We start from the raw sequence: 56,990 nt of genomic DNA, 5'->3' as shown, positions 1-56,990 counted from the left end.
CGGCCAGATCCGGCTCGACTCGTGGTCGCGGGGCCGGGTCGCACTGGTCGGCGACGCCGGATACGCCCCGGGGCCCGCGGTCGGCGGTGGTACCACCCTGGCCGTTGTCGGGGCCTACGTCCTGGCACGGGCCCTCGCCGAAGCCGGCGGCGCTCCCGGCGCGGCGTTCACGGCCTACCAGGAACAACTGAGCGATTACGCCCGGCGCTGCGCCGAGGTGGCTCCGGCCGTGCTGCGCCGCGGCGTCCCGAGTTCCCGCGCGCAGCTGCGGTTCAGCGAAGCGGCGCTACGGCTGCTACCGCGCCTGCCCGCCCCGCTCCGCCACCGCCTGATGGCCGGAGGCCCCAGTACGAAACTCGCCGATTTCACCCTGCCGGCCGAGAACACCGATCCGGGAAGCGAGCGTTACACGACCGGATGAGCAACCGGATGCGAGCGGCGCCCGCCGGCGAATCGGTCAGGGGCCCGAGGTCGTTCCCGCCCAGCCGCTCCCACCACTCAGCCGGAGTTGCGCAGTGCCGTCGCCAGACCGTTCATGGTGAGCAGGATTCCGCGTTTGACCAGCTCGGAATCCTCACCACCGCGCAACCGCCGCAACAGTTCGACCTGCATCCGGTTCAGCGGTTCGAGATACGGGAACCGGTTGCGGATCGATTCGGCCAGTGACGGGTTGTCGGCGAGCAGATGATCGTTACCGGTGATCGCGGCGTGCATGGCCACCGTGCGGGCGTGCTCGGACTCGATCATCGTGAAGATCCGCTTGCGCAGATCGATATCGTCGACCAGTTCGGCGTAGCGGGCCGCGATGGCCAGATCGCTCTTCGCCATCACCTGGGCCAGATTCGACAGCACGGTCCGGAAGAAAGGCCAGCGCCGGTACAGGTCCGACAGTCGGGCGAGCCGGTCCGGGTCGCCGCCGACCCACTCTTCGAGCGCGGTGCCGGTGCCGTACCAGCCGGGCAGCATCACCCGGGCCTGGCTCCAGGCCATCACCCACGGGATGGCCCGCAGGTCGGAGACCGAACTCGTGGGCTTACGGGAGGCCGGGCGGCTACCGATATTGAGGTCGCCGACCTCCGCGACCGGTGTGGACTGCCGGAAATAGTCGACGAATCCCGGGGTTTCGTGCACCAGCCGGGCGTACGCCGCGCGGGCGCGGGCAGCGAGATCGTCCATGAGCTCGTACGACGGCTCGGCATCGGCGCCGAGCCCCTCCACATCGAGGAGGGTGGATTCGAGGGTGCCCGCGATCAGCGATTCCAGATTGCGATGCGCCGAACCGCGTTCGGCGTATTTCGCGGCGATCACCTCACCCTGTTCGGTGAGCCGCAACGAACCCCGGACCGCGCCGGCGGGCTGGGCCAGGATCGCGTCGTAGCTACGGCCACCGCCACGGCCCACCGTGCCGCCGCGACCGTGGAAGAGCCGCAACCGGATTCCGTGCTCCCGGGCCAATTCCACCAGGTCCAGTTCCGCCCGGTACAGCGCCCAGTTGGCGGCGAGATATCCGCCGTCCTTGTTGGAATCGGAGTACCCCAGCATCACTTCCTGCCGCATCCCGCGCGCGGCCACCAGCTCCCGGTACACCGGCACCTCGAGCGCAGCGCCCAGGGTGGCCGCGCCCGCCGCGAGGTCCTCGATCGTTTCGAACAGCGGGACGATCCCGGCCGGGCAGAAGGGCGCGCCGCCGGCGGCGCCGGGGTCCAGCAGGCCCCCTTCCTTCAGCAGCAGCGCCGCCTCGAGCAGATCGCTGACCGAGGTGCACATGGAGATGATGTAGTTCGGCACCGCTTCCGGGCCGAGCGCGCCCACCACGTCGGCGGCCGCCCGGATGATGCCCAGTTCCTTGGCGGCCAGTTCGCTCAACCGCGCGTGCGGGCCCAGCAGCGGGCGGCGGGTACGCAGTTCGCGGGTCAGCAGCGCGACCCGCTCGGGCTCGTCCAGGCCCGCGTAATCGGAATGGACCCCCGCCCAGGCCAGCAGTTCGGCGACCACCTGTTCATGGGTTTCGGAGTTCTGCCGCATATCCAGGCCCTGTAGATGGAAACCGAAGGTCTCCACCGAATGGCGTAGCGCGGCGAGGCGGTCGTCGGCGAGTAGCGCGTCACCACTGTCACGCAGCGAAGCGTCCACGGCGTCGAGATCATCGAGCAATTCCTGCGGCGTGGCGTAGACCTCCGCGCCGGAGGCGGTGCCCTCCACGGCACCCGGCGCCGCGAACTCCCGCAACGGCGCACCCGCGGCGCCACCCGAGAGATCGGCGGTGGATCCGGGCACCGGCACTCCCGCCGCGCCCGCCGCCTCCGGTCCCAACGCGGTCAGCGCGTGCAATGCCGTCGCGGTGAGCCGGGACCGGATCCCGTACAGCGCCCGCCGGTACGGTTCATCGGCGTAGGCACCCGGATCCGGATAGCCGCGGTCGGACAGGGCGCGCAGCGCCGGCGAGACCGGCACCAGCCGGGCCGAGAGCGCGAGAGTCTTTTCGAGATCCACCAGATCGCGCAGGTAGCGCCCGAACGCCACACCGGCGGCCTGCCCGGCCGCCGTGCGCACCACTTCGGCAGTGACGAAGGGGTTTCCGTCCCGGTCGCCGCCGATCCACGAACCCGGCCGCAGAATGGGTTTCGGCAGCAGCGCGTGCCCGGGCCAGCGCGACCCCAGCGCCTCCCGCACCCCCGCGTTGATCGCGGGGATCACATCGAGCAGCGTCAGTTCGTAATAGCGCAGCCCGACCGCGATCTCGTCCTGGATCCGCAGCCGTGACAGCCGGATCAGCGCGGTCCGCCACAGGGTGAGCATCTGGCGCCGGATCTCGTGCTCGAGTTCGGCCGTCTCGGCACCGTCGGCGCGCCGGCGTCGCCGCATCAGTTCGGTGATCCGGCTCTGGGTGTCGAAAACGGTGCGCCGGCGGGTCTCGGTGGGATGCGCCGTGATCACCGGCGAGACCAGTGCGTCGGAGAGCAGTTCGGCGACCCGCTCCCCCGTGACCCCGGCCGCGTCCAATTTCCGGTAGGTGGCGGCCAGTGACGAATCCTGCGGCGCCTCGCCGGCCGCCTCGTGCGCCGCGCGCCGCCGGTCGCGCTGGATATCCTCGGCGAGATTGGCCAGCAGTACGAAATAGCTGAAGGCCCGGATCAGCGGCAGCGCCACCGCGATATCCACCCCCGCCAGCATTTCGCCGACCGCGCTGCGCTCCACCTCCTCCCGCCGCACCCGGAACGCCTCCACCCGCACCCGCTCGACGAGATCGAACACCTCCGCGCCCTCGTGATCGCGGATCGTATCGCCGAGTACGCCACCGAGGAACCGGATGTCCTCGCGCAGCGGCCGGGTCGCGTCGTTTCCTGTACCGGTCTGCGCATCGCCCATGATCGGACAGTATGGTCGGCCGCGGCCGGAACGGCAGTGATGACGCACACGAGGGGCGTGGTGCGTCGGCCGCTTCGGGCCGCTGCCGCGACCGACGCACCGAGGCCGGCGTCAGCCCAGCGGCTGCGAGAAGCGCAGGTGATTGCCCGGGTCGTTCCGGTCGGCGCGAGCACACTACAGACGGCCCCGGGGTCGCGTATTCATCGCCTGTCCCGGCCCCGGACTCCCGCCGTCGCGACCGGCCCCGGACGCCCGGTCTGCGCCCGACAACCAGATCGCCGTCGCGACGATACCGGCCATGAACAGCAGTTCCGCGCAGTTGGTCAGCAGCATCGGCGGCATGGCGCCCGCTACCACGAGCATTGTCACCGTGGTCACCGTCCAGAGGCGGAATCCCCGCGCACGCCACACCGCCAGCGCCGCCACCAGCACCACGAGCACGGTGACGATCACCGGCAGCACCCCGGCGAGCGAGGATTCGCGGGCCGTGTACCGCACGGTGCGCGCCCATTCCGCGGGCATCAGCTCCAGATGGAGCAGTTCACCGAATACGCCGAGTGCGATCACCGCGCCGGTCACCGCGTACGCCGCCGCCCGCACGCCCGGGCGCCGCGCCCACCCGACTCCGGCACGACCGGCGGCCGCGCAGGACCACGGAATGAGCAGCGGTGTCAGCACGATATGCGCCACGAACCGGGGAACCGTCCACAGCTCGAGCGCCTCGCCCACACCGATCCAGCGACCCGCGGCGAGTACTCCGTTGTCGTAGACGAGCGCCGCGGCCACCAGGGCCGGCACGAGCAGTATCCGATCGCCGGTGCGCGCGAAACGCAGACCGCATCGGCAGACCAGCCCGAGATGGCCCGCGGTGAGCAGGGCGAACAGTGTCGAGGCGAGCACGACGTTCCTTTCCGCCCCGACGACCAGGGATCGCGGGCCACATTACTGTCGGACCGCGTCCGCCCCGGGCGGCCGGCGGAATTCACCGGACCGTATCGACTTCCGGCCGGCCCCCGCCGGTTATCGCGAGCGGCGCAAACCCGGTCGCAACACCGTGGCGGCCCGGACGAGCCCCGCATGCTCCGGAATGTGCAGCGCCTTCTCGAACCGGAACCGCGGCCCACGGCGTCCCGCCGTCGCGGCACCGGCCTCGGTGTATCCGGCGGCGGTGTACAGACCGCGGGCCTCGGGCTGCTGATCACCGGTCGCCGCGAGCACCTGCCGGTAACCGAGCCGGATCATCTCCGATTCGAGTTCCGCGAGCACCCGGGTCGCGAGCCCGCGACGGCGCTGCGCGCGCTCGGTCCAGACCCGCTTCATTTCGGCCGTGGTCCCGTCCACGCGACGGAATCCCCCACCCGCCACTGGTTCCCCGTGTTCCACCAGCACCAGCAGATCACCGTGCGGGGCGGTGAATTCGGCGGGCGGGCGTTCCCGCATCCGCCGGTGGATCGAACCGGCCGTATCGCCGTATCGCGCGCTGTATTCGATCGCCAGTTCGGCCAGAACGGCCGCGGCCAGTGGATGGTCTGCGCGAACGTGGTAAACCCGTGGACCGCGGGCCCGCCCGCCGATTCTCGCCCGTGTGCTCACACTCGTACCTCCATCACCCTGGCCGCCGTGCCATACCACTCGGCCATTCCGGATGGTGAGGTCGAGATTATCCGAAGCAGACCGCCGAAACACCGATTCGAGTCACGTGTCACTGAAGACTGGACACCGTTACGTCCCGTTCACACCATCTTCCGTTCACCCGGCGGCCACCCGGGTCCGGTGGTTCTCCACCACCGGACCCGTACCCGGGCCGGCACGACCCCGGCATCCCGGGACCGGCTTCCTATCGGCGCGCCGCCGTCGGCCCGGCCACGAACACCCGCCGGCACCCGACCGCGAGCAGCAGTGTCACCGCGACCAGCGCCCCGGCGACCCACAGCGGACCGGTGACGCCGAGCCGGGAGCCGTACGCCGCCGCTGCCGTCACCGGACCCACCGCCGCGCCGATGTTCAGCGCAGCGGTCGCGTAGGAACCACTCATCGACGGTGCCCCCGCGGCCTCGTGCAGAACCCGGGCGATGAATGTACTGCCCAGGGCGAACGACAGCGCGCCCTGGACGCACAGCAGCGCCGACAGCGCCATGGGCCATCCGGTCGACAGCGCGGCGACCACCCATCCGGCGCACAGCAGCGGTCCGGCGACCGCGACCACGAGACCCGGACGGCTGTCGGAGAAACGCCCGGCGACCGTGACCCCGGCGAAGGATCCGGCGCCGAACAGCATCAGCACCACCGGAACCCACAGCGCGCCGAGCCCGGCCGCATCGGTCACCAACGGCGCGAGGAAGGTGAACGCGCCGAAGGTGGCCGCGTTCACCGTCGCGGCCGCCGCCAGCACCGCCACCAGGCGGGGACGGGCGAGCACAGCCAGTTCGTCCGTCAGCCGGGGGCCCGCGCCGACGGCCCGCGGGTGGGCCGGGATACCGCGCAGTACACCGAGCGCCGCGGGCACGCAGATCACCGCGACCGCCCAGAAAGCGGCCCGCCAGCCGAACAGTGCACCCACCAGCGCGCCGGCCGGCACACCCGCCACGGTCGCGAGGGTCGTCCCGGACAGCAGTACGGCCAAGGCCCGGCCCTGCCTTCCGGGCGGGACCATCGACCCCGCGGCCGTGAGCGCCAGCGCCAGGAAACCGGCGTTCGCGACAGCCGCCGCCACCCGGGTCGCCAGCAGCACGGGGAAGCTGTCGGTGAGGGCGCCGGCGATATGGGCCGCCAGGAACAGGCCCACGAATCCCACGAGCCCGGCCCGCATCGGCCAACGCCGGGCGAGAGCCGCCGTCAGCGGCGCGCCGACGACCATTCCGAGGGCGAACGACGAGGTCAGCCACCCTGTGGTGGGGACGCTCACGCCGAGATCGGTGGCGATATCCGGCAGCAGGCCGGCGAGCATGAATTCCGAGGTTCCCATGGCGAACACCGCCACGGCGAGCAGGTACAAGGACAGAGGCATCGAATGGCTCCGAGGTGAGAAGAGACAGGGGAATTCGTCTCGTCACCCCGGTCGGCGCCCGGCGCACCGTCACGCGGCGCTACCGCACGAGGTCACACCGCATGGCGGCGTGCAAGGTCACTCCGCGCTACCGGGGTAGCGCGGGGGAAAGGGCTCAGGGACCGACGGGGGTAACCGGCAGTCCCGCTCTGGATGCTTCCGGGCTCGACACGACGGCCAACGTACCGGCTCGCCGCCGCGACCGCACCGGGTTTTCCAGCGGACCGGGCGCACCGCGCCGGGCACCTGCGTCCGTCAGGCCGGATCGTCGAGCCGCACCCGCACCGTGACCCTGCCCTTCTCGTCCTGGCGCGAAATGGCGTTGCCGCGGCGCGCACCGTCGCGGAAATGCAGCAGGATCGGTGCGCCGTCGCCGCCGAAATTACGCCACCAGGTCTTCTTGTCGGGCATGGCGACGCCGATGACCAGCTCATCGCCTTTCACCAGGTAGTTGACCGGAGTCCGGAACACCCGGCCCGACCGCCGGCCCACGTATTCGATCTCCACGAAACCCTTGCCGAGCAGCGTTCCCAGGACGGGTGCGCCCATCAGGGCTACCACCACCGCGTTGAAACCCCGTACGGCACGGCCCACCAGCGTCGTCGATTGCACGGATTCCTCCTGGTCGATACCCGATTCGCCCGGACGGATCGACCCTAGCCTGTCGCCGTCGGGGCTGCCTGTTTCGCCGGCCGGTCACCACCGCCCGATGAAAGGGCCGAGGACACCGGACCGGCACCGACCTGCCCGAGGCCGGGTTTGCGAACCGGTCCCCCGGCTGCGACCATCACCTGCGGCGTGGCCGGAAGTCGGGTCGGCGGGCACCGATCACCGGCCGCCGCCGGGGCCGACCTCGAAAAGCACATTCGATACGGAGTTACGCTGATGCTCAAGGGTTTCAAGGACTTCCTCATGCGCGGGAACGTCATCGATCTGGCCGTCGCGGTGGTGATGGGTACCGCGTTCACCGCGATCGTGAGTTCGGTCACCAAAGGTGTGCTGGAGCCGCTGCTGGCCGTTCTCGGCAGCAACGGTCAGCTCGGTTTCGGCGTGACCCTGGTCTCCGGCAAACCCGCGACCTTCATCGCGCTGGGCCCGATCATCAGCGCCGCCATCAATTTCGTCATGGTCGCCGCGGTGCTGTACTTCGTGCTGATCATGCCGATGAAGACCATGCAGAAGCGTTTCTACGCGCGGAACAAGGTCGAGGCCGAACCTTCCACACCCGCCGATATCGCCCTGCTCACCGAGATCCGCGATCTGCTGGCCGAGCGGGCGGCGGCAGAGGGGTCCGATTCCGGATCCGGCCGGGTGCGGACGCCGGTCACCTGACTCTCGGATCGGCGCCGCCCGGTGCCGACCGTTGAAATCGTGGCGGTGGCGATCTGCGCGGTCATTCCGCGGGGGCGAGGATCTCCAGGACTTCGTCGGAGTAGTAGAACGGTTGCAGGCGTTCGCGGATCAGCTTCTCCAGCACCCCGTCCCGCTTCGCGGCCTCCACCACCGCCGGACCGTAGCGCAGGATCTCGGCGACGATGTCCTCGCCGGTCAGGCCCAGCTCGCCCAGGACCTCGGCCAGCGTGTGGTCACGGTACTTCTCGTGGAAGACCTGGACGCATTCGTCCACCAGCAGGCCGAAGTATTCCTTCTCCCGCGTGGTCACCGCGATGCGGTAGCACAGCCCGACCAGTTCGTTGAGGTCCTGTTTGGTGAGGTATTCGCGCAGGCCGCTGATCGGTTCGTCGGCGTGCAGATCCCAGAACTCCATCGTGGCGTCGTGTACCGGGGCGTCGCGCAGCATTTCCCGGATCGCGTTGTTGGTGCGCTTCAACGCGTACAGCGCGCCCTTGCCCGCGATATCGCCCAGGATGGTGTTGCTCTCGGCGACCTTACGGGCCCGGTCGGCGGCGGACTGCCCGATCGACATGAGCGTGCCCATCCCGGGGATCTTCTCCGCGCGCTGCCGGTTGGCCTCGACGAAATCGCCGACCAGCTTGTCGACGAACTTCGAGGCGACCGTCGCCACCAGCGGGCTGTCGGTGAGTCGTTCCAGTACCCGCTCCTGGGTCTGGTGCATATCGACGATCTTCTGCAGCAGCGCCTCGACCGGTTCCCGTTCGACCAGTTCGCCCAGCGTGTGATCTTCGTTGGCGGCGATACTGTCGTAGATCGCGTCGGCGAACAGGCCCACGGTATCGGCGAGCGCGGCGCTGCCGCCGACCTTGTCGATGACGGTGGCGACCGTGCGTTCGGCCTCTTCGGCCGGCACGACCTCACCGGCCCGCACGGTCGCGGCCACCTCCAGTACGGCCGCCACGTCACGGGCGACGACCTCGGTGAACCGTTCGCCGCTGACCTCGTCCAGCAGCCACCGCACCTGGGCGTCGAGAAGTCGGTCGGCGACGGCGCGGGCCGCGGTGGTGCTCTCGGTCATCGGGTCCATCCCTCGTTGCTCCGGCGCGGGCCGGGCGGGATCACGACCCTTCGCCCTCGTGCAGGGAGGTGCGAATCTGTTCCAGACGTTCCCGCGCGGCCTGTTCACGCGCTTCCCACTGTTGGTCGGCACCGCGTCCGGCCGGGCTCGTCCGGTCGAGCTCCCGGCCGCCGTGGGCGGTGCCGATACGTCGCTCGACCTTATCCCGAACGGCATCGAACGTCGGCACACCGTTCCCGGCGTAACCGCCCACCCCGTTACCGGAGCCGGAAACCAGCCCCGAAAGCCCGCCGGTACCGCCGCCGACCTGCGCGGATCCGCCTACACCCGGGGACGCTCCATAGCCGGCGGGCTGCCGGGTGCCCGGAATCACAGGCTGCCCCGGGCCGCTCTGCCCGGTTTCGGACACCAGCCGGGTCGCCGTTTCGTACAGCGGGGCCAGATTTTCCCGGCCCGCGGTGACGACGATCAGGACGGCCAGCAACTGTTCGTCGGGCAGGGCTGCCAGCCGCGCGGCGAGCGCGCCCGGATCACCGGCGCTCGGATCACTCATACGACCAGCCTACGACGTCCGGCCCGCCCCGTCGGGCGGACCGGACGGTCCGGCAACTCTCCTGGCTAGGAACGGATCACGGCACCCACCGCGGCGGCCGCGGCGGCCACCGCGGCATCGCGGGCGGCGCTCGCCTCGTCCTCGGTGAGCGTGCGGTCGGGAGCGCGGAAACGCAGCGCGTAGGTGAGCGAGGTACGCCCCTCCCCGGCTTGCGCGCCTTCGTAGACGTCGAACAGGGCGATATCCTCGAGCAGCTCACCGCCACCGGAGCGCAGCGCCTCCTCGACGGCCGCCGCCGGAATGTCCTCGGCCACACTCACCGAGACGTCCTGCAGCACCGCGGGGAACGGGGAGATGGCCGGCGCGGGGCGGGCCTCCACGAGCGGCAGCGCGTCCAGGTCCAGTTCCAGCGCGCAGGTGCGCGGCGGCAGACCGGACCGCTCCAGCACTCCGGGATGCAGTTCACCCGCATGGCCCACGACGACATCGTCCACCACCAGTTCGGCGCAGCGGCCCGGATGCCACGGCAGATACGCGCCGGGACGCCGTTCGATCCGGACACCGGCGGTTTCGGCGATCACATCGGCGAGGGCGAACGCGTCCGCCGCCTCCGCGGCCCGTCCCGCACCCCACGGTCCACGGGGTGCCCGCTTGCCGGTGAGCACCACCGCCACGTGCTGCGGCTGTTCGGGCAGCGAGTCCAGCAGTTCGGCGATCTCGCCCTCGGTGGGCCGGCGATCCACGGGCAGCGGGTCGACCGCCCGGATATCCGGGCCGGGCAGCACCACCTGGGCGATGCCGTACAGCGCGAGATCCCGCGCTCCGCGCGAGATATTGCGGGCGGCGATTTCGAGCAGCCCGGGCAGCAGCGTGGTGACGAGTTCGGCCCGCTCGACATCGAGCGGATTCAGCACCCGGGTGGTGGTCCGGCGCGGATCGTCCTCGTCCAGCCCCCAGGTATCGAACACCCCCGCCGGCAGGAACACCGGCGGCGGCACCTCCACGCATCCCGCGAAGGCCAGCGCCCGGCTCACCGCCCGCCGCCGACGCTGCACGGCGGTCAGCCCGCGTCCGGCCGGCGCCTGCGGCAGTACCAGCGGAATCTGCTCCAGGCCCTCGAGCCGGAGCACTTCCTCGACCAGGTCGGCGGGCTGCGCCAGATCCGGCCGCCAGCTGGGCGGGGTCACCACCAGCTGCCCGTGCCCGGTGGTCTCGTCGACGTCCACCTCGACATGGCAGCCGATCTGGGTGAGCCGGCGAGCCGAGGTTCCGGGGGCGTAGTGGACACCGGCCACCCGATCGGGCAGATCGATATCCATGCGAATCGGTGCCGTGGGTTCCAGCGCGACGCGGAAATCGGTCAGGGCGGGTTCGACCTCGCCGCCGGCGATCTCGGCGAGCAGCGAGGCGGCGCGGTCGAGTGCCGCCAGATTGAGTTCCGGGTCGACGACGCGCTCGTAGCGTTTACTCGCCTCGGAGACCAGCTTGTGCCGGCGCGCGGTGCGGTAGATGAGCAGCGGATCCCAGGTCGCCGCCTCCAGCACCACATCGGTGGTATCGGCACCCACCTCGGTGGACGCGCCGCCCATCACACCCGCCAGCGAGATCACACCGGTGTCGTCGGCGATCACCACATCCTCGGCGTCGAGTTCACGTTCGGCGTCGTCGAGGGTGCGCAGCGTCTCGCCGGCCTGCGCCCGCCGCACCACCAGCTCGCCGCCGACCTTGGCGGCGTCGAAGGCGTGCAGCGGCTGGCCCAGTTCGAGCATCACGTAGTTGGTGACATCGACGGCGGGCGAAATGGGGCGCACCCCGGCCAGCAACAGCCGCCGCTGCAGCCACCACGGGCTCACCGCGTGCGGGTCGATCCCGGTGACCCGGCGCACTCCGAAGCGGGTGCACTGCGATTCCGGTTGCACCCGGACCGGCCACGCGTCCGGTCCGTCGGGCAGGGTGCGCACGGCGGGATCGGCGTACTCGAGATCGAAACCGCAGGCGAGTTCCCGCGCCAGACCGCGCACCGAGAAGCAGTAGCCGCGGTCGGGGGTGATGTTCAGTTCGATCACCGTATCGTCGAGACCCAGCAGCGCGTTCGCGTCGGTTCCGGGTTCGGCGGTGCCGGGTTCCAGCACCAGGATGCCCGAATGATCCTTGCCGATACCGAGTTCGGCGACCGAGCAGATCATCCCGTTGGAGGTATGCCCGTAGGTCTTACGCGAGGAGATGGCGAAACCGCCCGGCAGCACACCGCCCGGCAGCACCACCACCACCAGATCGCCCACGGCGAAGTTGGTGGCACCGCAGACGATCTCCTGGAGTTCGGCCGCGCCGATATCGACCTTGCAGAACCGGATGGGTTTCTTGAACTCGGTGAGTTCGGTGATCTCGGCGACCCGGCCGACCACCAGCGGACGGTCGATCTCCCCGCCGACCGGTTCGAGGCTGTCGACCTCTTCGACCTCGAGTCCGACCCGGACGAAACCGGCATCGAGCTCCTCGGCCGTCACCTCCCAGCCGGGGACGGTGCGGCGGATCGTTTCGGTCAGCCAGGACTGCGCTACTCGCACTGTGGGGTTCGCTCTCTCGATCGGGGGGTCAGGACCGGATACCGAAGGGCAGGGTGAACCGCACGTCACCCTCCACGATGTCGCGCATATCGGGGATGCCGTTGCGGAACTGCAGCGTTCGCTCGAGGCCCATCCCGAAGGCGAAACCGCTGTACTCGTCGGGATCGATACCGCTGGCGATCAGCACCTTCGGGTTGACCATGCCGCAGCCGCCCCATTCGACCCAGCCCGCGCCGCCCTTCTTGTCCGGGAACCACACGTCGACCTCGGCCGAGGGTTCGGTGAACGGGAAGTAGTTGGGCCGGATCCGGGTGGTGGTGTCGGGCCCGAACAGGGCGCGCGCGAACGCGTCCAGGGTGCCGCGCAGATGGGCCATGGTCAGCCCCTTGTCGATGGCCAGACCCTCGACCTGGGAGAACACCGGCGTATGGGTGGCGTCCAATTCGTCGGTGCGGAAGGTGCGGCCGGGGCACACCACGTAGATCGGCAACTCCCGTTCCAGCATGGAACGCACCTGCACCGGGGAGGTGTGGGTGCGCAGCACCTGGCGTGACCCGGCGGGCGCGATATGGAACGTGTCCTGCATGGTGCGGGCGGGATGGTCCGGCAGGAAGTTGAGCGCGTCGAAGTTGAAATGCTCGGTCTCCACCTCCGGACCTTCGGCGACCTCCCAGCCCATCGCGACGAAAACATCGGCGACCTGCTCGGAGATGACCGTGATGGGGTGGCGCGCACCCACCGGGCCGCGGTTCGCGGGCAGGGTGACATCGATGGCCTCGGCGACCAGTACGGCGGCGTCCCGTTCGGCGAGCAGCACCCGCTGACGTTCCTCGAAGACCTCCGATACCCGCTTGCGGGCCACGTTCACCCGTTTACCGGCGTCGGCCTTCTCGGACTTCGGCAGCGACCCCAGCGACCGCTGCGCGAGTGCGATCGGAGATTTCCCACCCATATGCTCGGTCTTCGCGGCGGCGAGCGCGTCCAGATCCGCGGCGGCCGCGAATGCCTTCTCGGCGTCCGCCGCCGCGGCGGCCAGGGCCTCTTCGGTGAGCGCGGATTCCTGCCCGCCGGTCGCTGCGCCTGCGTCGGTGTCGTCGGCCACGGTCTACTCGTTTCTCCCCTAGGCATCGGTGAGCGGACCCCGGTCGGCCCCGGTGCCCGTATTGCTGCTGGTGGAATCGTATTCGATGGGCCTTCCCCGGTTCACGCCGATATCCCCCGGCGATCACTGCCCGGTACGTGTACACCTCGAACCGGTAAAGTGCCCTCCGATGACGAACGCCCCGACCCGTACCGAGACGCTCGCCGGACGTGCCCGCCAGCAGGCTATCTGGCTGCTGCCGCTATTGGCGGTGATCGTGACGTGGCTCTGCATGTCCAGACCCATCGATCCTTTCCATGTGATCAGCGGCCGGTACATCGATCTCGAGGTGTACCGGCTGGGGGTCGAGGAATGGCGATCCGGCGGCGACCTCTACGGGCATCTCCCGGAGACGGCCGCCGATATCAGCCTGCCGTTCATCTATCCGCCGTTCGCGGCGCTGGCGCTGGGGGTCTACGCGCTGCTGCCGTGGACCGCGGCGGTCGCCGCCTATCTGGTGGTCTCGGTGGGTGCGCTGGCGCTCACCCTGTTCCTGGTGGCGCGGCAGATCTGGCCGCGCCAGGATCAGCGCCGCACGGCTCTGGTGATTTGCGCCACGGTCACCCCGCTGGCGCTGTTGCTGGAGCCGATCTGGGGGACCTTGGACTTCGGCCAGGTCAACCTGATCCTGATGGGGCTGGTGGCGGCCGACTGCCTGACCCGCAATCCACGCTGGCCGCGCGGCATGCTGCTGGGTATCGCGGCGGCGATCAAACTGACTCCCGCCGCGTTCGTGCTGTACTTCCTCATCCGCAAGGACTACAAGGCGGCCGTGACGGCCGCGATCAGCGGTGCGGTCGCCACGATCATCGGTTTCGCGGTGATGCCCGACGAATCCGTGCGGTACTGGTTCGGCGGCTTCGGCAATGTCGGCGGGCTGAGCGGATCGGAGTTCCAGACCAATCAGTCGATCCAGGCCGTACTGGCCCGATTCGAGATCACCGGCGCCCTGTCCACGGCACTGTGGCTGCTGGCCGCGGTCGCGCTGGTGGCCGTGGCCGTGGCCGCGATGCGCCGGCCGGGGCCGCCACCGATGATCGCGCTGGCCGTCAACGCGGTGGTCGCGCTCCTGGTCTCGCCGATCTCGTGGTCGCATCACTGGGTGTGGGTGGCACCGGCACTGCTGGCGATCGCCGGTTACGCCACCACGCTGCCCTGGTCGCGGGCGCGCGGCTGGTACGCCGCCGCGGTGGCCACCACGATCGTGTTCGTGCTCGGCGAGCACAACGACCTGCCCGGCAACGACGGCCGGGAGCTGGACTGGACGGCCTGGGAGAAGGTCATCGGCAACGGGTACGTCTGGTTCAGCATGCTGCTGGTGGTGCTGTACGCCTGTGCCGCCCGGCGTCAGCGCGGCCTGCCCTGGGCTTCTACCACCCGCTCCGGCGGCGAACTGGTCTCGGTCCGCGAGAACTGACCGGCGGCGCGGGGCGCGCCGCCGGAGTCGCGATTCAGTTCCGGCGGGTCCGGCCGGGGAGCAGCGCGGCGATCAGCGCACCGGCCGCCACGATCGCCGAACCCACCCATACCGCCGGCACCAGGCCGTCGACGTACCCGTGCGGGTCGGTGTAGGTCCCGTGCGAGGCGAACACCGAGGCGAGAACCGCGATCCCCATGGCCACTCCGACCTCCCGGACGGTGTTGTTGGTCCCGGAGGCCATGGCCCGATCGGTCTCGGGGACGGCCGCCATCACCACGGTCGCCAGCGGCGCGAAGGTCAGGCCCATCCCGATTCCGGCCAGGAGCAGCGGGGCGACGAATGAGCCGTAGTCGAGATCCACCGCGGTGACCGCGGCGATCCAGGCCAGCGCGATCGCCAGCAGAGCCTGCCCGGTCACCAGCAGCACCCGGGCACCGATCCGGTCGATCACCAGCCCCGCCAGCGGGGCCACCACCATCGGGGCCATGGTCCACGGCATGGTCCGGATTCCGGATTCCAGGGGGCTGTAGCCCTGCGCCACCTGGAAGAACTGAGCGAGCAGGAAGATCGATCCGAATACCCCCAGGGAGAAGGCGAAGGCGACCAGATTCGCCACGCTGAAGGCGCGAATTCGGAACAGCCGCGGTGCCAGCATCGGCGCGGACGCCCGATGCTCCCAGGCGATCAGCGCGGCCAGGAGCGCCGCTCCCCCGGCCGACGCCACCAGCACACCGCGGGAGGTCCAGCCGTCGTCGGCGCCGTGCACGATCCCCCAGACCAGGGCGAGCACCCCGGCGGAGGCCAGGACGAGGCCGAGCGGGTCGAGCCGGCCGCCGCCGCCCCGGGAATCGCGCAGCGCCCACAGCACCAGCGGCAGCACCAGCATCCCGATGGGCACGTTCACCCAGAAGATCCACTGCCAGCTCAGGCCGTCCACCACCGCGCCCCCGAGCAGCGGCCCGAGTGCGACCCCCAGCCCGGCGATTCCGCCCCATATCCCGATGGCGGCACTGCGCAGCCGTTCCGGTACGGCGTCGGAGAGCAGGGTGAGCGACAGCGGCATCACCGCGGCGCCACCGAAGCCCTGCACGATGCGGGCGGCGACCAGCAGGGCCGGATCGGTGGCGAGGGCGCACGCCGCCGAAGCGAGGGTGAAGACGGCGATTCCGGCGACGAAGACCCGCCGCCGGCCCACCCTGTCACCGAGTGCGGAGGCGGTGAGCAGCAGCGCCGCGAACGAGAGTGTGTAGGCGTTCACGAACCATTGCAGATCGCGCAGCGATGCGCCGAGTTCGGTGCGGATCACCGGTAGCGCGTTGGTGACGACGAGGTTGTCCAGCGTGACCATGAACATCGGGATCCCGACCGCGGCGAGCACGGCAGCCAGGGGCCGCGGTGGTGTCCGGTCCACCGGCGCGCGATCAGGAGCTTTCGCCGCAGGTGGGCGCGGCGGGTGTACGGAGGTCGGCGGGGGCAGCGTCCCGGTCGTATCCGACATGACGACTCCTTGTTGTAATTGACTGATAACTAAGTTCGAGACCACGGTATGCATCGACTGATAACATTGTCAACAGCCCGTTGATCGCAGAGGAGGACCATGCCGCAGTCGAGCAGGATCAGGATGACCGCCGAGGAACGCGGCACCCAGGTATTGGAGGCGGCGGTCTCGGCCTTCGCCGAATCCGGCTATTCCGCCACTCGCACGGACGAGATCGCGCGCCGGGCGGGTGTCTCCCAGCCCTACGTCATCCGGCTCTTCGGTTCCAAACAAAGGCTGTTCCTGGCCGCGGTCGGGCAGGTATGCGATCGCATAGAGGCCATCTTCACCGCGGCCGCCGCCGGAGCCGGCGACCGGAAACCGCTCGACGCCATGTCGCAGGCCTACGAGCAGTTCCTGTCCGAACGGACGCCGCTGCAACTGCTGCTGCACGCCTTCGCCGCCGCCGGCGACTCCGATATCGGGCCGGTGGTGCGGGACCGCTACGGCCGCATCTACCGGCTCATCCACGATCTCGGCGGCGCGCCGGTCTCCGAGACCCGCCGTTTCCTGTCGACCGGCATGCTGCTCACGGTGATGGCCTCATTGCAGGTGGCCGGCCCCGAAGCCATACCCGCCGACTGGGCGGCCGAAATCCTCGAGGATCTCACCGAGCACGGTGTCTGATTCCCGGCCCAGCACGGGTCACCCGCGGCCGAACCGGACCCGGGAATTCGCGTAGAGACAGATCGCCGCCGCACTCGCCAGGTTGAGGCTTTCCGCCCGGCCCCGGATCGGGATCCGGACCCGATAGACCGCCCGCCGGGCCACCGCCGGATCCAGTCCGTGGGCCTCGTTGCCGAACAACCACGCCACCGGCCGCGTGAACAACTCGCCGGCGTCGTCGAGATCGACCTCCCCGTCGGCCGAGGTGGCGAGGGTGAGGATCCCGGCGGTCTCGAATCTGGCCAGCACCGCGCGGGTATCGCGTTCCCGCGCGATCGGGACATGGAAGAGACTGCCCGCGGCCGAGCGCACACATTTACCGTTGTGCGGATCCACGCTGTCGCCGGCCAGTACGACGCCGTCGGCGCCCACGGCGTCCGCGACCCGGATGAGGGTGCCCGCGTTCCCGGGATCGGCGATCCCGACCGGCACGGCGGTGATCCGCGGCAGGCCCGGCCCCTGCCTCGGCACGACCCGGTCCAGCCCCACATCCACCGGATCGCAGACCGCCACCAGCCCCGGCGGTGTCACGGTATCCCCCAGCGCCGCCGCGGCCCGATCGGTGACCAGGGTGGTCCGCACCCCGTCCGCCTCGGCACCGGCGATCAGCGCATGCTCGCGCGTGGCCCCCTCCAGCGAGTAAAACAGCTCGTGCACCCGGCCGGTCGCCAACGCGGCGCCGACAGAGTTGGCGCCCTCGGCCAGGAATCTGCCCGCCTTCTTCCGCGCGGCGCTCCGATGCAGTTTCACCGCGGAGACCACTCGCGGATTCCGCCAGTCCGTCGCTTCTCGTGGGTCACGCACCAGCAAATCGTAGTGCGCGGCGCCGCGCCTCCGGCCCACGCGTCCGGCGATCGCGGCGGGCCGGGGCCGCGCCGGCAGCTGCGGCCCACGCGGGGGCGGTGGAGTACCTCGAAAGCACGAAGGTCCCCTCCCATCGGGAGGGGACCTTCGGCACCATCGGACCGGACGATCGCCCGGGAACGGTATACGACTCAAGCAGCCGGGGCGTTGACATCCTGCGGCAGCGCGGCCTTGGCGACGGCGACCAGGCCGGCGAACGCCTCGGCATCGGAAACGGCCAGCTCGGCGAGGTTCTTGCGGTCGACCTCGACGCCGGCGGCCTTCAGGCCCTGCACGAAGCGGTTGTAAGTGATGTCGTTGGCGCGGGCCGCGGCGTTGATACGGGCGATCCACAGCTTGCGGAAATCACCCTTGCGGGCACGGCGGTCCCGGTAGGCGTAGGTGAGCGAGTGCAGCTGCTGTTCCTTGGCCTTGCGGTACAGGCGCGACCGCTGCCCGCGGTAGCCCTTGGAGGCCTCGAGGATGGAACGGCGCTTCTTCTGAGCGTTGACGGCCCTCTTGACGCGTGCCACTGGTCAGTCCTAATCGATCTTGGGGGTGCCCGGTCGAGCGCACCCGAGTGGGTCGGTTCTTCGGCGTCCGGTCGCGGTTGCGGTGCCGGACGGTATCGGTCCCGGGAAGGGGATCAGATACCCAGCAGCTTCTTCACACGGCGGACGTCGGGTGCGGAGACCGACTCCGTGCCGTCCAGACGACGAGTCCGGCGGGAGGACTTGTGCTCGAGCAGGTGCCGGCGGTTGGCCTGCTGACGGCGCAGCTTGCCCTTACCGGTCACCTTGAAACGCTTCGAAGCGCCGCTGTGGCTCTTCATCTTGGGCATGGCAACCTCAATCTGTGTCGTGCCCGCGCAGGGGCGGACCGGTGTACTGGTCAGCGTTATTGCAGGCTCGACGCAATAGCGCTGCGGCGTACGCCGCGGTGTGTGCGGATCGGCGCCGCGGTGTGCGGCGGCCTACGCCGTTGTCATTGCGCGACCGGCCGGCCGGAGTTCGGAGCCGTGCCGCCGGGCTGCGACCGGACCGAATCCTCGGCGGCTTTGGCCCGCGTCTTCGCACCCTTGTGCGGGGCGAGGACCATCGTCATGTTGCGGCCGTCCTGCTTGGCCGAGGTCTCGACGAAACCCAGATCCGCCACATCGGAGGCCAGCCGCTGCAGCAGCCGGAATCCGAGTTCGGGCCGGGACTGTTCGCGCCCCCGGAACATGATGGTGACCTTGACCTTCGACCCCGCCTCCAGGAAGCGCACCACATTGCGCTTCTTGGTCTCGTAGTCGTGATCGTCGATCTTGGGCCGCAGCTTCTGTTCCTTGATCACGGTCTGGACCTGGTTCTTCCGGGACTCGCGCGCCTTCTGCGCGGTCTCGTACTTGAACTTGCCGTAATCCATGATCTTGCAGACCGGCGGACGAGCGTCCGGCGCGACCTCTACGAGGTCCAGGTCTGCTTCCAGGGCGACGCGTAATGCATCTTCAACACGCACGATCCCAACCTGTTCACCGCCGGGTCCGATGAGACGGACCTCGGGAACACGAATGCGATCGTTGATGCGGGTCTCAGTGCTGATGGGGCCTCCTAGGTCTAGCGGTGTCATCCGACGACCGCTCGAAATGAACCCCTGGTTCAACACGAAGGCCCCGTTGCGGTATTTCGCCGCGACGAGGCCCGATGTCGACCGGTCCGCGCAGGTGGAACACCTGCCGCACGATCCCGGGGTGACCGTGATCGTGAACCCGCCATTCGAGGCGGGTGACCGGACCGTTTGACCAGGTGATCGCTCACCGGCAACGGTGGGAGTCGGGCTCCACTTATCTGCCCCGGACAGGACCGGGGCGGTCGTCGCCGAAAAGTCTAACAGCCTACCGCCCGATCACCGAATCGGCGGGGCAACGCCGTCGGCAAAACCCGTTGCCGGGGCCCGGGAGCTGTGCCAGGCTCGGCGACCGTGAGTAGCCGCCGCGACCTCCTGCGCTGGCAGTTCGACCTCGTCTGGTCGCTGTCCCAGCTGCATTTCGACGCCCTGACCGACGACGACAGCCACTGGGCGCCCGCCGGGGTGATCTGGACGGTCCATCGCGGCGCCGACGGCCGCTGGCGTCCCGATTTCGCCGAGACCGAGCCCGACCCCGTACCGGTGCCCACCATCGGCTGGCTCACCTGGCATATCGGCTGGTGGTGGAGCTCGGCGATCGCCCACGCCGAGGGCCACCCGATCCCCGAGCGTACCGAGGTCTACTGGCCCGGAGATACCGCGGCCGCGCTCGCCTGGCTCGGTGCGCTGCGGGATCGATGGCTCGGCGTCCTGGACCGGCTGGACACCGCGGAACTGGAGCGGGCCACCTCGTATCCGTGGCCGGCCGAGGCGGGACTCACGGTCGCCCATCTGGCGGCCTGGGTGAACGGCGAACTGATGAAGAACGCCGCCGAGATCGGCCAGCTGCGAATGCTGCGCGCGGCCGGTCCGTTGCGCTGATACCGGCGGCGGTCCCCGGCCCGGCAGCCCGATCGCGCCGACCTTAGGGTGAGGCAATGACCGAACAGCCCGATGCCGAGGTGCGCGAACTGGCCGAGATTCCCGCTGTGGAGGTGATCAGCCGCGCCGCCGTGATGCTGATGAGTTCCGCCGCGGAGAAACTCGGGCTCGCCGACGACGACCCCGAGAACAGTCCCCGCCGGGATATGGACGAGGCCCGCCGGGTCATCACCGCGCTGGCCGGGCTCATCACCGCGTCGGTGGAATACCTCGGCCCGCACGCGGGACCGCTGCGCGAGGGTCTGCAATCGCTGCAGAAGGCCTTCCGGGAGAGTTCCTCGGTTCCCGACGCGCCCGGGGCAGGCCCCGGCGAGAAGTACACCGGCCCCGTTCACTGATCCCCGGGGCGAGGTCGCCGACGGGTACCTGCCCTGCGCTGCCGGATGGCGATCGTTGCCGCGACTCCCCCCGGCGCCGATCGGCATCGGCCCGCGCCGCGCCCGGCGTCATGATGTCGCGGCAGGCGCAGCGCGGGTAGCACGGCAGGGTTGTCAGCCCTGGGCCCGTTTCACCAGGTCGCCGAGGAACTTCTCATCGGCCGCGGACAGGGTTGTCAGCGCGAACGCAGTCGGCCATACGGAGCCGTCGTCGAGCCGGGCCGGATCGTTGAAGCCGAGAGTCGCGTACCGCGCCTTGAACTTGGCCGCGGACTGGAAGAAACAGACGATCTTGCCGTCGCGGGCGTACGCGGGCATGCCGTACCAGAGTTTCGGAGACAGATTCGGCGCGGCCGCCTTGACCAGGGCGTGGATCCGTTCGGCCAGGGCCCGGTCGGCGTCCGACATCTCGGCGATCTTGGCCAGCACATCGGCCTCGCCGTCGGCCGCGGCCGTGCGGGAGCCACGACGGCGGGCGGCCGTCTTCAAATCCTGGGCGTGCTCTTTCATCGCGGCGCGTTCCTCGTCGCTGAACGCGACGGCAGACGAGGTCTTCGCGGCGGCGCGGGTGGTGGTCTTACGGGTGGTGGTCATGATGCTGGTCCTTCGTCTCGGTTCGGAGCCGGTGGCGACCGCGATGCGGGCGCGCCGGGGCGGTAGGTGGTGTCAGCGGTCCTGGAGCAGGCCCAGGACGTTGCCGTCGGGATCGGTGACGGTGGCGACGCGCCGGCCCTCGCCGACCTCGCGCAGGGGTTCACGCACCGTGGCACCGGCAGCGACGACCTCGGCGAGCTTCGCCTCGATATCGGGCACGTGCCAGTACGCGACCGGGCCGGTCATCTGCTGGGGTCCGCCGCCGGGCACGAGCCCGATGTGCTGACCGGCGATATCGAATCCGATGTAGTAGGTGCCCTCGGTCTGCGGCGCAATCCCGAGCAGGGCGGCGTAGACCCCCTTGGCCTTCCCGAGATCGGTGACGGGGTGCAGCACGGTCTTGATGGCCGGGGTCGATTCGGTGGTCATCGGAACTCCTGGTGGTGGTCGTCGCTGGAACGGATCTCGGGAGGACGATCGGGATCCCTGTCCATTCGGATCCTGACAATGCTTGTCGCACTTTCTTTTTCGAGTCACATGCCGTTCGTCCTGCTTTGATGGGAACAACATTAGGCCCGGCCGGGCAGCGTGCCATCCGTGCCGACCACGGAACTCACCACGGAGAAAGCACGTAACGGGGCGCACCGCGGCACGGGTGTGTGCGCGAAGATGAGAGCGTGTCGAAGCAGAAGGTCGCCGGCGCGATCTCCGGCCGGGAGGCCGAAGTCCTGGCGCTGGTGGGCCGCCATCGCAGCAACGCCGAGATCGGCGCCGAACTGTTCATCTCGGTGCGCACGGTGGAAACCCATGTGTCCTCGCTGCTGCGCAAGGTCGGCGTCGCCGACCGGCGCGCTCTCGCCGATCGCGCGGCCGCCCTCACCGGACCGGAGCCGGCGATCGCGCCCGAGGCCGTCCTGCCGACGCCGCTCACCTCGTTCGTCGGGCGCTCCCGGGAGCGCGTCGAGCTGCGAGAGGCCGTGACGACACGGCGGCTGGTGACCGCGCTCGGGCCCGGCGGCGTCGGAAAGACCCGGCTGTCCCTGGCCGTGGCCACCGACCTCACCGCCGCATTCGACGACGGCGCCTGGTTCGTCGATCTGGTGCCGGTGACGGACGAGGCACTGATCGGTTCCGCGATCGCCCGGGCGCTCGGCCTCGGCGAACAGCAGGGGCGGACGCTCGACGATTCCGTCCTGACCGCGCTGGCCGACCGGCACACCCTGCTGGTCCTCGACAACTGCGAGCACCTGCGCGAGGGGGTTGCGCCGTTCATCGAACGGCTTCTGGCGCGTTGTCCGCGGGTCACGGTCCTGGTGACCAGTCGTGCCCGCCTCATGGTGCCGTTCGAGTATGTCTACCCCGTTCCTCCGTTGACCCTCGACCCCGAAGACGACGCCGGCCGCACCTCCGATGCCGTGGCGCTGTTCCTGGACCGGGCCGCCGCGCTGGGCTGGCCGATCGACCCCGGCCAGTCCGGCCGGGTCGACGAGATCTGCCGGCGCCTGGACGGCCTGGCGCTGGCCATCGAACTCGCGGTCGCCCGGCTGCCGACGCTGGGGCTGGACGGACTCACCGCGAGTCTGGCGGACCCGCTGCGCCTGCTGGTCGGCGGTCGGCGCGCGGACGACCGGCACCGATCCGTGCGCGCCATGCTCGACTGGAGTCAGACGCTGCTCGAACAACCGGACCGGCTGCTGCTGCGCCGGATCGCGGTTTTCGTCGCACCGTTCGGCGCCGCCGACGCCGACGCGGTCGCCGGCTGTCCCCCGCTGGATTCCGGCGCCGTGCCCGACGGGCTGGCCCGGCTGGCCGAGCACAGCCTGCTCACCGCCGTCCCCTCCGCGACCGGTACCCGATACCGTGCGCTGGAGACCATCCGGCAGTACGAGACCGAGCAGTTGGCCCAGGCAGGCGAGCTCGCCGAGGCGCGCATCCGTCATCTGGACTGGTGCGCGGCGACCGCGGCCGAACTCGCCGCGGAACTGCCGGTCACCGGAGACCGGTGGCGTGACCGGTTCGCCGCGACGATCGACGATCTGCGCGCCGCGCTGGCCTGGGCCGCCGAGGATCCGGACCACCGCGCGGCGGCGCACGACCTCGCCGCGGCGCTGGCCCGGACGACCTTCGCCCGGAACCTGACCGGTGAGGCCCAGCGCCGGTACGAACAGGTAGCGGCGCTCAGCGACGATCCCGTCCACGCCGCGACCGCGTTGCGCCATGCGGCCGCGGTGGCCGGGTGCCGGATGCGGGGCGAGGAGATGTACCGCCTGTACCGTCTCGCCGCGGAAACCGCCGGGCCGGCACAACCGGCGGCGGCCGCCCGTGACCTCGCCACCGCCGCGATCACCGTCTTCCGCCTCTCCGATACTTTCTCGCAGCCACCGGAACCGGGGGCGGCCGCCGCCCTGCTGTCCGAGGCACGGGCGCTCGCCGGCTCGGATCCGGCCGCGGCCGCCGCGATCGCGCTGGCCGATTGCGGAGTGCGCGCCCATACCGGCGACGACGAACACGACCCGCAGGCGGGTGAGGCCGCCGCGGTCGCCCTGGCCGAGCACGCGGTGGCGCTGGCGGACGCGACCGGTGACCCCTTGGCCCGCAGTGCGGCACTGGACGCGCTGGCCGCCGCGCAGTGCTGGATCGGCGATACCTTCGCCGCCGCCGGAACCACCCGGCGGCGGGTCGACCTGCTGACCACCGCGCCGGCCACCCCGGCGACGGCGCTCGAACAGGTCAACGCACTGTCCGAAGCCGCCGAGACCTGTCTCGGGGTGGGTGATCTGGCCGGCGCCCGGCGGTGGGGTGCGCAGCTACGCGATCTGCCGCTGCTGGCCGAACGCGGTGACTTCGCCACGTCCCGGCTGCTGGTGGCGGATGCGCTGGCGGGCAACACCGCCGAGGTATCGGCAGGCGGCGAACGCTTCGCCGACGCGTGGGAGCTGTCCGGTCGCCCGCAGGCACCGCATCTGGCTCCGGCGGCGGCCGCGGTGGCGCTGGTTCATGGCCTGCTGGGTGACGACGAGGCCCGGACACGGTGGCTGGGTATCGCCGGCGCGCTGGACGGCACGCCCGGACATCGAACGGCCTACGGCGCGGTATTCGACGCCCTCGTCCTGCTCCATCGCGGACAGGCCGCCCGGGCCGCTGATGAACTGGCGACCGACCCGGACCGGATGGATGTCCGCGACGTCTGGATCTATCGCCACTGGTATCACGCCCTCCGCGCCGAGGCCGCAGTGCTCGCCGGTGACCCCGGCGCCGCGGATCGGCTCACCTCGGCCCGCGCCGAAGTCGCCGGCGACCCACTCGCGGAGGCGATCGTCGAGCGGGCCGCGGCGCTGCACGCCGGCGATCATCCACGGCTCGCCCCCATCGCGGCGGTCTTCGACGCGGCAGGCTGCCCATATCAGCGCGCTCGGACCCTGGTTCTGGCCGGCAACGACTCTGCCGCGGCCGGACGGAGGGCGTTCGGTGAACTCGGCATCGCTGTGCCGCCACCCGGCGATGACGACGGCACCGCCGGTCACCGGGCCCTCCGCCGGCCGGGACGGCACCGGTCCGCCATCGAGTAAACTTGCCCATTGGGCATATTTGCCTATTGGGCAAGTTTATTGTTAGCCTAGGGTATGACGTACGAACCGGCACTCGGCCTGCGTGAGCGCAAGAAGCTGGACACCCGGCGCGCCCTCAGTGACGCCGCCCTGGCGCTGGTGTTCGAACGGGGCCTGGACAACGTCACCCGAGAAGACATCGCCGCGCGCGCCGGGGTCTCACCGCGGACCTTCACCAACTACTTCGCCGGCAAATACGAAGCCCTCGTCTACCGGCAGACCGAACGAATGCTGCGCGGCGCGGCACTGCTGCGACAACGTCCGGCCACCGAATCACTGTGGACCGCGGTGGCCGAAACCCTGCACGAGGTCTTCGCCGAAGACATGGACAGGGAGGGACTACCCACCGCTGCCCAGCAGACCGAAATCCGCAGTCTGCTGGGGGCGCGGCAGACCCGCACCGCACTACCACCCGACCTCTTCGACGCATGGTGTGCGGCGATAGCCGAACGCACCGGAACCGATCCGCACCGAGACCTGTATCCGCGCCTCGCCGCGGGGGTTGTCGGCGCGGTGCTCGAGAGCGTGGCCCAGTGCTACGCGGACGCGGACCCGCCGATCGCTTTTCTTCCCCTGCTGCTGCGCGGCTTCGCCGAGGTGGCCGCCGGGCTCCCGCAGCCGTCCGCCCACTGACCGACCCACTTCTTCGATCCTCCTGGAAAGGGGGCTACTCGTCATGCCCGAAAATTCCGCCACGACCCGCCGCACCGAGCACCACGACGTGGTGATCGCAGGTGCCGGCCCCAACGGACTGATGCTCGCCGCTGAACTCGCCCTCGCCGGTCACCGCCCGGTGGTGCTGGAATCGCTGGCCGAACCCAGCACCGAACCGAAGGCCAACGGACTGATCGGCCAGGTGGTCCGGCTACTCGATATGCGCGGCCTGTACCGCGAGTTCACCGGCTCCCCGGAGCCACCGCGCCCGCTCCCCGCGTATATGTTCAGCGGCCTGCCGCTGTCCTTCACCGAAGTTCCCGATAATCCCCTGCACGCATGGGGAATCCCGCAACCCCGCCTGGTGCGTCTGCTGCACCGGTGGACACGCGGCCTCGGCGTAGAAGTCCGGTGGCGCCACCGCCTCGCCGATCTGGTTCCGGGCCCGGACGCGGTGACACTCACCATCGACGGGCCGGACGGTGTCCACACCCTCACCACCGGATACCTGATCGGCGCGGACGGGGGCCGGAGCACCGTCCGCAAACTGGCCGGGATCGGGTTTCCCGGCACCACCGTCACCGACGAGGTCACCCGAATCGCGCATATCTCGCTGCCCGAGGGACTCCGCGACACCGACGGCGGACTCCGGGTCCCCGGTCTGGGACCGGTGCCGTTCGGGCACAGCCGTCACGAGGGCGGCACTTTCGCGTTCGCAGAACTGGAGGCCGGGCGCCCGCTCCTCGTCACCACCGAATATCACGAGCCGGACGAACCGACGGCGCAGCCGATGACCTTGCCGGAGATGCGTGCCAGCGTGCGTCGTGTTCTGGGCACCGACCTCCCGTTCGACGCACCCGGCGGGCCGGGACCGCACGCCCTGCGCCGCACCGTCGGCCAGAACACCCGGCAGGCCGAACACTACCGAGCGGGCCGCATCTTCCTGGTGGGTGACGCCGCGCATGTGCATTCGGCAATGGGTGGGCCCGGCCTCAATCTCGGACTCCAGGACTCGATGAACCTCGGCTGGAAACTTGCCGCCGAACTCGACGGCCGGGCACCGGCCGACCTCTTGGACACCTATCACGAGGAACGCCACCCCGTCGGTGCGCGGGTCATGATGAGCTCACTGGCGCAGACGGCGTTACAACGCCCCGGCCCCGAAGTCACGGCGCTGCGCAGCCTGCTGGCAGAGCTACTCGCACAGCCCCGCACCACCGCCCGGATCGCCGGTCTGCTGGCCGGAGCCGATACGCGCTACGACATCGGCGACACACATCCGCTGGCCGGCCATCTCGTACCGGATGCCGAGCTGGTGACGGCCACGGGCCCGGGCCGGATCGCCGAACTGCTGCACGCCGCCCGGCCGGTACTGCTCGACTTCGGTGGTGGCGATATCGCCGCGTCGGCAACCGGGTGGCGCGACCGCGTCGACTTGGTCCACGCCACCGCGAACGCGGCGCCGGTGCGCGCCCTGCTGATCCGCCCGGACGGATATGTGGCCTGGGCGACCGACGACCCGGCACCCGGCGGCGAAGGTCTGCCGACCGCATTGACCCGCTGGTTCGGCCCGCCGGCCACCGTTGCGGACACGGCGCGAACACTGTCCGCGCGGCCCGCACGGTAGCGGCGGCACCGGTCAGCGGAGTGAGGCGGCCTTGCGCGCCAGACGTTTCGCCTTCTGCGGGTCCGGAGCCTGCACGGCCACACCGGAAGCCTCCGCCGGAGCCGCGGCGGCCGCCTTCTTCGCCGCGGCCTTGCGCGCGGGGGTCTTCTTCGCCGGTGCGGCGGCTGTCCGCGCGCTCTTTCCACCGGATCCCGTACCGGTGACCGCGGGCTGGGCCAGTACCTCCTTCAGGAACTGCCCGGTGTAGCTGTCCGGGTTGTCGGCGATATCTTCCGGCGTGCCCTCACCGACGATCGTGCCGCCGCCGGAGCCGCCCTCGGGGCCCATATCCACGATCCAGTCCGCGGTCTTGATCACGTCCAGGTTGTGCTCGATGACGATCACCGAATTGCCCTTGTCCACCAGGCCGTTGATCACCGCGAGCAGTTTGCGGATGTCCTCGAAGTGCAGGCCGGTGGTGGGTTCGTCGAGGATGTAGACGGTCCGGCCGTTGGACCGCTTCTGCAGTTCGGCGGCCAGTTTCACGCGCTGCGCCTCACCGCCGGACAGCGTGGTCGCGCTCTGCCCGAGCCGCACATAGCCGAGCCCGACATCGACCAGCGTCGAGAGGTACCGGTGGATCGAGGTCACCGGTTCGAAGAACTCCGCGGCCTCCTCGATGGGCATATCGAGGACCTCGGCGATGGTCTTGCCCTTGTAGTGGACCTCCAGGGTCTCCCGGTTGTAGCGGGCACCGTGGCACACCTCGCACGGTACGTAGACGTCGGGCAGGAAGTTCATCTCGATCTTGAGCGTGCCGTCACCGGAGCACGCCTCGCAGCGTCCGCCCTTCACGTTGAACGAGAAACGACCGGGCTGGTATCCGCGCACCTTGGCCTCGGTGGTAGCCGCGAACAGGCTGCGGATCTTGTCGAAAACGCCGGTGTAGGTCGCCGGGTTGGAGCGCGGGGTACGGCCGATCGGCGACTGGTCCACCCGCACCAGCTTGTCCAGCTGGTCGAGACCGTTGACCCGGGTGTGGCGCCCCGGAACCTTGCGCGCGCCGTTGAGCTTATTGGCCATCACGGTCGCCAGAATGTCGTTGACCAGCGTGGATTTCCCGGACCCGGAAACACCGGTGACGGCGGTGAGCACGCCCAGCGGGAACGCCACGTCGATGCCACGGAGGTTGTTCTCGGTGGCGCCGACCACGGTGACGCGCCGCTTCTTGCTCACCGGGCGCCGCATCATCGGGATCTCGATCCGCTCCCGGCCGGAGAGGTAGGCACCGGTCAGCGATTCCGGATCGGCGAGCAGTTCGGAATACGGGCCGCTGTGCACCACCCGGCCGCCGTGCTCACCGGCGAGCGGACCGATATCGACCACCCAGTCCGAGGCCCGGATGGTGTCCTCGTCGTGTTCGACGACGATCAGGGTGTTGCCGAGGTTCTTCAGCCTGGTCAGCGTTTCGATAAGGCGGCGGTTATCGCGCTGGTGCAGGCCGATGGAGGGCTCGTCCAGCACGTACAGCACGCCCACCAGACCCGATCCGATCTGGGTGGCCAGCCGGATCCGCTGCGCCTCACCGCCGGAGAGGGTGGCCGCCGCCCGGGACAGCGTCAGGTAGTCCAAGCCGACATCGAGCAGGAAGCCCAGCCGGGCCTGCACCTCCTTGAGGACCTGCCCGGCGATCGCGGCCTGGCGTTCACCGAGGGTGAGCGCGTTCAGGAACTGGGCGCAGTCGCGAATCGACAGCTCGCTGACCTCGGCGATCGACTTCCGCTCCGCGCCGGCGGTGAGGGTGACCGCCAGGATCTCCGGACGCAACCGGGCACCGTTGCAGACCGGGCACGGGACATCCCGCATATAGCCCTCGTAATGCTCCTTCATCTGCTCGGATTCGGTGGAGTCCAGCCGCCGCTGCAGGAACGGCATGACCCCCTCGAAATCGGCGTAGTACGAGCGTTTCCGGCCGTAGCGGTTGGTGTAGACGATATGCACCTGATCCGAGCTGCCCTCGAGCACGGCCTTGCGGGCGCGGGGCGGCAGATCACGCCACGGCGTGTCCAGATCGAACCCCTGCGCCGCGGCGAGCCCGGAGAGCAGTCGCAGGAAATATTCGGCGCTCTGCCCACGCGACCAGGGTGCGATCGCACCGTCGGCGAGGCTCAGTTCGGAGTCGGGAACGACGAGTTCCGGATCGACCTCCTTGCGGATACCGAGACCGGTGCAGTCGGGGCAGGCGCCGTAGGGCGAGTTGAAGGAGAACGAACGCGGTTCCAGATCCTCGATATCGAGTGGATGGCCGTTGGGGCAGGCCAGTTTCTCGGAGAAGCGGCGCTCACGATCGTGGGCGTGCTCGTCACGGTCCACGAAATCGAGCACCACGATGCCGTCGGCGAGGCGCAGCGCGGTCTCGATGGAATCGGTGAGCCGCTGTTTGGCGGTGGGTTTGACCGCGAGCCGGTCCACCACCACCTCGACGTCGTGCTTCTCCTGCTTCTTCAGCTTGGGCGGATCGGTGAGCGGATACACCACACCGTCGACCCGGACGCGGGCGTAACCCTGCGCGTGCAACTGGTCGAAGAGGTCGACGAATTCGCCCTTACGGGTGCGCACCACCGGGGCCAGCACCTGGAACCGGATTCCGGTCTCCATGGCCAGCACCTGGTCGACGATCTGCTGCGGGGTCTGTTTGGCGATGAGTTCCGAGCACACCGGGCAATGTGGGACGCCCGCGCGCGCGTAGAGCAGTCGCAGGTAGTCGTGCACCTCGGTGATGGTGCCGACGGTCGAGCGCGGATTGCGGTTGGTGGACTTCTGGTCGATCGAGACGGCGGGTGAGAGCCCCTCGATGAAATCCACATCGGGTTTGTCCATCTGCCCCAGGAACTGCCGGGCGTAGGCCGACAGCGATTCCACGTACCGGCGCTGCCCCTCGGCGAAGATCGTATCGAAGGCGAGGCTGGACTTTCCCGACCCCGACAGGCCGGTGAAGACGATCAGACTGTCGCGGGGCAGATCGATATCGACCCCCTTCAGATTGTGCTCCCGCGCGCCGCGCACAGTCAGGCGTTCCGCCACCAGGTCGGTCCCTTCTCGTTTCGTTCGTCGTCGATTTGTTCGTCGTCGATTTGTTCGTCGTCGATGGAGCCGCCGCGACCGCCCACGGAGGTGGGTGACAACGCGGAGGACGGCCCGATCGGGCTCATCGGTCCTGTCGCGGCTCGGGCCACGGATGGGCCCGCGCTGATGCTAGGACGGACCACCGACAAGTTTCGCCGAACGGCCGATCACCGGCGGTGGACGTGTGCGCACCCGGGTCTCCCCCGATGCGCTCGCCGCACGAACCACGCTGGTCCGGGCCCGGACGGCCGACGCCCGGCCGCTGGCGCGGGCTCACCCCTCCAGGGTAGGTCACCGCGACGGATCACCGGGGCGTGTCGCCCGTCACCCGCCGCTACCCCGATCCACACCTGTCATCACGCGGCCGGACCGAGCACGACCATCGAGTTGTTTCCGCCCATCCCGAGCGACAGCTTGGCCGTGAGCCCCGGGCCCGCCGGCGTCACACCGTCGAGCAGGCGCGGATGGGCCGGGGCGACGATCGGCGGCGCCGGGATGATCCCGCGGTCGTAGCCGAGGGCCGCGGCCGCCAGTTCCACCGCGCCCGACGCGGCCTGACAGTGACCGACCAGCGGTTTCAGCGAGTACACGGCCGGCCGGTCGTCGAAGACCCGGCTCAGCAGGTCGCGTTCGGCACGGTCGCACTGGGCGGTACCCGTGCCGTGCGCGTTCAGATAGTCGATATCCGTGGCGGCGACACCGGCGTCGGCCAGGGCCTGCCGCGCGCAGTCCACGATCCGGTCGTGACCCGGTTCCACCGACACCACGTGGTAGGCCTCGTTGTTCATCGCACCGCCGCGGACCGTGGCGTACGCGCGGGCCGGACCGCGGGTGAGCACCAGGGCGACCGCGGCCTCCCCCACGCTGAATCCGCGACTGCCCTCTTGGAAGGGCCGGCACCCCTGCAGCGATTCCACCTCGACCACCGCGGCCCCCAGCGCGGCGAACTGCCGGACCAGCTCCGGGGTGGCCGACAGATCGGAGGCCACGCACACCACATCGTCCACGAGTCCGGCGGCGAACCAGAGTTTCGCCTGTATCAGGGCGACGTTGCCGGAACTACAGGCGGCCGAGATCCCCGCCACCGGCCCGGTGAAACCGAACTCCTGACCGATCACCGATACCGGCGTCGATGGCAGCAGCCGCAGGAAATCCCGGCCACCGAAGCCGTCGCCCGCGGGTCCGGAGAACGTCTGCCAGTGCCGGACATCACCCAGCACCGCCGCGTGCACCAGACCCACCCGCGGTCCGGGCCGCCAGCCGCGCTCCCGGGCATCGGCGACCGCTTCGGCCGCGGCGGCGAACATGGCCCTTCCGTATCGGGTGCCACCGGGTCCCGGTTCGCCGTCGGGAACGAGCGCCGCCCAGCCGCCGGTCGCGGGGTCCATCCCGTAGCCGGGTTCGAATCGCGCCGCCGACGTCCCGCCGAGCAGCCCGTCCCAAAGAGTTTCCCGTCCCCAGCCGTACCCGGTGACAGCACCGATTCCGGCAATCGACATAAAATGACCACTGATCCCGGTACCCGCCATGACGGCTCCCTCCCCGGCCCCCGGTCGTTCCCCGCACCGGAAACCACCGAGAACACGTCGTGGACGAGGTCACCGATAAATCACGTCCACGAAATCGATTCTAAGCGTGTGGATACCGGAGTACCGCCGTGTTTGAATGTCCGGGTCAGCCGATAATGGGGGTTGGTATGGGAGATCACAGGGCCTCCGCCGCCGAGCAGCTGGCGCATCGGTACCGATCCCTGGTCGAACACTCCCCGGATGGGATCTGCGTCCACGAACGCGGCATCGTGGTCTACGCCAACCCGGCGGCACTGCGGATCATGGGCGCGAAGAATCTCGCCACCGTGCTCGGCCAGAACATCGCGAGGTTCGTCCACCCCGATTCACGCCAGGCCATGTTCGAGCGGATCGCGGCCCTCACCGCGACCGGCGTCGCCACCGACCCCACCGAGATGACCCTGCTCACGCTGGACGGGCGGGAGATTCCGGTGGAAACCGTCTCGGTGCTCACCGCCTGGCACGATCGCCTGGCCTACCAGGTGGTCATCCACGATCTGTCCGCGCAGCGTTCCGCCGAACGCGCCCAGCGGCGCGCCGAACAGCATTTCACCACCGTGGTCTCCCAGTTGGAGGAAGGCGTCGCGGTGATCTACCAGGACGGCACCATCGCCTCCGCCAACCCGGCCGCGCGCCGGATCCTCGGGATCGACGAACAGGCCCCGCTGGTCGGCTCGAATATCACCGGCCTGCCGCTGGAACTGCTGGACGCCAACGGACGGCCGCTGCCACCGACCCGCCACCCTGTCGCCCGCACCCTCGCCACCGGCGAGACCATCAGCTCTTTCGTCTTCGCGGTGGTCCGCCCGGACGGCCAGCGCCGCTGGCTGGCCCTGTCCAGCCGCCAGCTCAACCCGGACGATCAGGGCGCGGCCGCGGTGTGCTCGTTCACCGATATCAGCGAATACCTGGCCGGGCGCCGCCAGCTCGAGTACCAGGCCACCCACGATCCGCTCACCGGACTGGCCAACCGATCGCTGATCCTGTCGCAACTGTCGGGGGCGCTGGCCGCCAGCGGCGCGTACCGCAGCATTTCCACGGTCATGTTCATCGACCTGGACGGATTCAAATCGATCAACGACACCATGGGGCACGCCATCGGCGATACAGTCCTGCGGATCGTGGCCCAGCGACTGCAGCGCGCGCTGCGCGCCGAGGATATGGTGGGGCGGCTCGGCGGCGACGAGTTCCTGGTGCTGCTGGCCGGACGGCCCGGCGACGAGGAACTCGTACCGCTGGTGCAGCGGTTGCGGACGGCGATGGCGGAGCCCATCGTGGCCCGCGGCCACCGGATCGCGGTGCACGCTTCCATCGGCGTGACCACCCTCGAACCCGGCGATCCCCGCTCGCCGGAAGCGGTGCTCCACGACGCCGATCTGGCCATGTACGAGGCCAAGGGGCCGGGTAAACGTGGCGGGCCCCTCGGTCCGGGGCTGTTCGGGGACAACTCCCACGTCTCCTGACTCTCCCCGCCGGCCTGCGGAGACGGCACGGCCCCGGTTGCGGCAGTAGAATCGACAACTCTGTGCACGTCACCGTGCCGTGTTGTGCCGTGCCCTGTCCCGACGTGGGTGAGAAGGAGCCAGAACTTGCCCGACAATCGCACCGAGGAACGCCTCGCCGTCCGAGAACCCGTGGAGGGGGACGCGGCCGCGGTGACACGAACCATCGATCAGGAGCAGGCGCATCTGACGGTGCTGTACAACCGGCTGGACGAGATGCGGGCCTATGCCGACAAACGGCTGCGCACCGTCCTGCTGGAGACCGGGGGCACGCCGCAGGCACGGACCGAACGTGAATCGTTCACCCAGCTCTACACCGAAGACCTGGCCAAATACGATGCCGCCGAGCACGGCCTGTGTTTCGGCCGTATCGATCTCGCCGAGGATCACGACGAACCGGAACCGCGCTATATCGGCCGCCTCGGCATACTCGACGAGGACAACGATTACGACCCCCTCCTCCTGGACTGGCGCGCACCCCTGGCCCGCCCGTTCTATCTGGCCACCACCGCCGCCCCGGACGGCGTCGTGCGACGCCGGCACATCCGCTCCCGCAATCGCCGGGTCACCGGGGTCAACGACGAATACCTCGACCTGGAGGTGGCCCGGGCCGCGGGGGTCACGGCGTCCGACGGCGGGGTCGGCAGCGAGAGCGCGCTGCTGGCCGCATTGAACGCGGCACGCACCGGGCAGATGTCCGACATCGTGGAGACCATCCAGAGCGAGCAGGACGCGATCATCCGCGCCGAGCACAAGAGCGTGCTGGTGGTGCAGGGCGGGCCGGGCACCGGGAAGACGGCGGTCGCGCTGCACCGCGCCGCCTATCTGCTCTACACCTATCGCCAGCAGCTGGCCAAGAGCGGTGTCCTGATCATCGGCCCCAATGCCACCTTCCTCGACTACATCGGACAGGTGCTGCCCTCGCTCGGCGAGACCGGAGTATTGCTGTCCACCGTCGGCGATCTCTATCCGGGCGTGAAGGCCACCCTCGCCGATTCACTGCGCGCGGGAGAGATCAAGGGCTCGCCGACCGTACTGGACGTGCTGAAGAACGCCGTCCGCGACCGGCAGCAGGTCCCGCGGGAGCCGATCGAGCTGACCTTCGACGGCTATCCGCTGACCTTGGACCGCAAGATCGTCACCCGGGCACGCGGCCGGGCGCGCAGCTCACGGCGACCGCATAATCTGGCCCGCCCGGTTTTCGCGTCGATGGTGATCGAAGCGCTCACCGACCAGCTCGCACACACCATGGGCGCCGACCCCGCGGGTGGCGGCCGTAGTCTGCTCAGTGCCGCCGACCTCGGCGAGATCAGCGACGAACTACGGGCCGACCCCAAGATCCAGCGCGTCCTCGGCGAACTGTGGCCGCTGCTGACCCCGCAGCAGGTACTCGGTGACCTGTTCGCCGAACCGGAGCGCCTCGACAGCGCGGCCGGCAAGATCCTCGATCCGCAGGACCGGGCCGAATTGGTGCGGCCGGGCACCGGCGAGTTCAGTGCCGCCGATGCCCCGCTGCTCGACGAATTGGCCGAACTGCTGGGCACCGATGACGCGGAGGAACGCGAACGCGCCCGCCGGCGCTGGCGCGCTCAGCTGGCCGAAGCGCAGGACGCCCTCGATATCCTGACCGGTTCGGCCCCGCAGGATCTCGAGGACGATCTCGATCCCGAGATCCTCATGGCCTACGACCTGATCGACGCAGGCCAGCTCGCCGAACGCCAGCAGGTGCGCAACCGGCAGACCACCGCGGAACGCGCGGCGGGCGACCGCACCTGGACCTATGGGCATGTGATCGTGGACGAGGCGCAGGAACTCTCCGAAATGGCCTGGCGCATGGTGATGCGCCGGATTCCCAACCGCTGGATCACCGTGGTGGGCGATATCGCGCAGACCGGCGATCCGGCGGGGGCCCGCTCCTGGTCGCAGATGCTGGAACCGTATGTTGCCAAACGCTGGAAGCGCACCGAGCTGAGCGTGAACTACCGCACCCCCGCGGAGATCATGGCGGTCGCCGCCGATGTGCTGGCGGTGATCGACCCCGACGCGCGCACGCCCAGGTCGGTCCGGGAAACCGGCCGGCCGCCGCGTGCGCACCGGGCGCCTGCGGCCGATATCGGAAAGGTGCTGGCGGATCTGCTCGCCGAGGAGTACGGCCCGGGTACGGCGGCGGTACTCGGACCGGCCGGCCTGGTGGCCGAATTATCCGGTCTGGCCACCGAATCCGTCCGGGTGCTCACGGTGACCGAGGCCAAGGGCCTGGAATTCGACGCGGTGTATCTGGTGGAACCGAGCTCGGTGATCGCCGAATCACCCCACGGCCGCAACGACCTGTACGTCGCGCTCACCCGCGCCACCCAGCGGCTCACCGTGGTGCACAGCGGCGATCTCCCGCCGGAGCTGCATCGCCTCACCACAACCTGAGACGGCCACTGCACGAAGACGACCGCTCTGCCCGGGATCATGGCCCCGGACAGAGCGGTCGTTCACCGATCGCGTCTCAGCGCACGGTGTGCACGATCAGCACATCGGATTTCGATTTACGCGCCACATCCGAGGGCACCGAACCCAGCAGGCGGCCTGCCAGGGTGTTGAGGCCCCGGTTGCCGACCACGAGCAGATCGGCCTGGGTTTCGCGCACCAGATCCAGCAGGGATTCGACCGGTTCGCCCACGATCGGCTTCTCGACGATCTCCTTGGCGCCCGCCGCCGTCGCCCGATCCCGCGCCACGCGCAAGATCTCGTTGGTGGGCGCCGAGCCGCGGACCTGGTACGCCTCGTCCTTGAGCATATCGCTCGCGGCGGCGACATCACGGTCGTCGGTCGGGTAGTAGGCGCAGGCCACGATCAGCGTCGATCCCGAGGCTCCGGCCAGAGCGGCGGCCTTCTCCACGGCGACATACGACGAGTCCGAGCCGTCGGTACCGACGACAATGGTCCGGTAGGCGGTCATCTCTCCTCCAACTGTGCGGGGTATAAACGCGGCTGCGGCTGTGCTCGATGCTCGCGAAATCGGGCAACGGCGCAGCGACTGCGTAGACCTTATCCGCAACCACGGCCGTATCGGCCGGATTCGTTGCACATCACACGTACCGGCGGTGACCGGAGGTGTTTCACAATCGGTGCCGCCGAACCACTCACGCCGCGCCTACCTGCCGATTCCCGGTGCCGCATGAACAAACCTGTGATCTGTCACAGGAAATGCGAACAGTATTGCCGCCCTGGGATTTTGCTCACACGACGTCACGCCCGGCAGTTCCGGGCCGACTATTCCGCTCCGCCTACAGCGAGAACAGCGGACCGGTAATCGTCAGACCCAATTCCTCGGTATGCGCGAAAAAGGCGAACAGCATCACCAGGGCACCCGCGAGCGCCAGGTCCTTGTTGAACTGAATCGTTTCCGCCTGGGTCGCCTCGGCGTCCGTTTCCTTCCAGAAACTGTGCATCATGATCATGGTCGGCACGATCATCACGAACAGCAGCAGGCATCCCAGATCGGCCCAGATTCCCAGCAGGATGCTGAGACCGCCGAGCAGCATGAGCGCCCCGGATGCCTGCACTGCCAACTCGGGCATCGGCACACCCTTGCTCTGCGCGTAGCCGGCCATGGCCTTGGTCTGGGTGAAATGTCCGAGCGCCGAACTCAGAAAGAGAATGACGAACAACACGCGGCCGATCAACACTACGACATCCATGCCGAGCTCCTCAATATTCATTGAGGCATGAGCGAGGGCCCTGCGGCGGCAGGCTTCGCTACCGCCTCCGGGCCTGATTCGCTCATGCCGACTGTCGCGTACGGGTACCGCCTACCTGCGAGGTCACTTCCCATTATGACGTCGGCAACACCTTCGAGGTCACCTCGTCGCGCGAGCGTAACGAATTCTTGGCATATTCCAGCGGCGCCATTCCGACTTCCGCGGTGAACTCCCGGGTGAAATGCGCCTGGTCGAAATAACCGAGTTCGGCGGCGAGCACGGCGAGGTCTCGGATCCGGCCCCGGGCCAGCAGATCGGCGCCGTCCTGGAGCCGATACCGGCGTAACACCCATTTCGGGCCGGCGCCGATATAACGCCGGAACAGGCGCTGGAGGGTGCGTACCGGTACGCCGAATCGATCGGTGACCTGATCCACCCGGGTCAGTTCGGGATCGCCGGCCATGGCGGCGACGATCTCGCGGACCAGGCGGTAGTGCGGGTCGGGGGTCGTCCGGACGCGATCGGCGAGATACTCCTCGACCACGCGACGGCGGCCGGGATCGGTGGGTTCGGCGAGCACCCGGTCGACCAGGCCGCCGGTATCGGGCAGTACCTGCGTCAGCGGGACGGCGCGATCGCGGAACACCCCCACATCCATACCTGTGAAAGCCCCGAACCCGCCGGGCCGGAACCGGACGCCGAACGTTTCCCCCTGTCCGGCCAGTTCCCTGGCGAATTTCCTGGTACACACCCCATTGACGAATCCGCCGAATCCGCCGGATCCGCCGTCTTCCCGCTCGAAGGTCAGATGCACGCTGGGAAACGGCAGCACCTCGGCGGTATAGGGCGCGCGGCCTCGCATATCCCAGCGCACCGACCAGTACCACTCCACATAGCCCGCCACCCCCGCTCCCGCCGGGAGCCGATTCAGCGTGCGATACCGCTCCTGTTCGTAGGGATGCAGAATCGCTTTGCGGTCACCGGCCGGTGGCACCGCCCCTCGATCGGTCACGGGCGGTGTCGCTTTCTTACAAGATCCGGGAAGCCCGGCGGAGCAGAGTCGTACCCATGAGCGAAACAGTGAATCCGATCCCCGAGGGCTACCACTCGATCACCGTTTTCATCGCGGTCCCCGACGGCAACGCCGCGATCGACTTCTACACCGCGGTGTTCGGCGCCGAGGTGCTCTCCCGCAACGATATGCCCGACGGGCAGCCCGTCCACGCCGAACTGAAGATCGGCGATTCCACGATCCAGCTGGGGCTGCCGGTCCCGGAGCAGAACGTGCTCGCGCCCAGCGGCGACTGGGTGCACACCTCGCTGGTCCACTACTGCCCGGATGTGGACGGGGTGCTCACCCGCGCCCGCGCCCACGGTGCGAAGGTCGCCGAGGACGCGGCCACCTTCGTCACCGGCGACCGGTACGGTGCCCTGCTCGACCCGTTCGGGCATCGCTGGGTGGTCATGACCCGGGTCGAGGAGGTCTCCCGGGAGGAGGCCGAACGCCGGGTGAACGAATGGCTGGCCACCCAGGGCTGATCCCGGGAACCGGCGCGGGGCGCGGCGGCTCATTGCAGACCGGCCGCGTCCATACCGCGCAGTTCCTTCTTCAGGTCGGCGATCTCGTCGCGGAGCCGGCCCGCGAGTTCGAACTGCAGCTCGCGGGCCGCGTTCATCATCTGATCGGTGAGCTCGGCGACCAGATCGGCCAGTTCGGCGCGCGGCATGGACTTGATATCGCGACCCTCGACGATGCCCGCGCTCACCGCCCGGCCCGGTTCGCCCTGGGCGCGGCGGCCGCGACTGGCGTTGCGGCCGGACCCGCCGACGGCGACCTCGTCGTCGGCCTCGGAGTAGACCTGATCGAGGATATCGGCGATCTTCTTGCGCAGCGGCTGCGGATCGATCCCCTTCTCCTCGTTGTAGGCCAGCTGTTTGGCCCGGCGGCGCTCGGTTTCGTCGATCGCCTGGCGCATCGAGTCGGTGATCTTGTCCGCGTACATGTGCACCTCACCCGAGACATTGCGGGCGGCCCGGCCGATGGTCTGGATCAGGCTCTTGGCGCTGCGCAGGAAACCTTCCTTATCGGCATCCAGAATCGCGACCAGCGAAACCTCGGGGAGGTCGAGCCCCTCACGCAGCAGGTTGATACCGACCAGCACATCGTATTCACCGAGGCGCAACTGCCGGAGCAGTTCGACCCGGCGCAGCGTATCGATCTCCGAATGCAGATACCGCACCCGCAACCCCAGCCCGAGCAGATAATCGGTCAGATCCTCGGCCATCTTCTTGGTGAGGGTGGTGACCAGTACGCGTTCGTCGCGCTCCACCCGCAAGCGGACCTCGTGTACCAGATCGTCGATCTGCCCCTTGGTGGGTTTGACCACCACCTGCGGATCCACCAGACCGGTCGGGCGGATGACCTGCTCCACCACTTCACCACCGGCGCGGCCGAGTTCGAAGTCGCCCGGGGTGGCCGACAGGTACACCGCCTGCCCGATCCGCTCGGCGAACTCCTCCCAGGTGAGCGGCCGGTTGTCCACCGCCGACGGCAGCCGGAAGCCGTACTCGACGAGGTTGCGCTTCCGCGACATATCCCCTTCGTACATACCGCCGATCTGCGGCACCGTCACATGGGACTCGTCGATCACCAGCAGAAAATCGTCCGGGAAATAATCCAGCAGCGTGGCGGGGGCCGACCCGGCGGGCCGGCCGTCGATATGCCGCGAATAGTTCTCGATACCGGAGCAGAAACCGACCTGCCGGATCATCTCGAGGTCGTACTGGGTGCGCATCCGCAACCGCTGGGCCTCGAGCAGTTTGCCCTTACCTTCGAGGTCGGCGAGACGTTCCTCGAGCTCGGCCTCGATATCGACGACCGCCCGCTCCATCCGCTCGGGCCCCGCCACATAGTGCGTCGCGGGAAAGATACGCACGGTATCGACCTTGCGCACGACATCCCCGGTGAGCGGGTGCAGATAATAGAGTTCCTCGATCTCGTCCCCGAAGAATTCGATCCGTACCGCCAGCTCCTCATAGGAGGGGATGATCTCGACGGTATCTCCGCGGACCCGGAACGAGCCCCGGGTGAACGCCATATCGTTGCGCGTGTACTGGACGTCCACCAGCATGCGCAGAAACGCGTCGCGGTCGACCTCCGCCCCCACCTCGAGCAGCACGGAGCGATCCAGGTAGGACTGTGGCGTACCCAGACCGTAGATACAGGACACCGACGCGACGACGACCACATCCCGGCGCGACAGCAGGGCGGAGGTGGCCGAATGGCGCAGCCGCTCCACATCGTCGTTGATCGAGCTGTCCTTCTCGATATAGGTATCGGTCTGCGCGATATAGGCTTCGGGCTGGTAGTAGTCGTAGTAGGAGACGAAATACTCCACCGCGTTGTGTGGCAGCATCTCGCGCAGTTCGTTGGCCAGCTGCGCGGCCAGCGTCTTGTTCGGGGCCATCACCAGGGTCGGCCGCTGCAAGCGTTCGATGAGCCAGGCCGTGGTCGCCGATTTACCGGTCCCGGTGGCGCCGAGCAGCACCACATCCGGTTCGCCCGCGTTGATCCGGCGCTCCAGTTCCTCGATCGCGGCGGGCTGGTCACCGGCCGGCTGATACGGGCTGACCACCTCGAACCGCCCACCGGTGCGTTCGATATCACCGACCGGGCGGAACTCCGATTTGGCGAGCGGGGTCTCCCCGTCCGCCTCGGTCCCGGTGACGCCGGCCGCACGGAGTTCGGTTGCGAATGCCATACCCCCAGACTAAGCGCCGCCACCGACAGAACTCCGACCTCCAATCGTGGGCCTCGGCACTCCGGACGGCCCTACGCGGGGCCGCGCCGGGCTCTGAGCTGCGGTAGCTTCAGCACCTGTGACAGAGGCAACCAGCGTGGACGTCCACCGGCCCAAGGTGGAGTTCTTCGATATCGCGGAACTGACCAATACCGATCCGAAAGGGTTCGTCCGCGCCGTGCAGCGCTACCACCTCGAACCGTGGGGGCTCTACATGGCCCGCACCGCCGATCACCCACAATTCCACTACATGGAATCCTGGCTGCTGCCCACCCTGGATCTACGGGCGACGGTCTTCCATTTCCATCCCGCCCATATGCGCGACCAGGACTATTACCTCGATATCGGTGAATTCGGCGAGGTCGGGCCGAAGAAATGGCGTTCGGTCGATCATTACCTCGACCTGGTTGTACGGACCGGACGGGAAACCGTGCTGCTGGATGTCGACGAACTCCTGGCGGCACATACGGCCGGTCTGATCGACGCCGCCGCCGCCGAGAAAGCGGTGGCCACGGCCACCCGCGCAATCGACGGCATCGCCGCCCACGGATACGATTTCCAGGCGTGGACGGCATCACTCGATATGCCGTTGACCTGGATATGAGTACCCCGGGGCAGTCGATGCGCCGGCGTGTCACCGAGGCGGCGGTCCAGATGCGAGCGCAGCACGCGAGACGTTCGACACCGGCCGGGTACAGCGGCCGGCGGCTACCTCAGCGAGGCGCCGAATCCATCCGACTCTCCACCACCGACCGATAGACCTCCTCCGCCTCGTCCCCGGTGAGCCCGGCCGCCTTCCCCGCGGCCTCCCGCTGCACCTCGGCATATTCGGCCCGGGCCTGCGGGTCCGTGCGCAACCGATCGCGGAACTCCAGCGCGAACCGTTGTGCCGGAGTACCCGCGACCCGAAGGTGCACGGTCGCAGGCCGCCCCGGGTCGGCACTGCCGTGCACCCGCGTCGCGGCGCCCTCGGCTCCGGCCCGTTCGGCGCCGCCGCCGGGGACGGTCTCGGTGGCCGCGGCCCCCGTCACCGCCGGGAAACCCGCCGCCGCCAGCGCGTCCCGAATCCCGTCGGCAACGGCCGGATCGGCCACCGTGACCTGGAAATCGAGCAGATCCCGCGCCGGCATACCTGGCACCGCGGTGGCCCCGATATGATCGATCCGCTGCGCCGCGGCCCCGCACGCCACCTGCAACCGGGCGATCAACCGCTGGGCCTGCGCCGCCCATTCCGGATCGGAGTCCACCACCCGCGGCTCCGGAAGCACGGCGACACCGGCGCGCAGATTCGCCTCGAAGGGCACCAACCGCTGATCCCACAGCCGGTCAACGGTCGCTTCGACCACACCGGCCGGGCCGTTGTTGTCCAGCAGCACATCCGCCGCCGCGTACCGCTGCTCGTCGGTGGCCTGCGCCGCGATCCGTGCGCGCGCATCGTCTTCGGGTACGCCGCGGAACTCGACGAGCCGCCGGATCCGGGTCTCGGCGGCGACGTCGACCACGAGCACCAGGTTCACGAAGGGCGCCATCCGGTTCTCGACCAGTAGCGGAACATCCTGCACCACAATGGCATCCGGCGCCGCGGCCGCCAGTAGTTCGGCGGTGCGCCGCCCGACCAGCGGATGGGTGATCGAGTTCAGCGTCGCACGGGATTCGTCGTCGCGAAAAGCCCTGGCCGCCAGGGCCGGCCGGTCCAGGCTGCCGTCGGGCGCCAGGATATCCGCGCCGAATGCCTCGACCAGCGCCGCGAGTCCGGGGGTTCCCACGGCGACCACTTCCCGGGCGATGACATCGGAGTCGATGAGTACCGCACCCCGCGCGGTGAGAGCCCGCGCGACCGTCGATTTGCCCGCGCCCATACCGCCGGTGAGGCCGATTCGTAACATCCGCTCAGTCTCGCATCCGCGCGCCCGCTACCGGCGGTGAGGCTGACCGCGTATACCCGCTCGACACGCCTTGTCGGGGCCGTACAGCACAAATGTCCTGATTACGCCACGCCCTGGACTAGGGTTCGGCCTGAGTGCAGGCCCCGATTCACAGCTTCTGTCACGGATAGCAAAGGAACGAGCATGCGCATCAGGCACTACCGCACAGGCCGGCACCGGCTGGGGTCGGCGGGTCGTGTGCACTGTCTCGCCATCCCGGCCGTCGCGGCATGGCTGGCGGAGAATCGCCGCTCTTGGTTCGGCAGCTACACCCTCGCCGCCCGGCACAGTCTTGCCGCTCATCGACCGCGCCCGTCGATTGCCTGGCCGCGCTGGGTCCCGGTCCCGGCAGGTTAGTACGCGACGGAAACGGCGGCCCGGTCTGCGGACCGGGCCGCCGTTGTCTTCACGCCCGTCGCGCGAATCGCACCTCCACGCTGTGGATCCGACCACCGAGACCTCCACTTCGCACACTGTTCGCCGGGCCGAAGCCCGGCGCCTACAGCCCCAATTCACGAATGAGATCGAGCATCTCCGCCCGGAAGAGTTTCGCCGGATCCGTCGATTGCGGCCCCAGATGGCCGTACACCTCGAGCGCGATCAGACCGTGCATCCGACCCCACATCCGCAGCGCGAGCGCGAGCCCGGCAGGTGGCAGACCGGGAAAATCCGACCGGACATGGGTGGCGAGAGCGTCCGCGAAATCGGACCATTCGAAGGTGGAGTCCTCGGCTCGGGCCGGCCGCCGCGACCACGCCGCCGCCGCCAGACCGACCAATCCGGTGCAGGCCCGCAGTTCCGCTTCGGCGGCGGGACCACCGGGAGGCGGCCGATAGCCGGGAACCGGATCACCGTAGACGAGGCGGAATTCCGCGGGGTACTGCACCGCCCATTCGCGTACCGCTTCACCCCAGGCCACGATCCGAGCACCGGGATCGTCCGCCGGGATCGCGTCCCGCGCAGCTTCGACGCGATCGACCAGGGCCGTGTAGACATCGCTGATCAGCGTGGAGATCAGATCGTCGCGCGTCGCGAAGTAACCGTAGACCGCGCCCGCGGTCATCCCCATTTCCCGGGCGATCGCCCGCAACGCGATCGCGTCGGGCCCACCCTGTGCGAGCAGCCGCAACGCGATCACTTTGATCTCGCGGGTGGTCTCCACCCGCAGACGCTCCCGGCGACTCATCGCTACCTCGGCCACAGTTGACACTCTACAGAGTGCGATTACTCTTCATCGTGTAGTTTCTGAACGCCGTGTAGTGAATGCACGGCATAGCCATCTGGAGTGGGCATGTATATCGGAGTTTTCGGCGCCACGGGCGTCATCGGTTCCCGCGTGGTCGCGGAGGCCGTGCGCCGCGGTCACCCGGTGCGGGCGTTCACCACCGACCGGTCGCGGTTCCCGCGAGACCCGGGCAGCGTGGACTGGCAGGTGTCCGATTGGCGTGACGAGGAGAGCATCGCCGCGGCGATCGGCGGCCTGGATGTGGTGATCAGCGCCGTCAACGCCGGGCACGGGATCGAGGAAACGATCGCACGGGCCGACGATTTCGTCGTGGGCGCCCACGCGATGGTGCAGGCACTGACCCGGTATCCGGCCACCCGGGTACTCACCGTGGGCGGGGCCGGCAGCCTGGAAGTGGCACCCGGGCGGCAGCTGGTGGACGAACCGGGGTTCGCCGAGAACCTGCCGCGCGATCTCGGGGTGCCCGCTGAGTACTACCGCGTCGTATCCGCACTGCGGGACGCATTGAACGTCTACCGCGTATCGAATCGCCTGTGGACGTATCTGAGCCCGTCGTCGGGCCGGATCGAACCCGGTGAGCGCACCGGCCGGTTCCGGATCGGAGGCGACCAGCTGCTCGATACCGGCGGGCGCGATATCTCCGCCGAAGACGTCGCGGTGGCGCTGATCGACGAGGCCGAGGTCCCGCGGTTCATCCAGCGGCGCATCACCGTCGGGTACTGACACAGAAAAGACCCCGGTCCTCGTGGACCGGGGTCTTTTCTGTTCGGCTATCCGCTACCGATATTCGCCTCAGGCGTTACCGGAAAGCTTCTCCCGCAGGGCCGCGAGCTGCGCGTCGCTGGCCAGCGAGCCGCCGGCGGACTCGGGCTGCCCGCCACCGCTGGTCTGCGCGCCGCTCTCGGAGGAGTAGTTCGACGACCCGCCGCCGTTGACGGCCTCGGCCGCGGCGTCGGCCGCCATCTTCTCCATCTGGGCGGTGTGCATCTTGTGCCGGCGCTCCGCCTCGGCGTAGCGGCCTTCCCACTCTTCCCGCTGCTTGTCGAAACCCTCGAGCCATTCGTTGGTCTCGGGATCGAAGCCCTCGGGGAAGATGTAGTTGCCCTGCTCGTCGTAGCTGTCGGCCATGCCGTACTTCGACGGATCGAACTCGGCGCTGTAGTCCTCGTTGGCCTGCTTGAGGCTCAGCGAGATCCGGCGACGCTCCAGGTCGATGTCGATGACCTTGACCATCGCATCGTCGCCGACGACCACGACCTGGTCCGGGACCTCGACGTGGCGCTCGGCCAGCTCGGAGATGTGCACCAGGCCCTCGATGCCCTCCTCGACGCGGACGAACGCGCCGAACGGAACGAGCTTGGTGACCTTGCCCGGCACGATCTGGCCGATGGCGTGGGTGCGGGCGAACTGCCGCCAGGGATCTTCCTGGGTGGCCTTCAGCGACAGCGAGACCCGCTCGCGGTCCAGGTCGACGTCGAGAACCTCGACGGTGACCTCGGTGCCCACCTCGACCACCTCGGACGGGTGATCGATGTGCTTCCAGGACAGTTCGGAGACGTGCACCAGACCGTCGACACCGCCGAGATCGACGAAGGCGCCGAAGTTGACGATGGAGGAGACCACACCCTTGCGGACCTGGCCCTTCTGCAGCTGGTGCAGGAACTCGCTGCGCACCTCGGACTGGGTCTGTTCCAGCCAGGCACGGCGCGACAGGACCACGTTGTTGCGGTTCTTGTCGAGTTCGATGATCTTGGCCTCGATCTCCTTGCCGACGTACGGCTGCAGATCGCGGACCCGGCGCATCTCGACCAGCGAGGCGGGCAGGAAGCCGCGCAGACCGATGTCGAGGATCAGACCACCCTTGACGACCTCGATCACAGTGCCGCGGACGGCCTCGTCCTTCTCCTTGAGCTCCTCGATCGTGCCCCAGGCGCGCTCGTACTGAGCCCGCTTCTTGGACAGGATCAGGCGACCCTCTTTGTCCTCTTTCGTGAGGACAAGAGCCTCCACCTCATCGCCCACGGAAACGACCTCGTTCGGGTCGACATCGTGTTTGATGGAGAGCTCGCGAGACGGGATGACGCCTTCGGTTTTGTAACCGATGTCGAGCAGGACCTCGTCGCGGTCGACTTTGACGATGGTTCCTTCGACGATATCGCCGTCGTTGAAGTACTTGATCGTGGCGTCGATGGCGGCGAGGAAGTCCTCGGCGGAGCCGATGTCGTTGACGGCTACCTGCGGCGAGGTGACGGTGGTGGGCATGTGGCGGTTTGCTCCGGACGGATTGTGATCGGTTGCGGACATTGAGACTTTCGGTACGCTGCGATACACCCAGCGGCTCCGGGTGTGATCACTTGCGCGTTCAGCGTACGCGACCCCCGTCCAGCCGGGCAAACGACCCCCCGGGGCGGATATATAGGCTTCGCATCGTGTCCGACGACCTCGTTCAAGATCGCCACGCTCAGGCCACCGCTGTACTGGGAACCACGGGCGCCGCACGTTCCCGGATCGGTTCGACCGAGAGCGAACGCGCAAGCCGGCGCTGGTGGGATGCCGACGCCGGCCAGTACCACGATACCCACGGGGACTTCCTGGGTACCGACAGCCCCGCCGGAGAATTCGTCTGGTGCCCGGAAGGCCTGCACGAAGGCGATATGCGCCTGCTGGGTGAGCTCGCCGGAAAACGCGTTCTGGAGGTCGGCTGCGGATCGGCGCCGTGCGCGCGGTGGCTGGCCGGGCAGGGTGCGTCTCCGGTGGGACTGGATATCTCGCGCGAAATGCTGTCGCGGGGGCTTGCCGCGATGGACCGCGGCGGGCCCCGGATTCCGCTGGTCCAGGCGGGCGCCGAGGCGCTGCCTTTCGCCGCCGAATCCTTCGACCTGGCATGTTCGGCCTTCGGCGCGGTGCCCTTCGTCGCCGATTCGGCGCGGGTGATGCGCGAGGTGGCCCGGGTGCTGAGGCCGGGCGGATCCTGGGTTTTCGCGGTCAACCACCCGATCCGCTGGATATTCCGCGACGACCCGGGCCCCGCCGGCCTCGAGGCCGTCATCCCTTATTTCGACCGCACCCCCTACACCGAGTTCGACGACGAGGGCCGGTGCACCTACGTCGAACACCACCGCACCCTCGGCGACCGCGTCCGGGAAATAGCGGCGGCGGGCCTGGTCCTCGACGATCTCATCGAACCCGACTGGCCGGAATGGCTCGACCGCGAATGGGGCCAGTGGAGCCCTCTGCGCGGCCAGATCTTCCCTGGCACCGCAATCTTCGTCACCCACAAACCGAAATCACCCGCCACCTAGATCCCCACCCACGCGCCCCGGCGGACCGGCCCGTCCAGCGACAGACCGGCCCACCACTCCGTCTAATCGTCGTCACTCCGGGTCGGCCGGGCCTTCCGCCCCGCCTGCTCCAGCGCCCGCCGGAGGGCGAACTCGATCTGCGCGTTGACACTGCGCAGATCGTCGGCCGCCCATTTCGCGACCGCGTCGTACACCGCCGGGTCGAGCCGGAGCAGGACCTTCTTGCGTTCGACCATCAGTTGTACAGCGATCCCGCATTGACCACGGGGTTCACCGGCCGGTCACCGCACAGCACCACCAGCAGGTTCGACACCATGGCCGCTTTGCGTTCCTCGTCCAGTTCGACCATGCCCTCGGCGGTGAGCCGCTCCAGCGCCAGCCCGACCATCCCGACCGCACCCTCCACGATCCGGGTCCGCGCGGCGACGACCTGGTTCGCCTGCTGGCGGACCAGCATCGCCTGGGCGATTTCCGGCGCGTAGGCGAGGTGGGTGATCCGCGCCTCGATGACTTCGATACCGGCGGTGGCTGTGCGCTCCCGCAGTTCCACGGTGAGTTCCTCGGCGACCTCGGCACCGTCGCGCAGGCTGGTGCGGTCGGCTTCGTGGGCGTCGTAGGGGTGGGTGGTCGCCAGGTGACGCACCGCCGCCTCGGACTGGGTTTCCACGTATTCCTCGTAGTCGTCGACGGCGAAGGCGGCCTTGAAACTGTCCATGACCTTGTAGACCACCACCGCCGCGATCTCCACCGGGTTACCGTCCGCGTCGTTGACCTTCAGTTTCTGGGTTTCGAAGTTGCGGACCCGCAGCGAGATGCTGCGCCGATCGGTCAGCGGTAGTACCGAGAAGAATCCCGGATCGCTCACCGACCCGATGTAGCGGCCGAAGAACTGGACCACCTTCGCCTCGTTCGGATTCACCACCGTCAGTCCGGTGATCCCGAGCAGCAGCAGTCCCGCCAGGACGCAGGCGACGACCGCGCCGATCAGGCCGGCGGTGTTCTGGTTCTGCGCGGCGGCGACGAATCCCGCGATGGCCACAGCCGCCAAGGCGATGGTCAGGATCAGCCAGATCAGCAGCACGACGAACCCGTTGACCCGAACGGCGTTCCGGAATGTCATGACATCCTCCCTCTATCAAAGTGATATCACTAAGATAGCATCGCGCTCCGAATCCGGACAAGTCGCTCGAATGGGCGACGCCGGGCTCCGGACGCCCGGGCCCGCCTCCGAGACCATCCATCCGGTCCTGCGACCATGACCGGATGGATCGCACGGAACCCGGCGAGTCGCTGCGACTCGGAATCGTCGACGGCGACGGCATCGGACCGGAGGTGGTGGCCTCGGCCCGGCGCGTGGTGGACGAGGCCGTCGCGGTGGAAGGCCTCACGCCGGTCTCGTGGGTGGCGCTGCCGATGGGCCGCCGCGCCATCGACGAATTCGGCACGGCGCTACCGGAATCCACGCTCACGGGTCTGGGCGGGACCGACGGCTGGATCCTCGGACCCCACGACAACGCCTCCTATCCCCCGGAGCATCGCATCGCCCCCGGTGGCGCCATCCGCCGGCATTTCGGACTGCATGCCAATATCCGGCCCGTGAAAGCCTTTCCGGGTGTCGCCGCGGCGGCACCCGATATCGATCTGGTGGTCGTCCGGGAGAACAGCGAGGGGTTCTACGCCGACCGGAACATGGCCGTCGGGTCCGGCGAGTTCTGCCCCACCCCCGAGATCGCGCTCTCGGTCGGCATGGTGACCCGGGCGGCCTCCGAGCGGATCGCGCACGAGGCGTTCCGGCTGGCCGCCGCCCGCCGCGGCCGGGTGACCATCGTGCACAAGGCCAATGTGCTGCCGTTGACCATGGGCCTGTTCCGCGATACCTGTTACGCCGTCGCGCCGGAGTATCCCGGGGTACGGGTCGACGACGAGCATGTCGACGCGGCCGCCGCCCACCTGGTCCGCTCCCCGGCGGACTACGACGTCCTCGTCACCGAGAACCTGTTCGGCGATATCCTCTCCGACCTCGCCGCGCAGCTCGGTGGGTCGCTGGGTATCGCCGCCTCCCTGAACTGCTCCGAAACCCGGGCGATGGCCCAGGCGGTCCACGGCGCGGCACCCGATCTGGCCGGGCGGAACCGGGCCGATCCGGTGGCGCTGCAACTGTCGGCCGCCATGCTGCTGCGCTGGCTGGCCACCCGGCACTCCCGGCCGGCACTGACCCGCGCCGCCGACCGGATCGACCGCGCCGTCGCGGCCACCTTCGCCGCCGGCATCGCCACGGCCGATCTCGGCGGACTGGCCTCCACCAGTGAGTTCACCGAGCAGGTCACCGCACGGATCCATTTCCGCTGACCGGCGCGGGCCGGTTTCACAGCAACCGGGACAGGAATGCCTTGGTGCGGTCGTGGCGGGGGGCGGTCAGCAGTTCCGCGGGCGGCCCCGACTCCACCACCACCCCCTGATCCATGAACACCAAGGTGTCGGCCACCTCCCGGGCGAACCCCATCTCGTGGGTGACCACGACCATGGTCATGCCCGATTCCGCCAATTCCCGCATCACCGCGAGCACCTCTCCCACGAGTTCGGGATCCAGGGCGGAGGTGGGTTCGTCGAACAGCATCAGTTTCGGGTCCATGGCCAGCGCCCGGGCGATCGCGACCCGCTGCTGCTGTCCGCCGGACAGTTGCGCCGGGTACGCGTTCGCCTTCTCCGCCAGACCCACCCGTTCGAGCAGTTCCCGGGCCCGCTGCCGGGCCTGATCCTTCGACTGTTTCTTGACCTGCGTCGGCGCCTCCGCCACATTTCCGAGAACGGTGCGGTGCGGAAACAGGTTGAAATGCTGGAAGACCATGCCGATATCGCGGCGCTGGCGGGCCGCTTCCCGTGGATGCAATTCGTAGAGGCGGCCTTTACGCTCCCGATAGCCGACCAGTTCACCGTCGACGTACAGCCGCCCGGCATCCACCTGTTCCAGATGATTGATACACCGCAGGAACGTCGACTTCCCCGATCCGGAGGGGCCGATCAGGCAGAGCACCTGGCCCCGCGGGACCTCCAGCGAGATCCCCTCCAGCACTTTCAGCGCACCGAAGCTCTTGCAGACCCGGTCCGCCCGGATCATCGGAACCGCCGTATCGCTCATTTCGCCCGCACCTCGCCCCGCGCGTCGGCCAATTCCTGCAACTGCTTCGCGGTCAGCTGCCGGGATATACCCCGCGAATAGTATTTCTCCAGGTAGTACTGGCCGATCATCAGCACGCTGGTGATCGCGAGATACCAGGTCGCGGTGACCAGCAGCAGCGGTATCGGCAGGAAGTTCACTCCGTAGATATCGCGGGCGCGGCCGTACAGATCAGTGCTCAGCGGAATGGCGGCAACCAGGGAGGTCGTTTTCAACATACTGATGAGCTCGTTGCCGGTCGGCGGAATGATCACCCGCATCGCCTGCGGCAGCACCGTCCGGCGCATCGTCTGCGACCAGGACATTCCGAGCGCGACGGAGGCTTCCCGCTGGCCCTCGCCGACGGAGTTGATCCCCGCCCGCACGATCTCGGCCATATAGGCGGCCTCGTTGAGGGCGAGCCCGATCACGGCGAAGAGGAAAGCCGCGCGCAAGCTCTGCACATCGACCTCGAACAGCCGCGGCCCGAACGGCACCCCGAACGCCACCTGCTGATACAGCGACGGCACCAGACCCCAGAACACGAGTTGCACGTAGACCGGCGTCCCGCGGAAAACCCACAGATACACCCAGGCGGTGGCGCGCAGCACCGGATTCGGGGACAACCGCATCACCGCGAGCACCGTGCCGAACACGACGGCGATCGCCATGGCGAGCACCGTGAGTTGCAGGGTGACAACCGCGCCCGCCGCGATCCGCGAATCCCGCAGATAATCCCAGTACACATCCCAGCGGTAGGCGGGATTGGTGGCCGCACCGTAGACGAACAAACCGGCCAGCACCAGAATGACGACAACAGAGGCCCAGCGTCCGGGCCGGCGCAGCGGGACGGCCCGGATGGTTTCCGGCGGATCCTTCTCGGCGGTGAACGCGCTCGGATCGGCGGTCATGGCGTCAACTCCTCGCGCCGTTGATAACGGAGGTGCCCAGCGCACCCTCCTGCACACCCCAGTTCTCGGTGATCTGCCGGTACCGGCCGTCGTCCATCAGGTGCTGCACCGCGTCCCGCAGAACCGGGGCCAGCGGCGACCCCTTGGCCACTGCCCATCCGTACGGCGCGGCGTCGAATACCGGACCGGAGGGTTCGATCTTGCCGTCGGTCTGTTTGATCGCGTAGGCGGTGACCGGGGAATCCGCCGACATCGCGTCGACCTGCCCCAGCACCAACGCGTTCGTCACCGCGCTCTGCTCGTCGAAGGCATCGATGATGATGGGATCCTTACCCGCCGCGACACAGGCCTCGCTCTTGGCCGGGACCTCCTCGATATGCTCGACCGTCGTCGCCTGCACCGCCACCCGCTTCCCGCAGGCGTTCTCCGGGTCCACCTCGGCCCCGGTGCGCTGCGCCCACTGCACCCCCGCGGTGAAATAGGTGACGAAATCCACCTGCTCCTCGCGTTCGGCGGAATCCGTGATCGACGACATTCCGATGTCGTAGGTGCCGGCCTGCACGGCCGGGATGATCTTCTCGAACGCCGATTCGGTGTAGCGGGCCCGGATACCGAGCACCGCGGTGACGGCATCCATCAGATCGATGTCGAATCCGACGATCGCGCCGTGCCGGTCGCGGTACTCGTTGGGCTGATACGGCACATTCACCCCCACAACCACTTCACCCGCCGCCCTGATCTCGGCCGGAACCCGTTCGGCGAGCGCCGGCACGGTCTGCACCGCGACCTTGGGCGGAACCGGCCCGGTGTCCTCGACGTTGGTCACGCAACCCGCCGTCAGCAGGACCCCGGCGATCCCGCACAACACCCGGCGCCGCCGGATCCCGGATCGATCAGCCACCTCCACCACCTGCCGCTCGCGAGGATTCGTGGGACCACCGCCACACGTCGACGTTGCCAGGCACAGTAGGCCACCGGAGCACCCGACACAGCCGGTGTAACCGAGAATTGATCTCGGGCGCGGCGGTCCGGGCCATAGCCCGGTGCCGCGGCCCGCCGAGGGGTTACCGTCTGAAGATCATGGTGCAGTCGGTGGAATTGCTGCTCGACGAGGCAGCGGAGCAGCGGATCCGGCGGCAGTGGGAACTGCTCGCCGAAGCCGGTCTACCCGGACTGGGACGGGGCGGACGGACCAGCGGTGATCTCGACGGCCACCGGCCGCACATCACGGTCGCGGTGGCCCGGCAGATCTGGCCGCGTATCGAGCAGGAACTCGACGGATTGCCGTTCCGCCCCTTCCCGATACACCTCGGTGGGGTGCTCGTCTTCGGTGCCCGCCGGCCCATCCTGGTGCGCGCTGTGACGCCGACCGAACAGCTACTCGCCTGGCACCGCCGCGTCCATCAGGTGGTCTCACCATGCCCCGATATCCCCGCGAATCTGCGGCCCGGCCGCTGGACACCCCACATCACACTGGCCCGGCGGGTGCTACCCCAGCGGATCGGTGAGGCGGTCGCGGCGGTGGCGACCGATAAGGACACGGCCGCCACCGTGGTCGGCGTACGCCGCTGGGACGGCGACCGGCGGCGGGCCTGGGCCATCGCCGAACACGGCTGACACCCGCCCACGATGCGCCGGCACGGCGGTTAGGGTGGGATCCGGTGGCGTAGGACACCCGCCGCGGAACAACCACGGCCGGGGCCGGCGTTGCAGCCTGTATACCGACCACGAGAGGACGTCATGGCCACCCAGACACTGACGCAGCAGAACTTCGATGACATAGTCACCAGCAATGACGTGGTGCTGGTCGATTTCTGGGCTTCCTGGTGCGGACCGTGCCGCAGTTTCGCCCCGACCTACGAGGCGTCGTCGGATCAGCACCCCGACGTCGTGCACGGCAAGGTCGACACCGAGGCCGAACAGGGCCTCGCCGCGGCCGCCAACATCCAGTCCATTCCGACCATCATGGCCTTCCGCGAAGGCGTCCTGGTCTTCGCGCAGCCCGGCGCGCTGCCCCCGGCCGCGCTCGAAGACCTGGTCTCGCAGGTCAAGGCGCTCGATATGGACGAGGTCCGGCAGCAACTCGCCGAACAACAGGCCGCCAACGGCGAAGCAGCCGAATAGCATCGAACGACGACGGCGGGCTCCGCACTTTCCGGGGATGGTGCGGAGCCCGCCGTCGACGGATAGCCGTCAGCCCAGCCGGTTGACGCCGGCGATCATCGCCCGCACCGACGATTCCGCACCGTCGGTCGCCAGCGCGGCACCCCAGCCCCGGCGGCCGTCGGATTCACACTGCACGAACGTGGCGGTACCCACCGCGGTGTGACGCTGATGGAATCGCAGAATCTCGACCGGATAGCCCGCCTCGTACAACGCGGAGGTCATCGCGGCGATCGGGTTACCGGCGGCCACCACCGAGCGCGACCAGCCCGGAAACTCGAGGGTCGCGGTGAAGGCACCACCCCGCGCCCCCGTCGACGACCAGCCCGCCAGCCGGATCGGGCCGGCGCACTCGCCGTAGCGGTCATGGAATTGGGCCGCGCTCAGCTCGGCGCATTCGGTGCGCAGGCTGCGTGGAGCGGCTGTGGTCAGAGTGTCGTTTTCCAGAATCACAGTGGTCATGAGCACGTAGGTCTTCCCAGAGAAGGTAGGCAGTTCAGGGGGACCAGCAAAAGCGAAAGAAAAAGGGGCCCGCAGCGAGGGGGCCGGTCCGAATCAGACCCCGCTACGGCGGGTTACTACTACGGCAAGTAGCCGACGTGCCCGCGCGGTACGCGCGAGAAGCACCGCGCCGTCGCGATCAGCGACGAGGGGCGCGGCACAGAAGCCGTCGGCAGGGAAATGCACGTGCTCGACAATAAAGACTCCCCGGGCACTTGGCAACCATATTCGCCAGCCGTTTCTCCTACCGACGAGTACCGTTTCCCCTGGTCACCGCCACGCAACCGAAACCCCCCGCCCCGTTACGGTGACGAACACCGTATTTTTGGCGCTGTGTTTTTGGCGCGGCTTCGCCGCGCGGGGTTCGGCCCTTTGAGCGTCCCCTTTGTGGGCCTCGCTGGACTCGGCGCTGGGAGGGTGGCTGATTCTGTGGATGGGCCGGGTGTGGATCTGTGCCGGTGATTGCGGGGCGCAGGCCGGGGAGGCAATGGGGCGGATGGCGGGCGCCGGATCTGTGGCCTTGTGTGAGACGGTGGCCGGTCGATCTCCGGTTCGGGGCACATGGTCCGTCGAGGTGGTGGGGCGGGCTTGCTTGTGAAGGTGGGGCGGGTGGCGTTGCTCGCGAAGGTGGGGCAGGTGACCCCACCCGCCAAGGTGCTGTGTTTATTGGCGCGCTGGCGCGCGCGGGGTTCGGCCCCCTGAGCGTCTGCTGTCAGCCCTCGAGACTCGTGGCTTCGCCACATGCGCTTCGAGGGCTGACAGCAGACGCGGGCCGAACCCTTTGGGGGCCTCGCTGAACTCGGCACCGACGGAGTGGGGGCAAAGGGGTGACGGGGTGACGGCGACGGGGTGGGCTATTTCCATCCCGCGGTGGGGCGTATTGCCGTCCGGTCTGCCGGTATCCCTGCTTCCCTACGTTCCGCTCACCTGGGAGACGCTGCGGATCATCGGCCCCTACGCCCTCGCGATGGCAACGGTGGTCGGGCCCGGCCCGGGCTCAGGACACGGGGTCGAGGCCGGCCTCGCGGTAGGCGGCCAGGGCGGCGGCGGAGCGCTCGCGGACCGCTGCCACCAGTTCCGGCGGGCCCAGCACCGTGACACCCGACCCGAAGCCGAGTACCAGCCGCGCCATCCAGTCGAGGGTGGCGAACCGCATGGTCGCCTCGAGGCTGCCGTCCGGATGGACTGCGATCCGGTGCATCGGATACTGGTCGAGCACCCAGCCGTAATCGGCCGCCACCAGCAGGCGGGCCAGCGGGATCGAGGGGTCCTCCTGGAACAGATCGAGGCCGGCGTCGGTGGCCCGGGCCTCGTGCGGCGGCCGGGCCGGTTCGTCGAGTTCCGCCGCCGATTCGATCCGGTCGAACCGGAACAACCGCACGCCGTCGGCCTCGCGGCACCAGCCCTGCAGATAACTGTTGTCGTCCACCGCGACGATCCGGATCGGATCGACCACCCGGGTCGACACCACATCGCGGCTGGCCGAGTAGTACTCCAGACGCAACGCCCGCTCACCGGCCACCGCAGACCGGACCGTGGCCACGGCGGGCGCCTCGGGCGGACCGTACCCCGGACTCTCCGCATCGCCCGGCCCGGACGGGGCGGCCCCGGTGATCGCGGCCTCCAGTTTCGCGATCGCCGCATGCGCCGCGGTCGGATCGACCATCCCGGGCAGATCCACGATCGACCGCAACGCCACCAGCACCGCGGTCGCCTCGATCGAGGTCAACCGCAGCGGACGTTCGATCCCGGCGGTGAACGTCACCTGCACGCTCTCCTCCGAGAACGACAGGTCGATCAGATCACCCGGTCCGTAACCGGGCAGCCCGCACATCCACAGCTGGTTCAGATCGGCCATCAACTGTTTGGTGGTGACACCCAGATCGGCCGCCGCCTCCGCCGCGCTGATCCCGGGATTCGCCACGAAATACGGCACCATATTCAGCAACCGGGACAGCCGGGCCGACAACCGCGTGCTCATAACACCACCTCGGTCCGGTCGATCACGGACCGCAGCCGTGCCATCACATCGGCGCGCAACTCCGCCGGTTCGAGCACCAGCGCATCCGCGCCCAGCCCGGTGATCAACCTGGCCAGCCAATGCTGGGACCGGATCGGCACCTCCACCACACTGCCCGGGCGTCCACCCACGACCCTGCTGTCCACCACCTCACCGAGACGCCGCAGATCCCGGCCCCGGCCCTGCGCCACCCAGATCGTCGCCGAACCGGTGATCGGCACGGTCCCGGTCACCCGCGACACGATCTCGCGCAGGTCGGTGCCCGCCGGCGGGCGCACCGCGTTCCGCGGGCCATACGCGGTGATCTCCTCACCGATCCGCGACAACCGGAAGGTCCGCACCGCGTCCCGGTCCCGGTCGTGCCCCACCAGGTACCAGCGCCCCCGCAACGTCACCACCCCCCACGGCTCGACGTCACGCATCAGAAACGGCGCATTGCTGGCCCCCCGATGTTCGAACCGCACCGCCTGACCGGCATCGATGGCCGCGAGCAATTTGCCCAGCACCGGTTCCGAACCCCGGGTCCGGGCCGGCACGGCAGGAATGGCCGCGAACGCGGTATCGGTTTCCACATGCACCCCGGCGGCCCGCAACTTCAACAGCGCCCCCGCGGCCGCCGACGCCAACTCCGGCGACTCCCACATCTGCAGCGCGACCGCCACCGCTGCCGACTCCTCACTGCTCAGATCGATATCGGGTAGCTCATAGGCGTCCCGGTTGATGCGGTACCCCTCGACGGTGGAGAACTGCCCCGACGGCCCCACCTCGAGCGGAATCCCCAGATCCCGGAGCTCGTTCTTGTCCCGCTCGAACATTCGGCTGAACGCCTCGTCGCTGGCACAGTCCTCATAGCCCGCGACGCTCTCCCGGATCCGCTCCGCAGTCAGGAACTGCCGAGTCGACAACAGCGCGATGACCAGATTCATCAGCCGCTCGACCTTGGATATCGCCACCCGAACAGGGTAATGCAGTGTTGATTGGAGCGGCTCCGCCGCTCGAGGGTGGGGCTGGAATTTGGGAGGCGCTCCGCGCCTCGAGGGTGGGGCCCTATTAACCCGGTTCTTCACTCCCGCCGGTCAGTCGCTGCGCTCCCTCCCTCTGGTCGCTCCAGA

The 56,990-nt window shown here is 68.9% G+C and carries 53 protein-coding genes (1 of these 53 running past the window's edge); 19 read left to right on the top strand and 34 right to left on the bottom strand.

Annotated elements, in window-relative coordinates; genetic code table 11:
- Positions 1–421, top strand: partial view of an FAD-dependent monooxygenase gene (locus AB0F41_RS19255; protein WP_357425575.1) — the end only. The gene continues 815 nt to the left of window position 1, outside the view; only the last 421 of its 1,236 coding nucleotides appear in the window; its start codon lies beyond the left edge, outside the window; its stop codon occupies positions 419–421.
- Between the two features lie 77 nt (positions 422–498).
- On the opposite strand, the gene ppc is transcribed toward AB0F41_RS19255, so the two are convergent.
- From ppc to AB0F41_RS19230, 5 genes are all read right to left on the bottom strand, one after another.
- Positions 499–3,369: a phosphoenolpyruvate carboxylase gene (ppc, locus tag AB0F41_RS19250; protein ID WP_357425573.1), complete on the bottom strand. Its 2,871-nt coding sequence runs from the start codon at positions 3,367–3,369 to the stop codon at positions 499–501.
- A 174-nt stretch (positions 3,370–3,543) separates the two neighbouring features.
- Positions 3,544–4,269 (bottom strand): hypothetical protein, encoded by a 726-nt coding sequence (locus AB0F41_RS19245; protein ID WP_357425571.1) that lies wholly within the window; start codon positions 4,267–4,269, stop codon positions 3,544–3,546.
- Positions 4,270–4,389: 120 nt separating this feature from the next.
- Positions 4,390–4,962 carry a GNAT family N-acetyltransferase gene (locus tag AB0F41_RS19240; protein ID WP_357425569.1) on the bottom strand — a complete coding sequence of 191 codons (573 nt, stop codon included), beginning with the start codon at positions 4,960–4,962 and terminating at the stop codon, positions 4,390–4,392.
- A gap of 244 nt (positions 4,963–5,206) precedes the next feature.
- Positions 5,207–6,376 (bottom strand): Cmx/CmrA family chloramphenicol efflux MFS transporter, encoded by a 1,170-nt coding sequence (locus tag AB0F41_RS19235; RefSeq protein WP_357425567.1) that lies wholly within the window; start codon positions 6,374–6,376, stop codon positions 5,207–5,209.
- 294 nt (positions 6,377–6,670) lie between these two features.
- Positions 6,671–7,027, bottom strand: a complete 357-nt coding sequence (locus AB0F41_RS19230) for a hypothetical protein (protein WP_357425565.1) — start codon at positions 7,025–7,027, stop codon at positions 6,671–6,673.
- Positions 7,028–7,300: 273 nt separating this feature from the next.
- On the opposite strand from AB0F41_RS19230, the gene mscL reads away from it, so the two are divergent.
- Entirely contained in the window at positions 7,301–7,747 is a 447-nt protein-coding gene (gene mscL, locus AB0F41_RS19225) for a large conductance mechanosensitive channel protein MscL (protein WP_357425563.1), read from the top strand.
- Between the two features lie 61 nt (positions 7,748–7,808).
- Here mscL and AB0F41_RS19220 read toward each other — a convergent pair whose 3' ends face one another.
- The 4 genes from AB0F41_RS19220 to pheS all read right to left on the bottom strand — a co-directional run bounded on the left by AB0F41_RS19220 (position 7,809) and on the right by pheS (position 13,071).
- Complete coding sequence (locus AB0F41_RS19220) at positions 7,809–8,849, bottom strand: hypothetical protein (protein WP_357425562.1); 1,041 nt, start codon at positions 8,847–8,849, stop codon at positions 7,809–7,811.
- 40 nt (positions 8,850–8,889) lie between these two features.
- Complete coding sequence (locus AB0F41_RS19215; RefSeq protein ID WP_357425560.1) at positions 8,890–9,402, bottom strand: hypothetical protein; 513 nt, start codon at positions 9,400–9,402, stop codon at positions 8,890–8,892.
- A gap of 65 nt (positions 9,403–9,467) precedes the next feature.
- Positions 9,468–11,969 carry a phenylalanine--tRNA ligase subunit beta gene (gene pheT / locus AB0F41_RS19210; protein ID WP_357425558.1) on the bottom strand — a complete coding sequence of 834 codons (2,502 nt, stop codon included), beginning with the start codon at positions 11,967–11,969 and terminating at the stop codon, positions 9,468–9,470.
- Between the two features lie 28 nt (positions 11,970–11,997).
- Positions 11,998–13,071: a phenylalanine--tRNA ligase subunit alpha gene (gene pheS, locus AB0F41_RS19205; RefSeq protein ID WP_357425556.1), complete on the bottom strand. Its 1,074-nt coding sequence runs from the start codon at positions 13,069–13,071 to the stop codon at positions 11,998–12,000.
- Between the two features lie 169 nt (positions 13,072–13,240).
- On the opposite strand from pheS, the gene AB0F41_RS19200 reads away from it, so the two are divergent.
- Positions 13,241–14,527, top strand: coding sequence for a glycosyltransferase 87 family protein (locus AB0F41_RS19200; protein WP_357425554.1), 1,287 nt, complete (start codon positions 13,241–13,243; stop codon positions 14,525–14,527).
- 34 nt (positions 14,528–14,561) lie between these two features.
- Here the strand turns inward: AB0F41_RS19200 and AB0F41_RS19195 are convergent, their stop codons facing one another.
- On the bottom strand, positions 14,562–16,028 hold the full coding sequence (locus AB0F41_RS19195; protein WP_357425552.1) for an MFS transporter: 1,467 nt from the start codon (positions 16,026–16,028) through the stop codon (positions 14,562–14,564).
- Positions 16,029–16,151: 123 nt separating this feature from the next.
- On the opposite strand from AB0F41_RS19195, the gene AB0F41_RS19190 reads away from it, so the two are divergent.
- Positions 16,152–16,694 (top strand): TetR/AcrR family transcriptional regulator, encoded by a 543-nt coding sequence (locus tag AB0F41_RS19190; RefSeq protein WP_357425550.1) that lies wholly within the window; start codon positions 16,152–16,154, stop codon positions 16,692–16,694.
- A gap of 18 nt (positions 16,695–16,712) precedes the next feature.
- Here AB0F41_RS19190 and AB0F41_RS19185 read toward each other — a convergent pair whose 3' ends face one another.
- The 4 genes from AB0F41_RS19185 to infC form a co-directional block, all read right to left on the bottom strand.
- Entirely contained in the window at positions 16,713–17,537 is an 825-nt protein-coding gene (locus AB0F41_RS19185) for an RNA methyltransferase (RefSeq protein WP_357425548.1), read from the bottom strand.
- Between the two features lie 191 nt (positions 17,538–17,728).
- Positions 17,729–18,109, bottom strand: coding sequence for a 50S ribosomal protein L20 (gene rplT, locus AB0F41_RS19180; RefSeq protein ID WP_357425546.1), 381 nt, complete (start codon positions 18,107–18,109; stop codon positions 17,729–17,731).
- A 113-nt stretch (positions 18,110–18,222) separates the two neighbouring features.
- A complete protein-coding gene (gene rpmI, locus AB0F41_RS19175) occupies positions 18,223–18,417 on the bottom strand; it encodes a 50S ribosomal protein L35 (protein WP_357425544.1) in 195 nt (64 codons plus the stop codon).
- A gap of 143 nt (positions 18,418–18,560) precedes the next feature.
- The gene (gene infC / locus AB0F41_RS19170) at positions 18,561–19,187 is read right to left on the bottom strand and encodes a translation initiation factor IF-3 (RefSeq protein ID WP_357425542.1); all 627 of its coding nucleotides are present in this window, start codon (positions 19,185–19,187) and stop codon (positions 18,561–18,563) included.
- A 16-nt stretch (positions 19,188–19,203) separates the two neighbouring features.
- Between infC and AB0F41_RS19165 the strand changes: the two genes are divergently transcribed.
- The 3 genes from AB0F41_RS19165 (at position 19,204) to AB0F41_RS19155 (ending at position 20,464) form a co-directional block, all read left to right on the top strand.
- Positions 19,204–19,359, top strand: a complete 156-nt coding sequence (locus AB0F41_RS19165) for a hypothetical protein (RefSeq protein WP_357425540.1) — start codon at positions 19,204–19,206, stop codon at positions 19,357–19,359.
- Positions 19,360–19,538: 179 nt separating this feature from the next.
- Entirely contained in the window at positions 19,539–20,066 is a 528-nt protein-coding gene (locus tag AB0F41_RS19160) for a DinB family protein (protein ID WP_357425538.1), read from the top strand.
- A 56-nt stretch (positions 20,067–20,122) separates the two neighbouring features.
- Positions 20,123–20,464: a DUF1844 domain-containing protein gene (locus tag AB0F41_RS19155; RefSeq protein ID WP_357425536.1), complete on the top strand. Its 342-nt coding sequence runs from the start codon at positions 20,123–20,125 to the stop codon at positions 20,462–20,464.
- A gap of 153 nt (positions 20,465–20,617) precedes the next feature.
- On the opposite strand, the gene AB0F41_RS19150 is transcribed toward AB0F41_RS19155, so the two are convergent.
- Together AB0F41_RS19150 and AB0F41_RS19145 are read right to left on the bottom strand one after the other, a co-directional pair.
- Entirely contained in the window at positions 20,618–21,097 is a 480-nt protein-coding gene (locus AB0F41_RS19150; protein WP_357425534.1) for a DUF1801 domain-containing protein, read from the bottom strand.
- Positions 21,098–21,169: 72 nt separating this feature from the next.
- Positions 21,170–21,526: a VOC family protein gene (locus tag AB0F41_RS19145; protein ID WP_357425532.1), complete on the bottom strand. Its 357-nt coding sequence runs from the start codon at positions 21,524–21,526 to the stop codon at positions 21,170–21,172.
- A gap of 248 nt (positions 21,527–21,774) precedes the next feature.
- Here AB0F41_RS19145 and AB0F41_RS19140 point away from each other — a divergent pair, with 248 nt between their 5' ends.
- From AB0F41_RS19140 to AB0F41_RS19130, 3 genes are read left to right on the top strand one after another with little or no spacing between them, the layout of a single operon-like run.
- Positions 21,775–24,666, top strand: coding sequence for a LuxR C-terminal-related transcriptional regulator (locus tag AB0F41_RS19140; RefSeq protein ID WP_357425530.1), 2,892 nt, complete (start codon positions 21,775–21,777; stop codon positions 24,664–24,666).
- Between the two features lie 54 nt (positions 24,667–24,720).
- Complete coding sequence (locus AB0F41_RS19135) at positions 24,721–25,338, top strand: TetR/AcrR family transcriptional regulator (protein ID WP_357425528.1); 618 nt, start codon at positions 24,721–24,723, stop codon at positions 25,336–25,338.
- A 43-nt stretch (positions 25,339–25,381) separates the two neighbouring features.
- Positions 25,382–26,986, top strand: coding sequence for an FAD-dependent monooxygenase (locus AB0F41_RS19130; RefSeq protein WP_357425526.1), 1,605 nt, complete (start codon positions 25,382–25,384; stop codon positions 26,984–26,986).
- Positions 26,987–26,998: 12 nt separating this feature from the next.
- Here AB0F41_RS19130 and uvrA read toward each other — a convergent pair whose 3' ends face one another.
- The 3 genes from uvrA to AB0F41_RS19115 form a co-directional block, all read right to left on the bottom strand.
- On the bottom strand, positions 26,999–30,049 hold the full coding sequence (uvrA, locus tag AB0F41_RS19125) for an excinuclease ABC subunit UvrA (protein WP_357425524.1): 3,051 nt from the start codon (positions 30,047–30,049) through the stop codon (positions 26,999–27,001).
- Positions 30,034–30,177 (bottom strand): hypothetical protein, encoded by a 144-nt coding sequence (locus AB0F41_RS19120; RefSeq protein WP_357425522.1) that lies wholly within the window; start codon positions 30,175–30,177, stop codon positions 30,034–30,036. The genes uvrA and AB0F41_RS19120 overlap by 16 nt, the downstream gene beginning before the upstream one ends.
- Positions 30,178–30,447: 270 nt before the next feature.
- Complete coding sequence (locus AB0F41_RS19115; protein ID WP_357425520.1) at positions 30,448–31,590, bottom strand: beta-ketoacyl synthase N-terminal-like domain-containing protein; 1,143 nt, start codon at positions 31,588–31,590, stop codon at positions 30,448–30,450.
- 197 nt (positions 31,591–31,787) lie between these two features.
- Between AB0F41_RS19115 and AB0F41_RS19110 the strand changes: the two genes are divergently transcribed.
- On the top strand, positions 31,788–33,122 hold the full coding sequence (locus tag AB0F41_RS19110; protein ID WP_357425518.1) for a diguanylate cyclase: 1,335 nt from the start codon (positions 31,788–31,790) through the stop codon (positions 33,120–33,122).
- Between the two features lie 192 nt (positions 33,123–33,314).
- Positions 33,315–35,582 (top strand): ATP-binding domain-containing protein, encoded by a 2,268-nt coding sequence (locus AB0F41_RS19105; protein WP_357425623.1) that lies wholly within the window; start codon positions 33,315–33,317, stop codon positions 35,580–35,582.
- Between the two features lie 76 nt (positions 35,583–35,658).
- On the opposite strand, the gene AB0F41_RS19100 is transcribed toward AB0F41_RS19105, so the two are convergent.
- From AB0F41_RS19100 to AB0F41_RS19090, 3 genes are all read right to left on the bottom strand, one after another.
- Complete coding sequence (locus AB0F41_RS19100; protein ID WP_357425516.1) at positions 35,659–36,111, bottom strand: universal stress protein; 453 nt, start codon at positions 36,109–36,111, stop codon at positions 35,659–35,661.
- Positions 36,112–36,439: 328 nt separating this feature from the next.
- On the bottom strand, positions 36,440–36,853 hold the full coding sequence (locus AB0F41_RS19095) for a DoxX family membrane protein (protein WP_357425514.1): 414 nt from the start codon (positions 36,851–36,853) through the stop codon (positions 36,440–36,442).
- A gap of 133 nt (positions 36,854–36,986) precedes the next feature.
- Positions 36,987–37,865: a helix-turn-helix domain-containing protein gene (locus AB0F41_RS19090; protein WP_357425512.1), complete on the bottom strand. Its 879-nt coding sequence runs from the start codon at positions 37,863–37,865 to the stop codon at positions 36,987–36,989.
- A 56-nt stretch (positions 37,866–37,921) separates the two neighbouring features.
- Here AB0F41_RS19090 and AB0F41_RS19085 point away from each other — a divergent pair, with 56 nt between their 5' ends.
- A complete protein-coding gene (locus AB0F41_RS19085; protein WP_357425510.1) occupies positions 37,922–38,392 on the top strand; it encodes a VOC family protein in 471 nt (156 codons plus the stop codon).
- A 29-nt stretch (positions 38,393–38,421) separates the two neighbouring features.
- On the opposite strand, the gene uvrB is transcribed toward AB0F41_RS19085, so the two are convergent.
- Complete coding sequence (uvrB, locus tag AB0F41_RS19080) at positions 38,422–40,614, bottom strand: excinuclease ABC subunit UvrB (protein WP_357425508.1); 2,193 nt, start codon at positions 40,612–40,614, stop codon at positions 38,422–38,424.
- A 118-nt stretch (positions 40,615–40,732) separates the two neighbouring features.
- On the opposite strand from uvrB, the gene AB0F41_RS19075 reads away from it, so the two are divergent.
- A complete protein-coding gene (locus tag AB0F41_RS19075; RefSeq protein WP_357425506.1) occupies positions 40,733–41,257 on the top strand; it encodes a DUF402 domain-containing protein in 525 nt (174 codons plus the stop codon).
- 109 nt (positions 41,258–41,366) lie between these two features.
- On the opposite strand, the gene coaE is transcribed toward AB0F41_RS19075, so the two are convergent.
- Complete coding sequence (gene coaE, locus AB0F41_RS19070; protein WP_357425504.1) at positions 41,367–42,539, bottom strand: dephospho-CoA kinase; 1,173 nt, start codon at positions 42,537–42,539, stop codon at positions 41,367–41,369.
- A 538-nt stretch (positions 42,540–43,077) separates the two neighbouring features.
- Positions 43,078–43,779: a TetR/AcrR family transcriptional regulator gene (locus tag AB0F41_RS19065; protein ID WP_357425502.1), complete on the bottom strand. Its 702-nt coding sequence runs from the start codon at positions 43,777–43,779 to the stop codon at positions 43,078–43,080.
- Between the two features lie 90 nt (positions 43,780–43,869).
- Between AB0F41_RS19065 and AB0F41_RS19060 the strand changes: the two genes are divergently transcribed.
- Entirely contained in the window at positions 43,870–44,547 is a 678-nt protein-coding gene (locus AB0F41_RS19060) for an NAD(P)H-binding protein (RefSeq protein ID WP_357425500.1), read from the top strand.
- Between the two features lie 69 nt (positions 44,548–44,616).
- Here AB0F41_RS19060 and rpsA read toward each other — a convergent pair whose 3' ends face one another.
- The gene (rpsA, locus tag AB0F41_RS19055) at positions 44,617–46,086 is read right to left on the bottom strand and encodes a 30S ribosomal protein S1 (RefSeq protein WP_357425498.1); all 1,470 of its coding nucleotides are present in this window, start codon (positions 46,084–46,086) and stop codon (positions 44,617–44,619) included.
- Positions 46,087–46,253: 167 nt separating this feature from the next.
- On the opposite strand from rpsA, the gene AB0F41_RS19050 reads away from it, so the two are divergent.
- Complete coding sequence (locus AB0F41_RS19050) at positions 46,254–47,126, top strand: class I SAM-dependent methyltransferase (protein ID WP_357425496.1); 873 nt, start codon at positions 46,254–46,256, stop codon at positions 47,124–47,126.
- 62 nt (positions 47,127–47,188) lie between these two features.
- On the opposite strand, the gene AB0F41_RS19045 is transcribed toward AB0F41_RS19050, so the two are convergent.
- Both AB0F41_RS19045 and AB0F41_RS19040 read right to left on the bottom strand, forming a co-directional pair.
- Entirely contained in the window at positions 47,189–47,362 is a 174-nt protein-coding gene (locus tag AB0F41_RS19045; protein WP_357425494.1) for a hypothetical protein, read from the bottom strand.
- A complete protein-coding gene (locus AB0F41_RS19040) occupies positions 47,362–48,246 on the bottom strand; it encodes an SPFH domain-containing protein (RefSeq protein ID WP_357425492.1) in 885 nt (294 codons plus the stop codon). Before AB0F41_RS19040 ends, AB0F41_RS19045 begins: the two co-directional genes overlap by 1 nt.
- A gap of 143 nt (positions 48,247–48,389) precedes the next feature.
- On the opposite strand from AB0F41_RS19040, the gene AB0F41_RS19035 reads away from it, so the two are divergent.
- Complete coding sequence (locus AB0F41_RS19035) at positions 48,390–49,475, top strand: isocitrate/isopropylmalate family dehydrogenase (protein WP_357425490.1); 1,086 nt, start codon at positions 48,390–48,392, stop codon at positions 49,473–49,475.
- Between the two features lie 16 nt (positions 49,476–49,491).
- Here AB0F41_RS19035 and AB0F41_RS19030 read toward each other — a convergent pair whose 3' ends face one another.
- From AB0F41_RS19030 to AB0F41_RS19020, 3 genes are read right to left on the bottom strand one after another with little or no spacing between them, the layout of a single operon-like run.
- Positions 49,492–50,244, bottom strand: coding sequence for an amino acid ABC transporter ATP-binding protein (locus tag AB0F41_RS19030; RefSeq protein WP_357425621.1), 753 nt, complete (start codon positions 50,242–50,244; stop codon positions 49,492–49,494).
- Positions 50,245–50,261: 17 nt separating this feature from the next.
- Positions 50,262–51,194: an amino acid ABC transporter permease gene (locus tag AB0F41_RS19025; protein ID WP_357425488.1), complete on the bottom strand. Its 933-nt coding sequence runs from the start codon at positions 51,192–51,194 to the stop codon at positions 50,262–50,264.
- 4 nt (positions 51,195–51,198) lie between these two features.
- Complete coding sequence (locus tag AB0F41_RS19020; protein WP_357425487.1) at positions 51,199–52,095, bottom strand: ABC transporter substrate-binding protein; 897 nt, start codon at positions 52,093–52,095, stop codon at positions 51,199–51,201.
- A gap of 179 nt (positions 52,096–52,274) precedes the next feature.
- Between AB0F41_RS19020 and AB0F41_RS19015 the strand changes: the two genes are divergently transcribed.
- Both AB0F41_RS19015 and trxA read left to right on the top strand, forming a co-directional pair.
- Positions 52,275–52,811 carry a 2'-5' RNA ligase family protein gene (locus tag AB0F41_RS19015; protein ID WP_357425485.1) on the top strand — a complete coding sequence of 179 codons (537 nt, stop codon included), beginning with the start codon at positions 52,275–52,277 and terminating at the stop codon, positions 52,809–52,811.
- A 123-nt stretch (positions 52,812–52,934) separates the two neighbouring features.
- Positions 52,935–53,318 (top strand): thioredoxin, encoded by a 384-nt coding sequence (trxA, locus tag AB0F41_RS19010; RefSeq protein ID WP_357425483.1) that lies wholly within the window; start codon positions 52,935–52,937, stop codon positions 53,316–53,318.
- 69 nt (positions 53,319–53,387) lie between these two features.
- Here trxA and AB0F41_RS19005 read toward each other — a convergent pair whose 3' ends face one another.
- The 3 genes from AB0F41_RS19005 to AB0F41_RS18995 all read right to left on the bottom strand — a co-directional run bounded on the left by AB0F41_RS19005 (position 53,388) and on the right by AB0F41_RS18995 (position 56,831).
- Complete coding sequence (locus AB0F41_RS19005) at positions 53,388–53,819, bottom strand: alpha-isopropylmalate synthase regulatory domain-containing protein (protein ID WP_357425481.1); 432 nt, start codon at positions 53,817–53,819, stop codon at positions 53,388–53,390.
- 1,036 nt (positions 53,820–54,855) lie between these two features.
- Positions 54,856–55,839, bottom strand: coding sequence for a YafY family protein (locus AB0F41_RS19000; RefSeq protein ID WP_357425479.1), 984 nt, complete (start codon positions 55,837–55,839; stop codon positions 54,856–54,858).
- Positions 55,836–56,831 carry a YafY family protein gene (locus AB0F41_RS18995; RefSeq protein ID WP_357425477.1) on the bottom strand — a complete coding sequence of 332 codons (996 nt, stop codon included), beginning with the start codon at positions 56,829–56,831 and terminating at the stop codon, positions 55,836–55,838. Before AB0F41_RS18995 ends, AB0F41_RS19000 begins: the two co-directional genes overlap by 4 nt.
- Positions 56,832–56,990: the final 159 nt, after the last annotated feature.

The sequence above is a fragment of the Nocardia sp. NPDC024068 genome (assembly GCF_040638875.1).
Classification (GTDB): domain Bacteria; phylum Actinomycetota; class Actinomycetes; order Mycobacteriales; family Mycobacteriaceae; genus Nocardia.
The sequence above is the reverse complement of the archived record's forward strand: the minus strand, read 5'-3'. Positions and strand labels throughout refer to the sequence as shown.

Excerpts from the sequence above, each read along its gene's own strand:
- ppc (WP_357425573.1), bottom strand. The coding sequence starts at position 3,369 with ATGGGCGATGCGCAGACCGGTACAGGAAACGACGCGACCCGGCCGCTG.
- AB0F41_RS19235 (WP_357425567.1), bottom strand. The coding sequence starts at position 6,376 with ATGCCTCTGTCCTTGTACCTGCTCGCCGTGGCGGTGTTCGCCATGGGA.
- mscL (WP_357425563.1), top strand. The coding sequence starts at position 7,301 with ATGCTCAAGGGTTTCAAGGACTTCCTCATGCGCGGGAACGTCATCGAT.
- AB0F41_RS19220 (WP_357425562.1), bottom strand. The coding sequence starts at position 8,849 with ATGACCGAGAGCACCACCGCGGCCCGCGCCGTCGCCGACCGACTTCTC.
- AB0F41_RS19215 (WP_357425560.1), bottom strand. The coding sequence starts at position 9,402 with ATGAGTGATCCGAGCGCCGGTGATCCGGGCGCGCTCGCCGCGCGGCTG.
- AB0F41_RS19200 (WP_357425554.1), top strand. The coding sequence starts at position 13,241 with ATGACGAACGCCCCGACCCGTACCGAGACGCTCGCCGGACGTGCCCGC.
- AB0F41_RS19195 (WP_357425552.1), bottom strand. The coding sequence starts at position 16,028 with ATGTCGGATACGACCGGGACGCTGCCCCCGCCGACCTCCGTACACCCG.
- AB0F41_RS19190 (WP_357425550.1), top strand. The coding sequence starts at position 16,152 with ATGACCGCCGAGGAACGCGGCACCCAGGTATTGGAGGCGGCGGTCTCG.
- rpmI (WP_357425544.1), bottom strand. The coding sequence starts at position 18,417 with ATGCCCAAGATGAAGAGCCACAGCGGCGCTTCGAAGCGTTTCAAGGTG.
- infC (WP_357425542.1), bottom strand. The coding sequence starts at position 19,187 with ATGACACCGCTAGACCTAGGAGGCCCCATCAGCACTGAGACCCGCATC.
- AB0F41_RS19165 (WP_357425540.1), top strand. The coding sequence starts at position 19,204 with ATGAACCCCTGGTTCAACACGAAGGCCCCGTTGCGGTATTTCGCCGCG.
- AB0F41_RS19155 (WP_357425536.1), top strand. The coding sequence starts at position 20,123 with ATGACCGAACAGCCCGATGCCGAGGTGCGCGAACTGGCCGAGATTCCC.
- AB0F41_RS19150 (WP_357425534.1), bottom strand. The coding sequence starts at position 21,097 with ATGACCACCACCCGTAAGACCACCACCCGCGCCGCCGCGAAGACCTCG.
- AB0F41_RS19145 (WP_357425532.1), bottom strand. The coding sequence starts at position 21,526 with ATGACCACCGAATCGACCCCGGCCATCAAGACCGTGCTGCACCCCGTC.
- AB0F41_RS19135 (WP_357425528.1), top strand. The coding sequence starts at position 24,721 with ATGACGTACGAACCGGCACTCGGCCTGCGTGAGCGCAAGAAGCTGGAC.
- AB0F41_RS19130 (WP_357425526.1), top strand. The coding sequence starts at position 25,382 with ATGCCCGAAAATTCCGCCACGACCCGCCGCACCGAGCACCACGACGTG.
- AB0F41_RS19120 (WP_357425522.1), bottom strand. The coding sequence starts at position 30,177 with ATGAGCCCGATCGGGCCGTCCTCCGCGTTGTCACCCACCTCCGTGGGC.
- AB0F41_RS19115 (WP_357425520.1), bottom strand. The coding sequence starts at position 31,590 with ATGTCGATTGCCGGAATCGGTGCTGTCACCGGGTACGGCTGGGGACGG.
- AB0F41_RS19110 (WP_357425518.1), top strand. The coding sequence starts at position 31,788 with ATGGGAGATCACAGGGCCTCCGCCGCCGAGCAGCTGGCGCATCGGTAC.
- AB0F41_RS19100 (WP_357425516.1), bottom strand. The coding sequence starts at position 36,111 with ATGACCGCCTACCGGACCATTGTCGTCGGTACCGACGGCTCGGACTCG.
- AB0F41_RS19095 (WP_357425514.1), bottom strand. The coding sequence starts at position 36,853 with ATGGATGTCGTAGTGTTGATCGGCCGCGTGTTGTTCGTCATTCTCTTT.
- AB0F41_RS19085 (WP_357425510.1), top strand. The coding sequence starts at position 37,922 with ATGAGCGAAACAGTGAATCCGATCCCCGAGGGCTACCACTCGATCACC.
- uvrB (WP_357425508.1), bottom strand. The coding sequence starts at position 40,614 with ATGGCATTCGCAACCGAACTCCGTGCGGCCGGCGTCACCGGGACCGAG.
- coaE (WP_357425504.1), bottom strand. The coding sequence starts at position 42,539 with ATGTTACGAATCGGCCTCACCGGCGGTATGGGCGCGGGCAAATCGACG.
- AB0F41_RS19060 (WP_357425500.1), top strand. The coding sequence starts at position 43,870 with ATGTATATCGGAGTTTTCGGCGCCACGGGCGTCATCGGTTCCCGCGTG.
- rpsA (WP_357425498.1), bottom strand. The coding sequence starts at position 46,086 with ATGCCCACCACCGTCACCTCGCCGCAGGTAGCCGTCAACGACATCGGC.
- AB0F41_RS19045 (WP_357425494.1), bottom strand. The coding sequence starts at position 47,362 with ATGGTCGAACGCAAGAAGGTCCTGCTCCGGCTCGACCCGGCGGTGTAC.
- AB0F41_RS19040 (WP_357425492.1), bottom strand. The coding sequence starts at position 48,246 with ATGACATTCCGGAACGCCGTTCGGGTCAACGGGTTCGTCGTGCTGCTG.
- AB0F41_RS19035 (WP_357425490.1), top strand. The coding sequence starts at position 48,390 with ATGGATCGCACGGAACCCGGCGAGTCGCTGCGACTCGGAATCGTCGAC.
- AB0F41_RS19030 (WP_357425621.1), bottom strand. The coding sequence starts at position 50,244 with ATGATCCGGGCGGACCGGGTCTGCAAGAGCTTCGGTGCGCTGAAAGTG.
- AB0F41_RS19025 (WP_357425488.1), bottom strand. The coding sequence starts at position 51,194 with ATGACCGCCGATCCGAGCGCGTTCACCGCCGAGAAGGATCCGCCGGAA.
- AB0F41_RS19015 (WP_357425485.1), top strand. The coding sequence starts at position 52,275 with ATGGTGCAGTCGGTGGAATTGCTGCTCGACGAGGCAGCGGAGCAGCGG.
- trxA (WP_357425483.1), top strand. The coding sequence starts at position 52,935 with ATGGCCACCCAGACACTGACGCAGCAGAACTTCGATGACATAGTCACC.
- AB0F41_RS19005 (WP_357425481.1), bottom strand. The coding sequence starts at position 53,819 with ATGACCACTGTGATTCTGGAAAACGACACTCTGACCACAGCCGCTCCA.
- AB0F41_RS19000 (WP_357425479.1), bottom strand. The coding sequence starts at position 55,839 with ATGAGCACGCGGTTGTCGGCCCGGCTGTCCCGGTTGCTGAATATGGTG.